This is a genomic window from Foliimonas ilicis (assembly GCF_039939195.1).
In the GTDB taxonomy this organism is placed as follows: Bacteria; Pseudomonadota; Alphaproteobacteria; order Rhizobiales; family Rhizobiaceae; genus Foliimonas; species Foliimonas ilicis.
In genome coordinates this window covers 55511-113181 of record NZ_JBDUUH010000008.1, presented here as the reverse complement: position 1 = coordinate 113181, position 57671 = coordinate 55511, and the positions used below count along the sequence as shown (strand labels likewise).

Genomic DNA, 57671 nt, shown 5'->3' with positions numbered 1-57671 from the left:
ACCATCGGTATGCCGTTATTCGTCAAAGGCTCATAGGCGGCATGAAGAAGCGTGCGGGCGCGTTCGTCATCGACACCAACCACGATCCGATCCGGCCGCTGAAAATCCGCGATCGCGCATCCCTCGCGCATGAATTCCGGGTTGGAGGCCACAGCGAAATCCGCATCCGGCCGCGCGCGGCGAATGATGCGTTCGATCTCATCACCTGTTCCGACCGGCACCGTCGATTTGGTGACTACAACGGTAAAACCGTTCATCGCCTGCGCGACTTCCTTCGCTGCATCGTAGACGTAAGCGAGATCGGCCTCTCCGTCACGAAGGCGCGGCGGCGTGCCGACCGCGATCATGACAATGTCGGCATTGCGAACAGCATCTGCAGTGTCGGTGCCGAAGGAGAGCTTTCCGCTTTCAACGCCCTCGCGCACCAGATCTTCCAGGCCCGGTTCGAAGATCGGCATGGCGCCGCGCTTCAATCCGGCGATCTTGCCTGCATCCTTATCGACAGCGAGGACATCATGTCCCCAGCGTGAAAAGCAGGCGGCGGAAACCAGACCCACATAACCGGTGCCGATGATTGCGATCTTCACGGCCAGACCCTCTCGCGGCTGAAAGCGGATGGTCAAATTCACCACCCTGATTCGCGTTCACGCCCTCTGCCTAAGCCTTCTGTTTGACAGCTTGATTACACCGCACCGCCTGATTGCTTTGAAAAATTCGCGGGATATTCCGAACGCTCGGAAAATTTCACTGTAGCCGACACGATTTCGGGGTGTATTGTCCGCACCGGCAGCCATAATCATGGTGACAAGAAGCGGCGATCGTCCCTTCCGCCCCTCATCGCAGAACATCAGGTAGGAGAATGAAATGAAGATAGCCGTTGCAGGCGACAGCGCAGGCGAGCCGCTGGTCAAGGTGATCCTCGAACATCTATCGTCAAAAAGCGGGCTTGAGATCGCTGATCTCAGCAAACCGGAAAACAACGAAGCCAACGAGTTCTACGCGGGCGTTGCAGAGCGCACGTCGCTTGCCATTCTCGATGGTCGTTTCGACCGAGGCATTCTCGTTTGCGGCACCGGCATCGGCGTCTGCATTTCGGCCAACAAGGTTCCGGGCATTCGCGCAGCACTGACGCATGACACCTATTCGGCCGAACGCGCGCAGCTCAGCAACAATGCGCAGATCATCACGATGGGCGCACGCGTCATCGGTTCGGAAGTCGCAAAGTCGATTGTCGATGCATGGCTTCGCTCGGAATTCGACGCGAATGGCCGCTCCGCAGGCAATGTCGACGCAATGGATGCGCTGGACAAGAAGTACAACAAATAATCGGAAGCGCCATTTTCCGAGCATTTCCCTGAAAGGAAACGACCATTGCCGATTGACGCCGTGGAAAAGATCGTTGCGGTCGATTGGGGCACGTCGAGCTTCCGTGCATGGCTTTTGAGCGCGGATGGCGAGCCTATTGCCGAAAGCCGCTCTGCTGAGGGTATGCAGGCCGTCGAGCAGGGAAATTTTCCAGCGGTGCTCCGCCGACATATTGAAACGCTTGCCGGCGCAGATGCCGGCAAGCAGACCATCGGCGTCGTGATGTGCGGCATGGTCGGCGCGCGGCAGGGATGGCAGGAAGCGCCTTATGGTCCGTTGCCGGCTTCCGCCGAAACGATCTCGGCAGGCGCGGTTGAACCAGAAGGCGCGCCGTACAAAACCTTCATCCTGCCCGGCCTCGCCAATCGAAACGAGCAAGCGCCGGATGTAATGCGCGGCGAGGAAACCCAATTGCTCGGCCTGCTTCTCGAGCGGCCAGACGTCAGCGGTATCGTCGCCATGCCCGGAACGCATTCGAAATGGGTGCTTTGCGAGAACGGCCAGATCCGCGATTTTTCGACCGTCATGACGGGCGAACTGTTTTCGCTGATCGCCAGGCAGTCGATCGTGCGGCATTCCATCGGTGATGCGAAACCGACCGGCGATGCGCAGTCGCCCGCATTTCAGGATGGGCTGGCCATCGGCATCAGCGACCCGGATCGCACGATCGAGCGGATGTTTTCGCTACGTGCCAGACAGCTTCTGTTCGGCACAGATGGCGAAGAAATCGCCGACCGACTGAGCGGAATCCTGATTGGCGCGGAAGTGGCAAGCCAGATGAAACGCCACGGAAAGAACGTCGAACTGGTGGCTTCCGGCCCGATGGAAGCGCTTTACAGCGCAGCAGTTGCGGCAGCAGGCGGCACCGTGCGTGTGACCGACGCCGACAAGGCCGTACGCAAAGGGCTGCATCATGCAGCCGAGATCATCTTCCAAAGGAGTGCCGCATGAGCACGCGCGTCGAATGGCCGAACCTCAAGCGCAATCTCGTGGCGATCCTGCGCGGGGTGAAACCTGATGAGGTTCTGGTGATTGGAAATGCCCTGGTCGAGGCAGGCTTCGAGGCCGTCGAAGTTCCACTCAACTCTCCCGATCCTCTCGAATCCATCCGTATCCTTAGCGAAAACCTGCCCGACACCATTCTGGTCGGTGGCGGCACGATGCTTTCGGTAAGTGATGTCGAAGCCGTGAGGGCCGCAGGCGGCAAGCTCATGGTCAGCCCGAATGTCGTGCCTGCCGCTATTATCCGCGCCGGTCAGCTCGGAATGGTCACCATGCCCGGCGTGTTCACGCCTAGCGAAGCGTTTCAGGCACTGGAGGCCGGTGCTTCCGGGTTGAAATTCTTTCCCGCTTCGGCACTTGGCGCCGACGGGATAGCCGCCGTTCGATCGGTGCTGCCGAAAGACACCATCGTCGGCGCAGTGGGCGGTGTGAGTGATGGCGATTTCGCGCGTTATGCAAAGGCGGGCGTCAACGCGTTCGGACTTGGCTCGAGCCTCTATAAGGCGGGCTTCGACGAAAATCAGGTTCGCAAGAATGCCATCTCTGCCGTTCAGGCATATGACGCAGTATTCGGGTAAAACGAAGTAAGTACCCCCACTCCGTCCGCTTCGCGGCCACCTCTCCCCCGCTTCGCGGGGGAGAGGAAGCGCGCACCTTGCAAGCACTGCATTTCCTCTCCCTCATGAAATGGGGGAGAGGTGGCCGCGAAGCGGACGGAGTGGGGGTAATCCTGCCGAGCAACCATAAATCAGCCGTTCACGACACACTGGCCGCTCCTCGCGGCTACCCCTCGCACATCGTCGAATATGCCGCTTGCTACGCCATTTTGCGTGTTCCCTAACCCCGATAGCCATGTTTCGCGCCCCGACGCAGGCATTAAACTGCGATTATTGGCGAATTCGCTGCGAAATCGTCATCGGTGCTCTCAGGTCTTTAAAGCACCGACTGCGAATGGTTCGTGCGCAAACGCCGCGGGCAGGGTGGGATGGCAAGATGAAGATTGTGCGGCTGGCCTTTATAATGGCGGCCCTCGAACAGTATCTGGGATTGGTGATTGGCTTCGCCGTCATCGCGGTTCTGTCGCGTCTTCTAACGCCTGCCGAAATCGGCATCAGCGCAATCGCCACCAGCATAACGATGATCGTCTTTTCAGTCCGCGAATTCGCGACGCCGGAATTCCTCATTCAACGCCGAGAAGTCTCAAGGGACGATCTGCGCACCGCCTCAACGATACTGATGGGGCTGATCATCATTCTCTCGCTGTTGCTTTTTGTAGCGTCGGGCTGGCTTGAAAATTTTTATGGCGCGGTCGAGCTGAAGGCGTTCCTGCTGCTGTCCATATTGAGCGCGATAAGCGACGCGTTTTCGCTTCCCATTTTCACCATGATGCGTCGTGATATGGCATTTGGAACCATCACCCGCATCAAGACCATCGGCAGCCTGATCACGGCAATCGCAGTCATCGGGTTCGCCTGGCACGGCTATAGCTATCTCAGCATCGCGATAGGCGGGCTGATCGGTTCGTTGGCAACGACGATCCTGGCGCTGATTGCGCGCCCATCCTACCTCGTCTTCAAACCAAGCATCGCCTCCTGGCGTCATCTGGTCGATTTCGGGCGCTACAAGGGCGCCACCTACATAACCGACCGCATCTATGAGGCCCTGCCCCAACTCGTTCTTGGCCGCGTCATGCCGATGGCTTCCGTCGGCATATTCAACCGTGCCAATGCAGTTTGCGGAATACCTGACAGGCTTTTGATGTCGTCGATCTTCACCGTCGCGTTTCCGGCGCTTGCCGCCGCTGCGCGTGAAGGTTCGAACATCAAGGAAACCTATCTGCGTTCGCTCGGCTACATCGCGGTCATCTACTGGCCGGGCGTGATCCTGATGGCGATACTGGCCGAACCGGCCGTTCGCATCGTTCTCGGCCCCGGATGGGAAGAAGCGATATTGCTCGTCCAGCTTATCGCCCTGTCCAGCGTCTTCTGGTTCCCGATCATATTGACCTACCCATTGCTCATGGCCTTGGGCGAAAACCGGGACGCATTCGTCTCGAACTTTATCGGGCGGATCGTCGCGGCCGTCATTTTATGCGCGGCGAGCTTTCACAGCCTGACTGCGATCGCGCTCAGCCAGTTCATCAGCATGCCATTCCAAATGATGATGTCTTTCCGGTATGTCCGCAGGCATGTTCCATTCACATCACGACAGATCTTTTCCGCGATTTCCGGCAGCATGATCGTTACATTCATCTCGATGCTCGGGCCGACGATCTATGTTCTGGCGCGTGGGTTCGGTGGGCATCTGACGGTACTCGATGCGGCTATCTGCATGATACTCGCGGCAGTCGGATGGTTCGGCGGCCTGATCATCGTAAAACACCCCTTCCTCGAAGAAATTCGCGGCGTCACCGACATGGTGAACTGGAGGGGCCTGCTCATGCGCAAGACGAGCGCGCCGCGCGGTACACAAACGGCAAGGCCATGACGAGCATCGATGTCGTCATCCCGAACTATAATTACGGACACTATCTCCGCGGATGCGTCGAAAGCGTGCTGTCGCAGGACGTAGACGCCTTGCGGTTGCTCATCATCGACAATGCATCGAACGACGACAGCGCCGAATTGGCGCGTGAACTGGCGAAAGCGGATCCGCGCATCGAGACGCTGCTGCGCCCGAAGAATATGGGGCCACACGCTTCCTTCAACGATGGCGTCGATTGGGCGAAGTCCGATTATTTCCTGATCCTTTGCTCGGACGATCTTCTGACCAAAGGCGCGTTGAGCCATGCAATGGGCATCATGGAAAACGACCCGCAGGTGAGCCTGGTTTATGGCAAGGCCGTCTTTTCCACCGATCAGGATATTGCGAAAGCCAGTGGCTCGCAGCCTACGCGCAACGCGTGGCGCCGGATGGCCGGGCACGCTCTGATCGAACGCTTCTGCAAAACCGGACGCAATCACATAAGCGGCCCGACTGCCATCGTCAGGACAGCGGCGCAAAAGCGCGCCGGACGTTATCGTCCGTCCCTGCCTCACACGGACGACCTTGAAATGTGGATGCGCATTGCTCTGCTTGGCGATGTGGTTGAAACAGAAAGGCAGCAGGCGATTGCGCGTGTCCATGGCGGCAACCAGTCTGCCACGGTGGCAAACATTCATCGCTGGAACCTCGAATTCAAGGCAGCCTTCGAATCCTTCTTCGAAAACGAAGGTCGTGCGATGTCCGACGCGAAAGAGCTTCTGGAAACTGCCAGGCGCAATCTCGGCGAACGCGCCTACTGGTCTGCGCTGGCGCATATGGCGCGGCGCGAGGCGGGGGCTGCCAAGCTCATGGCGTTCGCGCTTAAATCGCGCCCATCGATGGCGATACTTCCGCCCTTCGGCTACTTGGCGAGACGATCGCGAAGCATCTGATCAGCTCGTGCTTTCCGGCTCGACAGCCTCGGTGAGAAACGCATTTTCGTTGCTAGGTTTCTTTGCCAGAACCGTCTGCAACAGGATCGATTCCTGCATCGCCAATCGCTGGCTGTAAATCTCCACACGGCGCTGGATATTTTTCGCGATGCTCTCGCGCTCCTGCATCATAGCATCGAGCTGACGCTTCAGAATCTCGACCTCGAACGTCTCGATGTGCTGGCAGAAATGTCCCAAAGCCATATCCTCCAGCAATTGATCGTTCTTGCTGGAGTAGCCGATCGAGATCGTCGGTCGACCGAGTTTGAGCGCGCAGACCACATTGTGAAAACGCGTTGCAACGATGATGTCCGTCTGCTGAATTTGCGCCATCAGGAGGTGGAGATCGGTTGCCTGCTCGGCAATGATCGCGCTCGTGTCCGGCAGCGAAGCAACGAGCGCTTTCTGCAATTCCTCGACGGCGCGCCAGTCTTGCGCATCGCCGGTCAGAATACGCACGCGGTAGCCATTCTGAACAAGCCAGACGATGAATATCCGAAGCTTCTCGATATATGTGTGGTGGATGGTCTCACGGTCGGCGGCATTTTTCGACCACCCGTGATAGGACATGACGCCGACACCGATAACCGGTGAACCTTCGCGCTGAAACTCGTTCTTTGGCGCGGCCAGGCCGAAAGCGACGTCGGGAAATATTCGGTCGTCTCTGTTTTCGAAGCCTATGCTCTGCATGAAACGAAGCGAAGCCTGATCCCGGTAGCTTCTGTAGTTCGCAAACCCGGCTGCCCGCTTGATGAACCAGCGGCTGAGATGGCGATTTACCGGCCCTGCCCCGACGCTCACGAATGCAAGCTGCGTACCGCCCAAGAAGGCGGCAAGACACCAGCGGAACAGGACATATGGCCAGCCGAAGGGGTTCTCCTGAAAGTCGTCGAGAATGCCCGTTCCCGGCACGATGATCGCGTTGAACTCACTCGTGGTCGTGATGGAAAACATGACGTTCCGCAGCCGCCGCGGCACGCCGAACAGGATTTTGTCGAAGAAGCGGAAGACGCGGCCCTGATGTTCCGCTGCCGTAATGCTTATCGCCTGAACGTCGAGGTTCTTTTCCACGACTTCAGGATTCGAGCATATGCAGACGAGTTCGTCTTCGGGGCGGGTTCGGCGCAAAAACTGCACGACCGCCTCGAGCGAGCCATCATTACCGGAATTCCCCGAGCCGAATTGCCCCAAAAGGCCGACTTTCATACGAAAACTCCGCGGGGCTGAAAAAATCAGATATCGCCTTGCCGGCTCTTGTAGGCTGACCTTATTGGCGAAGGGGATTTTGCTGCACTGCGATGCTCTTGGATACTCATCCTTTCGGGTGAACTCGACCATCAGCCAGCGTCGAAAAGCTGATCGGAGTGGCGACATTCCGGACTTTCCGGGCATGCCATCCAACACCTAATTTCACCGCATGAGATTTGCCTATTTTTGCCTTCCCCATATTGGCGGCACCTATTCGGTTTTCAAACAGCTCCGAAAAGGCCTTGCCCCTCACGGTATAGATGTAACCTGGCTTGGGGCCGGGAGAACGGAAGCGTTCAGCGATCCACTTTGGCGCAGCGAGCTGGAACTCGGAACGTCGATCGATCCCGCCGGTGTGTTGTCACAGAACGAATTGGCCTCGGCACTGATCAACGCTTTGCGCAGTGGCGGCTATGACGGTGTTTTCGTCAATGTGCTTGCCGACCGCGTGCAGACCAATCTCATGCGCTACCTGCCGGAAGATCTACTGCGGGTGATGATCGTGCATAACATCACGCCCGGAACCTATGCCGCGGCCTGCTCGATCCGCGACAATGTTCATGCGACGGTCGGGGTCTCCGAGCGTTGTGCGCAAGATCTCATAACCCGCTTCGGATTTGCGTCCGGCCAGACCGTCGCGATACCGAATGCGGTGGATGTCGAAGCTTACGAGCATATAGAGCGCCAGCCCCGCGAGCGCGGCAAAATGCGAATGGTGTTTCTCGGCCGTGTCGAAGATGCCTCAAAGGGCGTATTCTGGCTGCCGAAACTGCTCGGCAGACTTCCAGGAAACATCACGCTGACCGTCGCCGGGGATGGCCCCGATCTGCCGAAGCTGAAACAGGAAATGCAGCAGCACCGTTCCCGCGTCACCTTTGCAGGACGTGTCGCACCTGAAGACGTTCCGGAATTGCTGGCCGCCCACGATCTGCTCATCATGCCATCGCGTTATGAGGGTTTCGGGATCACGCTGGTCGAGGCGATGGCGGCAGGCTGCGTGCCGGTCGTGTCACGCATTCGCGGTGTCACCGACACGATCGTCGATCACGAAAAAAACGGCCTGCTCTTCACCATGGGAAGCATGGACGAGGCCGCGTCGCAAATTCTTGGACTGTCCAAAAATCCGAAGAAGCTGGATGAAATGGCCAAGGCAGCTCAAATCAAGGCAGCGACGGGATTTTCACTCGAAGCCATGGCAACGCGCTACGCCCACATCATCGGCAAGATCTCGCAGCGCAGGCCCGCAGTCGCGCCGCAATTGCCGCTGGAACAATGGTCGCTACCCGCCGGTCTACGGCCCGGCCTGCGCACCTATCTGCCGCCACGGGTGAAGAACTGGCTACGGCTGGTCAAGGAACGCATCTGATACGCCTTTCGCGTGAACGGCACGTTCTTTTTGGGAGGGCGAAACCACACGCGGAGCACGTAAACTGGCAGGCGAAACAGGTTTGCTCCAATGACCGACACGATCAGTGTTTTCGAGAATTCCGACACGCTTCGCGAAAAGGCCCACAGACTGATACCGGGCGGTGCCCACACCTATGCCAAGGGCGACGACCAGTATCCGGTGCTGGCACCCGGCTTCATCGCGCGCGGTGCTGGCTCGCATGTCTGGGACGTCGATGGAAATGAGTACATCGAATACGGCATGGGCAACCGTGCGGTTGGCTTGGGTCATGCATATCCTTCCGTCGTGAAGGCGACCAGGGAGGCGCTGGAAGGCGGCTGCAATTTCACCCGGCCCGCCGAGATCGAGGTTGCATGTGCGGAAGCATTTCTGGAGACGATCCCGTCTGCCGAGATGGTCAAATTCTGCAAGGACGGATCGGACGCGACATCCGCCGCGATCCGGCTTGCACGCGCCTATACCGGACGCGACCTCGTCGCCTGCTGCGGCGACCATCCGTTCTTTTCGACGGATGATTGGTTCATCGGAACGACACCGGTCAATTCCGGCGTGCCGGAAACCGTGCGCAAGCTGACGCTGACTTTCCGCTACAACGACATCGAAAGTGCCGCCGAGCTTTTCCGGCACAACCCGGGCAAGATCGCCTGCGTCATTCTCGAACCTGCCAAAAACGACGCGCCGCGCAATCACTATCTCCACCAGCTTCGCCAGCTTTGCCACGATAATGGGGCGCTGTTCATTCTGGACGAGATGATCACCGGTTTTCGCTGGCATACGAATGGCGCGCAGGCGCTTTACGAGATCGAGCCGGATCTATCGACATTCGGCAAAGCGCTCGGCAACGGATTTTCGGTTTCCGCACTTGCCGGGAAAACCGAGATCATGCGGCTGGGCGGGCTCGACCACACCGACCGGCCACGCGTGTTCCTGCTTTCCACCACGCATGGCGCGGAAACGCATGGGCTGGCAGCGGCAATCGCCACGATGAAAATCTATCGCACAGAGCCGGTGATCGAGCATCTTTACCGGCAGGGAAAGGCGGTGAAGCTTGGCTTCGAAGAGGCAGTCCGTCGCCACGGTTTGGAGTCTCATGTGAAAGTGCTCGGGCCGGATTGCTGCCTTTCATACGCAACGCTCGACCGCGAAGGTGCCGCATCGCAGGCCTTCCGCACGCTGTTCCTTCAGGAAACGATCAAACGCGGCGTTCTCATGCCGTCGCTCGTCACCAGCTATTCGCACAGCGACGAGGATATTGCCCGCACGGTCGAGGCTGTTGATGGCGCGCTCGGCGTTTATGCCAAGGCGCTTGAGGACGGCACGGAACGCTATCTCGTCGGGCGCCCCTCGCAGGTCGTCTACCGGCGCTTCAACACGAATACGCCTGCGACGCTTGCGTCGGCTGGGTGATCGGGCGTGCGGCATCTGAAAACGGCTTTCATTCTGCTGGCGCTGGCTTTCTTCGCTGGCAGCGCATGGGCCGCAGATGCACCGTTTCCGTTACGTGTTTCCGCTGACGGGCGTCACCTCGAAGACAGTTCCGGCAAGCCATTCCTCATTGTCGGCGATGCCGCGTGGTCGCTGATTGCCGAGTTGAAGCGCGACGAAGTCGACACCTATCTCGACGCGCGCCGCAAGCTTGGTTTCAACACGATCCTCGCCTCGCTGATCGAGCATGAATTCAGCAGCCAGGCACCCGCCGATGCCTCCGGCGAAAAGCCATTCAAGACGGAGGGGAGTTTCGCGGAACCCAATGAGCGTTATTTCGAGAATGCGAAATGGGTGCTGCGCCGCGCGCAGGAAAAGGGTTTTCTCGTTCTGCTTGCGCCCGCCTATCTCGGCGTCAATGGCGGCAGTCAGGGTTGGCAGCAGGAGATGATCGCCACCGGACCCGAAGGGCTGGAGGCGTACGGCCGCTACATAGGCGCGCTTTACAAGGATTTGTCGAACATCATCTGGGTGCATGGCTGCGACAATGACCCTCCCGACAAAAGAATTGTCGAGGCAGTCGTGGAAGGCATCGAACGATCTGCTCACGGCTCACTTCATACCGTCAGTTCCAGTCGCGGCACGGTGATGCTCGACATATGGCCCGATACGGAATGGCTGTCGCTGAACACGGTGTATGTCTACGAGAACATTTATACGGCAGTTGCCACACAATATGAGCGGACGAAGCATTTGCCGGTTCTGTTTTTCGAAGGCCTTTATGAAAACGAAAGAGGCACAAATGCGCAGATGGCCCGTTCGCAAGCCTATGGCGCGATGCTTGCTGGCGCTGCCGGGCAGATATTCGGCAACAATCCGATGTGGCATTTCAGCGGACCGGGCGTCGATCATAGCGATTTGACCTGGCAGGAATCGCTTTCGAGCCCCGGCGCGAAAAGCATGGGGCATCTGCGCGTGCTTCTGGAAAGCTTGCCGTGGTGGCTTATCGCGCCTGATAAAGGCAAGGTTTTGCCTGCGGGCAGTTCTGCGGTTGCGGGAACGGCAAGCGATGGCAGTTTTTCAATCGTCTATTTGTCCGGCCCGGAAGCGGTTGTGGTGAACGGTGCAGTGCTGAAAGGCACGTTAGTCGCAAACTGGCTTGACCCGACGAGCGGTGCCAAGTCCGATGCGAATAGCAATGCCGCCGCGAACGGGCGGTTGCGCTTTACCCCGCCATCTCCCCGCAATGCGGATGGCGATAGCGATTGGATTCTCCTGCTTAAAGCGCAGTCCTAGATCGTTTCACGTCTTACTGAAAACAGCCCCTCACCCTTACCCTCTCCCCGTGAAAACGGGGAGAGGGGGACGTCGACGTTGCGGCCAGTTTCCTTCTCCCCGTACTTCACGGGGAGAAGGTCGCGGCAGCGGGATGAGGGGCGATTCCATCGGAACCAGAAGGACTCTAAGCCTTTTTACGCTGCCGTTTCATCCCATTGGGGTTATCGCGCAAGAGCGCGCCATTCTGTAGCGTCATGGCCAAATCCGAAATTGCGGGAGAGCGCCCCATGAAAGTTCTGCTTACAGGTCATCGCGGCTATATCGGCTCGGTCATGACACCAATCCTGCTTGCCGCAGGCCATGAAGTGCACGGTGTGGACAGCGACCTTTACGAGCGCTGCACCTATGATGCGGGCGGCGAAATCGCTTCTGTTCCAACCATCAAAAAGGATTTGCGCGATCTGGAGCGTTCCGATGTCGATGGCTTCGAAGCAGTGATCCATCTGGCCGCACTTTCCAACGACCCTCTGGGAAACCTCAATCCCGATTTGACCTTCGCGATCAACCACCGCGCCAGCGTAAGGCTGGCAGAGCTTGCGAAGGATGCAGGCGTCGAGCGCTTCCTGTTCGCGTCCTCATGCAGCAATTACGGCATTTCGGGCGCGGAGATGATCGACGAGACGGGTGAACTCAATCCCGTTACCGCCTATGGCCAGTCGAAAGTGTACTCTGAGCGCGACATCGCGAAACTGGCGGACAAGAATTTCTGCCCGACCTATTTCCGCCCGGCCACCGCATACGGGCTTTCGCCGCGCTTGCGCTTCGACATTGTGCTCAACAATCTGGTCGCATGGGCTGCCAGCGAAGGCCGCATCTTCCTGAAATCCGATGGCACGCCATGGCGGCCGATCGTGCATATCGAAGATATTTCGCGCGCCTTCATGGCCGGTCTTGCAGCGCCGAAGGATGCGATCTGGAACGAGGCGTTCAATGTCGGCTCGACCGACCATAATTACCGCATCCGCGATATTGCGCAGATCGTCGCCGATGTTGTTCCGGGTTGCGAACTCGCCTTCGCGGACGACGCTGGGCCGGACAAGCGCTCTTATCGCGTCAGTTTCGAGAAGCTCGCCCGCGTTCTGCCGGATGCAAAGCCGAAATGGGATGCGCGCCAGGGTGCGGAACAGCTTTACGCAGCCTATTTACGCTCGCCGGTCGGTTCTCAGGATTTCGAAGGCCCGAAATATCAGCGCATCGCACATATCCGCTCGCTGATCGGCTCGAAAATTCTCGACGGCGATCTGCGGCATCATGTTGCCCAGCCGCTTTCAAAGGCCAGCTAGCGCGGCAGCGATGAACCATCAGCCCGTGCATCCAATCGACTTCGCGCCCGGTAAAGATCTGGGCGCGGACATATATGCATTGGCTGTAGAAATCTTCCCTATCTGCCGGTCCATCACCGGCGCGGGCGTCGAACAAACGCTCGATATTCTCGAGCGTCGCATTCCGCTAGCGCGCGTACGCATCCCGACCGGCACGCCGCTTTTCGACTGGACCGCGCCGAAGGAATGGATCATCCGCGATGCCTATATCGAGGATGAAAACGGCAAGCGCGTTTTGGATTGGCGCGAATCCAATTTGCATGTGCTGAGCTACAGCGCACCTATCGACCGGCATATGCCGCTCGCCGAGTTGAAGGCGAATATATTCACACTGCCGGACCAGCCCGACCTTATCCCGTATCGCACGTCATACTATGCGGAGCGCTGGGGTTTTTGCATGGAGCAGCGCAGGCTGGATGCCTGGCCCGATGGCATTTACCACGCCGTCATCGATGCTGAGCTGGCGGACGGTCATCTGACCTATGGCGAGTATTTTCATCCCGGTACGAGCGAAGACGAATTCCTGCTCTCAGCGCATATCTGCCACCCATCGCTTGCGAATGACAATTGTTCGGGACTTGCACTGCTGACCATGCTGGCGCGCAATCTGAACAGCCGTAAAACGCGCTACGGCTATCGTTTCGTATTCGCACCGGGAACGATCGGCTCGCTGGCTTGGCTATCGCAGAACGAGGAACGAATCTCTCGGATAAAACACGGTCTCGTTGTCTCCTGCGTGGGCGATGGCGGCGGGCCGAACTACAAGAAAAGCCGTCGCGGCGATGCCATGATCGACCGGGCGATGGCGCATGTTATGGGCCAGACCGGCAAAATTCAGGACTTTTCGCCCTATGGCTATGATGAGCGGCAATATTGCTCGCCGGGCTTCAATCTGCCAGTCGGATTGTTTCAGAGAAGCGCCTTCGGCACCTTCCCGGAATATCATACGTCAGGCGACAATCTGGATTTCATACACCCCGAACATCTGGCGTCGTCCTATGAGACGATCACGGCGGCAATTGACATTGTCGAGGAAAACTGGACGCCGGTGAACCTCTTCCCGAAGGGCGAGCCGCAGCTTGGCCGGCGCGGACTTTATGCATCTCTGGGCGGCGACAAAGCGACCGGCGCGAGCGCCATGGCGATGCTTTGGGTGCTCAATCTGGCAGATGGCGATTACTGCCTGCTCTCGATGGCCGAGCGTTCCGGCCTGCCTTTTGCGGAGCTGGCAGCCGCAGCAAGGCTGTTGCGGGAGCATGGTCTGCTTGCCGAAGCATTTCAGGAAAACGCTGCGAGATAGCCCCATTTCAAATCGCGATCCGATATGACGCTTGGCTGTGCTGGCCACTCTATGCCAATCGCCGGTTCGTCATAACGCATGCCGCTTGCAGCATCCGGCGCATGAAATTCCGAGATCAGGTAGGAGACGAGCGTGTCGTCCTCCAGTGTCTGGAAACCGTGGGCGAAGCCTTTCGGAATGTAGAGCTGGCGCTGGTTTTCAGCGGTCAGTTCCACCGCGAACCAATGATTCCGCGTCGGCGAGCCGGGCCTTATATCAATGGCTACATCCCAGATACTGCCGCGAATGCAGGAGACCAGCTTCACCTCGCTATGCGGCGCATTCTGGAAGTGCAGCCCGCGCAAAGTATGCTTTTTCAGATTGAGCGAATGGCTGTGCTGCACGAAGCGCGTTTCAAGTCCACGTTCGCCAAACTCATTTATGCAGAAAATACGCATGAACGCGCCGCGCTCGTCGCGCACCGGCACAGGCTCGACGATCCAAAGTCCTTTCAACGGTGTCTCTGTGAATTTCATCATTGCCTTCTCGTTTGTGTCGAGTTTTCCACGGAGCGGCGCTGGGGCCAATGGGTATCTAGGGGTAAGCCGCACGCCCGAATGCCTTAGATGCGGCGGGTACTCACGCCCTTTGGGGGATAGCAGCCCGGCTACGCCGCCATGCCCCGTACGGACGGTGCACCATATGGCACCCGCGACACTCTTATTGCCGTATCGGCATGCCCGGCCCGCAAGCTGTAATCTCGGCCAATCACCGACATTGCGGCAAAAGGGATTGGACTATGAATTTCCAGGCGAGCGAGATCAGGAGCGGTACCCACACGACTCCCGAAAGCGACTGCAGGCTTTGCGGCGCGCATCTGCGGCACACCTTCGTCGATCTCGGCATGTCGCCTCCTTGCGAGGACTTTCTGCCAGCCGACCGGCTCGACCAGATGGAGGCTTATTTCCCGCTGCATGTGCTCGTCTGCGACGACTGCTTTCTGGTGCAGCTCAAGGAATATATGAGCCCGGAATCGATCTTCACCGAATACGCTTACTTCTCATCCTATTCGACGAGCTGGGTCGCCCACGCCAAGTCCTACTGCCGGGCGATCACCGACAGGCTGGGCTTGAACGAGAACAGCCTCGCGGTCGAACTGGCCAGTAATGACGGCTATCTGCTGCAGCATTTTCTACCGCTTGGAATTCCGGTTCTGGGCATCGAGCCAGCAGCAAACGTCGCCGCCGCCGCTATCGAAAAAGGCGTGCCGACGATGATTGAGTTCTTCGGCCGGAATTATGCGGAGCAGTTGGTTTCCGAAGGAAAACAGGCTGATTTGATTATCGGCAACAATGTGCTGGCGCAGGTGCCGGACCTCAACGATTTCGTCGCTGGAATGCAGGTGCTGCTGAAGCCGGAAGGCGTCATCACGCTGGAATTTCCGCATATCGAAAAGCTGATCGCGGAAAACCAGTTCGACACGATCTATCACGAGCATTTTTCCTACTTCTCGTTGATAACGATCGAGAAAATGGCATTCCGCCATGGATTGAAGGTGATCGACGTTCAGGAACTGCCGACCCATGGCGGCTCGCTGCGTGTCTATCTGGCTCACGAACACAGCAGCCATAAGATCGGTAAGGCGGTGCCCGCCCTTCTCGAACGCGAACACCGGCATGGCCTGACCGTCGTTTCGACATACACGGCTTTCGGCGAGCGTGCGCGGCGCGCCAAGCGCGACCTTCTCGCATTTCTCATTGCCGCGAAAAACGAAGGCAAGACGATCTGCGGATATGGTGCGCCCGGCAAGGGCAACACGCTTTTGAACTATTGCGGCATCGGCCCGGATTTCCTGGATTTCACGGTCGATCGCAATCCTTACAAGCACGGCCGCTTCACCCCCGGAATGCATATTCCGATCCGGCCGGTCCATGCGCTCGATGAAGCCAAGCCCCATTACATTCTGATCCTGCCATGGAATCTGAAGGACGAAATCGTGGAGCAGATGCATCACGTCGCCGCTTGGGGTGCCAAGTTCGTCGTTCCGATCCCGTTTGTAACAATCATCGATCCTGCGGAGTTGCAGCCATGAAAGTCGTCCTCTTCTGCGGCGGTTTGGGCACGCGTATTCGCGACTATTCCGAAAGCGTTCCAAAACCCATGATCCCGCTCGGCCACCAGCCGATCCTGCGCCACGTCATGCAATATTACAGTGATTACGGACACGAGGATTTCGTGCTTTGCCTTGGCTACAAGGCCAATGTCGTCAAGGAATTCTTCCTCAACAGCCGCCCGCAAACCTTCGCCGATTGCATCGTTTCGGCAGGCGGTCGCGACATTCAATTGCTGGAGGAAAGCCGCGAGGAATGGCGTGTCACGCTGATCGACACCGGCATCTGGCGCAATATCGGCGAGCGCCTTTGGGCGGCCAAGGAGCATGTGAAAAACGAGGAGATGTTCCTCGCCAATTACAGCGACGGCCTGACCAATGTCGACCTGACCGACATGATTGAGCGCTTCAAGCAAAGCGGAAAGATCGCCTGTTTCCTGGCCGTTCGCCCGCCGCTTACCTACCATCTTGCACATATTGCCGATGACGGGCGCGTGCGCGAATTCCGCACATCCGATACGTCCGATATCTGGATCAATGGCGGCTACTTCCTCTTCCGTCCGGAAATCTACGACTACATGCGCGAAGGCGAAGAACTCGTTCTCGAGCCATTTGCTCGGCTCATCGCAGAAGACAAGCTGATGGCCTACAAGCATGAAGGCTTCTGGCGCTCGATGGATACGCTGAAGGACTGGCAGGCGCTGGAAGATATGGTCGAAAAGGGCGATATGCCCTGGCACAAGCAGTCGTCGCGGCCTGCCATCCAAAGAGATGCCATAGCTTTGTGATGAGAAGCCTGCGTCTAGCCTTGCCCGGAGAAAGCCTGTCGGTGCTGTTCATCGGCGCGCATTCCGACGACATAGAGATCGGTGCCGGTGGCACAATATTATCGCTGATCGATTCCGGCGTAAAATTGAATGCGCTTTGGTGCGTGCTGAGCAGCGGCGGGCAGCGGGCGTATGAGGCACGGGCGTCTGCCGAGGCTTTTCTCAAAGGCGCGGACAAATCGACGATCGAACTCGCGGATTTCGACGACAGCTACTTTCCCACCCAAAACAGGTCGATCAAGCAAAAGCTGATCGACATCCGCGCGCGTTTCAATCCCGATGTCATTTTCACGCATTCGCGCGAGGATTCCCATCAGGACCATCGCGAGGTCAACCAGCTCACCTGGAACGTTTTCCGCGATCACCTGATCTTCGAATATGAAATTCCCAAATGGGACGGCGACCTCGGCCCGCGCAATGCCTATTTTCCACTGACTGCAAGCCAGGCAGACAAGAAGGCATCGTTACTGCTCGAACATTTCGGCACGCAGCGTTCCAAGGACTGGTTCGACGCCGAAACCTTTCTCGGTCTCTCCCGCCTTCGCGGAATGGAATGCCGCGCGCCGGAGCGCCACGCCGAAGCGTTTACTCTACGCAAGGCGAGTTTCTAATTCGCAATTCCAAATTTCACCGACAGCCGAATTGCTTAGTCCGCTACCACAAGGATCAGGTGGCGCAATGTGACGCCGCATCACAAACTCGCAAGCGGCTGGGGGACAAAATGTGGAGGCGATTTAGCGATCCATTGTGCGTTCTTGAGGCCCAAGGCACTCGCATAACGGTGTTGCTCGCGCATGCGTCAAAGGTTCAAAATCATGTCTGGGACTGCGAGATCCTCGGGGCTTGCCGCATTGGCAATCTGCGAAAGCATACTCCTCTCCCTGAGGGAAAACGGAATTCTGTCCTCGATGGAGATTGAAGACTCACTTTCCGACGCCGTTAAAACCCTTCAGAAAAAGGGTATCGCCAACAATGACGACGAAGCCCTCATGGCCTCCGAACTGGTGGCCGCGATCCGCGACGGAAAAGACGGGCTACGCGACTAGATTCGCGGCGTGATCAAGCCTCCAAATCGATTCCTTCGGAGTAGTCGCATACCTCTTGAGGCTTCGCCCCTCACCTCAATGTCCGAATCCATACATTGGCTCGCGGCGGCTAGAATCAAAGCTCGAAATTCTATTCGCAACAGATGCAGGTACATGCATCGCGCGAAAAACCGGGGCGTCCTGCAATGCCACTTCATATCGCGATCGGGTTCTTCGGAATGTTCACCATGACCGTGTTGATGGTCGTCATTTTCCGAAGATTTGCCTTCGTTCTGGGTCTTGTCGATGCGCCCGACCATCGCAAGGTGCATGATGGGCTGGTGCCGCTTTGCGGTGGCCTGGCGATATTCGGTGCCTTTGCGCTCTACGATACGGCGATCGACTACAATTATGGCATCCAATGGTATCTCGCCGTCGCACTGATCATGCTGGTCGGTACGGGCTTTGCCGATGACCGCTGGCGGCTGCCGGTCGCGCCGCGCTTGGCGGTGCAAATCTGTGCCGCCGCGATACTGGTTTTCAATATACCAGACCTGCTTTCGAGCGCTTCCTATCTTCTCGATACCGGCCAAATTCCTGCGATCGGCTGGCTACTGCCTGCTTTGGCCATCGTCTTCGTGGTCGGGCTTATCAACGCAACAAACATGATCGACGGCGCAGACGGGCTTGCGGGCGGCATCGCCGCATCGAGCCTCTTCTGGCTTGCGCTCATCGCAACACATACGGGTCGACTGGACCTGGCCGAATTCGCCATGGTGATGCTGGCCGGCGTACTCGGGTTCCTCACCTTCAACATGCGCCACAAATGGCGCAACCGCGCTTCGGTCTTCATGGGCGATGCAGGCAGCACCGCCCTCGGCGCGACCATCGCCTATCTGGTGATCGACCTTGCCAGCGGGCCGAACCCGGTGCCGCTGCCCATTCTGCTCTGGACGATCATTCTACCGATCACCGACATGGCCAGCCTGATGGTCAGGCGCAGGGCCGCGGGACGCAGCCCGATGACGGCGGATCGCTGGCATTTCCATCACCTTCTCATCGACCGGGGGCTGTCACATACAGCGACATCCGGACTGATGATACTATTCTGCACCGTTTGCGGCTTCATTGGCTGGCTGGGCGTCGTGTTAGGCATTTCACCGATAACGCTGACCGCCGCGCTGGTCGTGCCGGTGGTTTTGCATACGCTTCTTGTCGCGGCGATGAATGAAGAGAGCCGTCAGTTCAAAGTACCGTCTCCGATAGCCACCGCATCCGGTGAGACACAGTCCAAATCCCTCGATCCCGCGGTGCCTCAATGAGCATTTCCACCCTCATCATGACCTGGAACGAGGAGGCGAATCTGCCTGCCTGCCTCGCCTCGCTTTCATGGTGCGACGACATTGTGATCCTCGATTCCTTCAGCACCGACCGAACCGTCGAAATCGCCAGGGCGGCAGGCGCGCGCGTCTATCAGCATGTGCATGAGAGCGAGGTCCAGCAGCGCAATTACGGGCTGAAGCAGATTCAGTTCAAGCACAAATGGGTCTACACGCCGGACGCCGATGAAATCACGCCGGACGATCTGCGCGACGAAATGCTGCGCATAGCCAACGACCCATCACGTCCCGAAGTGTTTTTCAAAGCACGCTACAAGAACATGTTCATGGGGCAGTGGATCCGGCGCTCCAGCCTTTATCCGACCTGGATTACGCGTCTGGTACGCCCCGACAAGGTGAGCTTTGAGCGCTCCGTGCATTCGCGTTGCATCGGCGACGGTCCGAATGGCGAATTGCAGGCGCATTTCATCCATTACAGCTTCAACAAAGGCATGGCCGCCTGGTTCGACAAGCACAATCGCTATTCGAGCACTGAGGCCGATCTCGCCCAGCAGCGCGCCGAACCGCGCAAACTGGAATGGTCGCATCTCATTAGTTCCGACCCCGGCACGAGACGGCGCTTCCTGAAGGAATTGTCATATCGCGCACCGTGCAGGCCAATCTTGCGATTTCTCTATATGTACCTGTTCCGGGGCGGCTTTCTCGACGGTTGGGCTGGCTATGCCTATTGCCGCCTGATTGCTTCCTACGAATTCATGATCGTCATCAAAACTGCGGAGCTTCAGCGCCGAAGGCAGGGATTGTCAGTGTGAACATCCGTGCCGACCGCAGGCCATTCAAGCGTAGCGCGGCGTCCTATGCGGTTCTGGGCGTGTCTTTCATCGTGCTTTTAATCGCGGCGGCAAGCATGGCCTATTTTGCGGCGATCATTCTGGCAGACCCTTTGCTGACCGTGCGCGACGACGTTCAGAAGGCCGACGCAATGGTCGTGCTGGGAGGCGATGGGCCAACGCGCGCCACAAGGGCCGCCGAACTCTGGAATGAAGGCGTCGCACCTGCAGTCGTCATCGCGGGCGATGGAGACTGCACATATATTGCCGACCAGATGGTAAGCGATGGCGTGGATCGTGCGCAGATCTCGCTCGATTGCCTTTCCCGCGACACCTGGGAAAACGCGAAAAACGCCATCGATATTCTCGAAAAAATGGGCGTGAAACATGCCGTCGTGGTGACGAACTGGTTTCATTCCAGGCGCGCGCTCGACACGTTCCGCTATCTGGAACCTTCCATCGAATGGTCGTCGCTTCCAGCCGAGCCGCCGACAGACATATGGGCCATCGTTTTCGGGCCGTACGGACCGGCAATCGCCAAGGAATATGTCAAATCCATCGCCTATGGGCTGCAACGCGCGGCCGGTGAATTGTTCTACGCAAGCGGCGTCGAGAATGTAAGGAAAGCGTTCTCATGAACTCAAGCCTCACCCTCATTTTCTGCGGGATCGTGCTCTGGTTTCTGGTTTCGGGCATGATGCGGCCGGATCGCGTCTACCAGTTTCCATTTCTGGCTGGCGTTATCACCTTCGCGTTCATTCTGCCGCAATTGCCAGGCGTCTCGACCGATCCATTCATGCCGGACGGTGCCTATGTGAAGACGATGATCATGGGAATCCTCTGTCTTCTGATGCTGCGCCTCGGCTGGTCGGAAAAGGCCAAACCGTTCGAATTTCTCAACGTGACCTTGGATGAACGCAAGCTGCTCATGGTCGCCGGGTTTTTCTCGATCATCGGTGCCTATTTCTACCTGCAGCTAAGCCGCCTTCCCGGCGAATTGACGGTCGGCGTCCAGCAAAGCGGCGTGTCGGTCATGTATCTGTTCTTCGCCCGGCTGCTTACTTACGGCTTGGTGATTTCGTCGCTGTGTTTTGCGCGGCGTCGTTCGCTACCGGCGTTGGCGATCATCCTGTTCGACCTGATCTTCTATTTCGACCGCATCATCATCACAGGCAAGCGCGCCGAAGCAATCGAACTGATCCTGATCCTCGTCCTGCCTTACTGGTTCATGCATCGCTGGGCCGTACCCCGCATCGCAGTGATTGCCGGACTTGTGGTCGGAACGGTGGCTATGGTCAGCATGGGCGATTATCGCGAAATCACACGCGCGCATCCGCAGGAGAACTGGAACGCAATCGCCGACATCGACTTTGAAGGAAACTTCAAGCGCACACTTGAAAATGGCGGCGAGGAAATGCGCAACGCCGTTCTGCGCATCAACCAGACGGACCGGACACTGAAATTCGACTACGGCAAATTCCACTGGAACCGCATCGTCTTCAACTATGTGCCCGCCCAGCTCGTGGGCGCGGAACTCAAACAATCGCTGCTGTTTACCCTGCCGACCGTCGGACGCGGCTACACGCCATCGACGGGCTCGACGGAAACCGGCATGGCCGATGCTTTCCAGTCGTTCTGGTATTTCGGCGCGTTCAAATTCCTGCTTCTGTCATGGCTGATGGTACGCATCTGGAATGCGGCTATGGCGGGGATGGCCGCCGGCCAGATCATCTACATATTGTCGATCGTTCCAGCGATGCACGCGATCTCTCATCAGACCGATTGGGTGGTGACGATCTGGGTGCACATCGCGCTGTTTCTGGCACCGGCTCTGGTCTACGCGATGGCATCCAGGCAGCAGGTCGCAAGCGTCAACATGATGCGATTGCAACCCGCGTGATTGTTTAGGATATCTGCCGATACAATTCGCAGAACTGCGCGGCAACAGCGTCCCAGTCGAAATGCTCCTCGACAAGTTTGCGCCCGTTCTGGCCCATTGCTCGCCTCTGCGCTTCGGTCATTTGAAACAGCAGGCGCAGTGCAGCCTCGATCGAAGCCGCATCGGGCTGCATTTCCAGCGCGCATCCGGCAGCAAAGGTTTCCGGCAGATTGCATTGCGGCGTCAGCAAGGCTGGCATGCCATAGGCCAGCGCTTCAAGCGGTGCCAGCGGCAAGCCTTCGCTGATTGAGGGAAGAATGAAGGCATCCGCCGAGGCATAGGATAGTGCGCGCTCGACCCCGTATGCGGGACCGACGGTATGAACCGTGTCGAAGACATCGCTTTTCCGGATCGCGGAGCGCACGTCCCGCATGTGATCCTCATGGCCTGGCCCGACAATGACAAGATGCCAGTTGGCGTTTTGCCATCTCGCGCCGGCCCATGCCTCAATGAGTTGGAGCAGGCCTTTCTTGGGCGTCACGCGCCCGAGAAACAGCAATACTTTCGCATTTTCAGGCAGCTTCCTGCGCCATTCCGCAACGCCGCTGACCGGCATGGGCTTTTCAATGCCATTCGGCAGAACGAAGACAGGTGCAGTCCGTCCCAGCATGGCGATTGCGTCCTTTTCGGACTCGCAAAGCGCATGCAGACAGGCGGCGTTCGCCATATTGGATGTCTCGAACAGGCGCAGCGCCAGCCGTTTTTTCCAGCCGCTGTTCTGCAAGGCCCAGGGATCGAGCATGCCGTGCGGACTTACCACATAGGGTTTGCCGGTTTTCTTACCCCACCGCCGCGAAACAACGGAGGGATACATCCACAATCCGTGAAGATGGACGACATCCGGCGCATGCTGTTTCACCAGCCTGGATAATTCGGGTGCGTAGCCGAAACTCAACGGCCCGCGCCTCTTTGCAAGATGAACAGGGATCGGCCCGAAATCTCGCTGCGGAGATGCATCGTCCTCAAGGCTGAAAACGCGCGGCCTGACCTCGCCGGTTCTGTAGAGCGCCAGACAAAGCGCGCGTACCGCCTCTGAAACGCCGCCGCTGCCGACCGTTGTCGAGCCGACCAACATACCCACATTCAGAACCCGCGAATGAAGCGCCAGCGCAGGCTTCGGCATATTGGGTCTCAACGGCACGACATTGCCATTCACTGTCTGGCGGCTTTCGGAGGCTGTAGCCATCATCTTGCCGGAGACAGGCTCTGATAGCGCTCGACAGGCGCGAACGCGCTGAGCATTTCGGCCCATGCCTGAACGCTGTTGTCGCGCGAATGATGCTGTCGCAAAAGCAGCGATGCATTCTCACCCATGGAATGGCAACGCGCCGGGGCGTTGCTGAGGTTCGTAATCCATTCAACAAGGCCCTTGGCATCGCCCAGCGAGACGGCTGCGCCGCAGCCATGCCGTCTCACGGCCGTTCCGACCTCGCCTTCCGTATCGCCTATGAAAATGGTCGGCCGGGCAGCGGCCAATATGCCGTAGAATTTGCTGGGAACGATGCAATGTTCGAGTTCTGGCAACAGCGACACGAGATGTATGTCTGCCGCGCCGAGGCTTTCCGACAGCTTTTCACGCGGCTGAAAGGGCTTCATCAGCGTGTTCGGCAGCTTTCGTCGCGCGATCTCGCTTTCCACCCATCCGCGACGCTGCCCCTCGCCTACAAACAGAAACCTGATCCTGTTATTTCCCCGAAGCATGTCCGCAGCGTCCATGATGGTCGTGAAATCATGCGCCCGTCCGAAATTTCCCGAATATCCAATAACGAATTTTCCCTCGAGGCCCCATTGCTTGCGGAGCCTGTTTCGCGCGGGATCGACCGGCGCGATCTCGTCACCATCGGCCCAATGGTTCAACACTTCGAGCTGCCGTCTCGGCACGCCTTGCTGCGACAGATAACGTGCCATCTTGTCGATCGGACAGACATTGAGCTCGGCCCGGCGAAGCGACCAGTTGCGCAAGGCGAGCGTCGCCTTCCCGGCCAGCGACTCCTTGCCGATCATGCCGGATTCCATCGCCACTTCCGGGAACAGATCCATGATCCAGTTGATCATCACCCCGCCGCGCAACGCGATTGCGGGTGCAGCGGTAGCCGACAGCATCGGCGGGTCGGTCAACACGACGCAGATGTCGTCACTGCGCACATTGAACGCCAGCCAGCGCAGGCACGAAAGATGAAAAGTCAAATAGTCAGCCGCACGGCCTATCAGCTTCTTTCGCCCGAAGCCCGTCGTTCCGAGCCTTACGACACGAACGCCTGAAACGGTTTCCGTTGCGGGCAGCCTGGTATCATTGTTGTTGTGAAGATGCCGGCTGGCGATCACGGTTACGTCTACGCCCTTTGCGGCCAGCGAAAAAGCGAGACTCGTCAGCATCCGGCTCGTGGCGGACTGATCCGGATAGAAGTAGCGATTTGCAAAAATGATCTTCATCAGGCCGCATCTGGTTTGGCCAGAGCTTCGCAGCATAGGTAGTCGAACAACAAGCACGGCAATAGCGGTACCCTGGAAGCGTACGCCGCGCGGCGTCTACCCCTTAGAGGCAGGGTAGCGGGCCGGTTCTCCTACCGCAGAGGGATTTCCACGACAGAAACTAGCCACTACTGGGTGCGCCAATCGCCGATTGGAGCGCTGGAGAACACCAGCGCAAACAGTCTATCCAAGCATTGCTGGCATGTTTTCGGCTGGCCAACCAGGAGCTTGGATGATGGCTGAAAAGACCGCTTTGATCATAGGCGTGACCGGACAGGATGGAGCGTATCTCAGCGAATTGCTCCTTGAAAAAGGCTACCGGGTTCACGGCCTTAAAAGGCGGTCGTCCTCGTTCAATACGGGCCGTATCGATCATCTCTATCAAGATCCGAAAGAACATGAGACGCGCTTTCGCCTGCATTTCGGCGACTTGACCGACGGCACCAATCTTTGCCGCGTCGTGCAGGAAATCAAGCCGGACGAAATCTACAATCTCGGCGCACAGAGCCATGTTCAGGTGAGCTTCGAGACACCGGAATACACGGCCAATGCCGACGCTCTCGGCACGTTGCGTCTGCTCGAAGCCATGCGCCTTCTCGGCATCGAAAAGACCTGTCGTTTCTATCAGGCTTCGACCTCCGAACTGTTCGGCGCAAGCAAGCAGGTGCCGCAGGATGAGAACACGCCGTTCCATCCGCGCAGCCCTTATGCGGCAGCAAAGCTCTACGCATACTGGATGACGATCAATTACCGCGAAGCGTACGGGTTTCATGCGTCGAACGGCATTCTGTTCAACCATGAAAGCCCGATCCGCGGCGAAACCTTCGTCACCCGCAAGATCACGCGCGCGGTCGCGGCCATCGAGCGCGGCCTCCAGAAGAAGCTGCGCCTCGGCAATCTCGACGCCAAGCGCGACTGGGGCCACGCACGCGACTATGTGGAAGGCATGTGGCGCATTCTGCAGCAGGAAGTGCCGGATGATTACGTGCTTGCCACCGGCGAAACACATACGGTTCGCGATTTCGTTCAGAAGGCGTTTGCTGTCGTCGGTCGCAAGATCGAATGGGACGGTGAAGGCGTTCACGAGGCAGGCTACGACAATAAGAGCGGCGAAAAGCTGATCGAAATCGACCCAAGTTATTTCCGTCCCGCAGAGGTCGATATTCTCCTCGGCAACCCATCCAAGGCTTACGAACGGCTCGGATGGAAGCACAGTGTTTCCTTAGACGCGCTCGTATCCGAAATGGTCGAGGCGGATCTCAGCACCATTATGAGAGAGCAGGGGCGAAATGATCTCAGTGGATGGTAAGAATGCGCTTGATCTCGCAGGGCGACGCGTTTGGGTCGCGGGGCATAGGGGAATGGTCGGGTCGGCGCTGTTGCGCAGGCTTGAACGGGAACATTGCGAAATTCTGACGGTCGGGCACGAAAAGCTCGATCTTACCCGACAGAGAGAGACAGAAAACTGGATCGCTGCGCAGCGGCCCGAAATCGTCATTATCGCCGCCGCCCGTGTCGGCGGCATCATTGCGAATGCCACCTATCCTGCGGATTTTCTTTACGAAAATCTGATGATCGGCACCAATATCATGGCTGCCGCCAGGGAAGTGGGCGTGCAAAAACTGCTGTGGCTTGGGTCGAGCTGCGTCTACCCGCGCGATGCAGCCCAGCCGATCCACGAGGACAGCCTGCTGACCGGGCCTCTGGAGGCCACCAACGAGGCTTATTCGGTTGCAAAGATCGCCGGAATAAAGCTGGCGATGGCCTACAATGTGCAGCATGGCTGCAAGTTCATCACGGCAATGCCGACCAATCTTTACGGTCCGAACGACAATTTCGACCCTATGACCGCGCATGTCCTGCCGGCTTTGATCCGCAAAATCCACGATGCGAAGAGCTCCGGCGCGCCAAGCGTGATGCTGTGGGGCAGCGGGCGGCCTTTGCGCGAATTCCTGCATGTCGATGACATGGCGGATGCCTGCATTCACCTGCTCAAATTCTACAGTGAAGTCGAGCCGGTCAATATTGGCTCAGGGTCCGAGCTTTCCATCCGCGATCTCGCCGAACTGGTGGCAAGTATCCTCGGCTATCAGGGCAAATTCATTCAGGACACAAGCAAACCCGACGGCACACCGCGCAAGCGGCTGGACACGTCCAAGCTGGATCGCATGGGCTGGAAACCGAAGATCAGCCTCGATACGGGCATTCGTGCGCTTTATGGAGAATGGCTGGCGGAAGTCCTCGCCCAGCAGCAGGCAGAGCCGGCAGTCCGCTTCAGTTGACTGAAGCGGACCTTTCGTTCGGCATCGCCATTTCAGCCCGCAATATGTCGCCCGGCTTCAACGAAGTCTCCTGCGTGGCCGGAACTTCCTGATAATTCCCGTCGATCATGCGCGTCAGCGAGTAAGCCACGCCCACGCGCTTTTCCTTGAGCTTCAGGTTTTCGGACGCGATGCCGATCTCGGCCATCCGATTCAGGATGGACGTCATCTGCTTGTCCTTGCGCGCCTGATCGATTTCGATTTCACGTATCACAGACGCCGCATCGTTGCGGACGGTCTCGGTCAAGGCGACGATGCGCTGTTCCAGATCCAGCGAGCCCTGCCTGGCTCTCGCCAGATAGGATTCCATTTCCAGAGAGTCGCGGCGGGCGACGGACAGCGCGCGCTGAACATCGCGCAAATTCGATTGCGCGGTCAGCCCGCGGTCGACCAGTTTGCCCACCGCCTCGACATCCTTCGTCATAAGCTTCAGTTCGTCATTGTGCAGTTCAATTCGGCCTTCAAGAGCGGCTATCTCATCGAGAAAACTCTTCCGCTGGCCTTCGAGCGCCTCGCTCTGCTGCCTCAACGTGTTGCGGCGTATCTCGAACAGCGTCGCTTCGGAATCGACGATCTTCTGCCTTATCTGTCGCTCGGCCGGTTCGAGATCGTTGCCCAACGCATAGGAAAAACCGGTGCTGTCGAGCTCGGCCTTCAGCCGGGCATGTTTGATATCGTTGGAAAACACCTGCAGCGAGAGATCGGCATATTCCTGCCGCGCGCTGACCATTTGCAGTCCCGCGCTGTCGATTTCGCCCTTGGATTTCCGGATTCCGCCGCCAATCGCAACCAGTTCCAGAGCGATCATGCCCGGACGGTAGTCATATTTGCCCGGTTTTTCGACCTCGCCAAGCACGAAGATCGGCGCGTAGGAATTGACTGATACGGCAGCCGAACGACCGGCGACGTGCTGCGCCAAGGCGCTGTTGATCGCCGTTTCGATATCCGCCATCGTCATGTTCGCGACCGGGAAATTGCCCAGAAGCGGATAGCTTATCGCCCCATCGGCGCTGACTGGAAACTGCCCGGTAAGCCCCGCATCCCCATAGACCGTGACCTGCAATGTATCACCCGGCGTGACCCTGTAGGCATTTTGCTGAGCCATCGCCGCAAGGGGCGCGGTAAGCGTCAGCATGCCCGATAGAGCAAGTGCCGCGCATGTGCTGGACAATCTACCTGCATACGATTTCGTAACCTGACGGATCACGGTCACACTCCTGTTTTCGCCTGTTCCGGCTTCGGGAACGGATAAATCTTGTCGCCCGCTCTGGGCGGCGGCGGGTTGTCCCTGCGCGATTCGAACACGAAGGGCCGGAGAAAATCCGGGCTTGAAGAGTCCCGGTTGAGAACGATGCCCAATGGCTTCTTGCCGAAGCCGGCCAACCGTTCGAGCGCCCCGCGAAGCGTATCGGTAGACGTCTTTTCCTTGTTGGCGACCAGCAGAACCGTGTCGGCAAAGGACGTCGTCTGCAACGCTTCGGCAAAGTCGGAAAGATCGGGCGCATCCAGCAGGATAACGTCGTAACGGCTGCGCAATTCCTGGATCGTCTTGCGGAAACGCCTGTCGGCCAGAAGCAGACCGGGCGAAATGCCGATACGCCCGGACAGAATATTCACGCCAGTCGCCGGATCGACCCAGATCGCGCTGTCGATCGACCGGGTGCCGACGAGCGCGGCCTCGATGTTTTCGGCGGGTACCGTCTGGAACGCACCAGCCACCGAGGGCATGCGGAAGTCGCAATCTATGACCAGCGTTTTCAATGTGCTGCGGCTCATGGCCCGCGCCAGATTGACCGCGACCGTCGTTTTGCCTTCACCCGCCTGCGAAGACGTAACCGCGATCACCTGGTTTTCGTCCGAAGGTGTCGAAAGCTGCAAAACGGTCTGCAAAGAGACGAAAGCTTCCGAAAATGCCAGGGCACGGCCATGCTGGCCTTCAGCCCCTGTTTTGGCGCCACGTGGCGCCATCGGTATCATGCCGATGATCGGATAGCCTGTTGCACTCTCCAGCGACGATGCCGAGCGAATGCGTCGGTCGGTCGCTTCGCGGAATATCGCACCGGCAAAACCCGCCATGCCGCCCCAGACGACACCCAAAAGCAGCCAGTTCATGAGGTTCGGGCTAGAGCGCGCACCGGCTGGCTCGGCGCGCGAGATGATGCGCGCTTCGGGAACCGAAATGCCATCCTGCTCGATCGTCTGTTTGTAACGGCTAAGATAGCTTTCATAAATCGCCCGGTTGGCGCTGGCCTCGCGCTCAAGCTGGGCTTCCTGAATCAGCGCCTTGTTGGCCTTGTCGAGTTCAGCCTGCGCGCCTTCCAGTGCACCCTCTATATTCTCCAGTCTGCGACGCGCAATTTCGACTTCGGTCGAAAGACCCTGCACGACGCGTTTGGTCGCGACGTCGATCTGCGCATCCAGCGACGACAATTGAGAATTCAGGGCAGGAAGCAGATTGCTCTTCGTCGCCCCGTCATCAAGGATTTCCTTGATCGAACGTTCCAGCCTGTCTTTCTCGGTGCGCAAAGTCTGAATGTTCTGCGCGTTCAGCACTTCGGCGATTGCCGGGCCGGACTTGTCTTCGGAGACGTCTTTCGCGGAATCGAGACGCGCCTGCGCCGCGGCGAGGTTCGCGCGCGACGAAACAAGCTCGGCATCGAGTGCCGAAACACGCTGCGCCTGCATTGTCGTGCCATTGCCTTCGACGAGCTGCTGCTCGCGGCGGAATTCGCTCAGCGTACGCTCGGATTTCTCCAGCGTCGCCAGAAGGCTGACCAGCTTCTGGCCAAGCCATTCACCAACCTGCTTGGTCGCCGCCTGTTTCACCTCCACCTGATAATCGAGATAGGCATCCGCAAAAGCATTGACGATGTTTGCCGCGCGCGCTGGATTGTCGGCTGCGTAGGACAGGAAGATCGTGTAGGAACGCCCGTCATTCACCACGCTCAGATTGTCGAGCAACTGATCGACCAGAGCCGGGTTCGCATCGGGCGGCCGCGTCGCAGCCTTGGCGATGTCCATCGGCTCGACAGCTTTCGTGTTCAGCCGCGAATCCTTTTTCTCCCCAACTATCGGCAGACGTCCTCCTTCACGCGTCGTTTCCGCCCCCAATACTCCGATCACGTTCTCCGCCATAGTTCTCGACTTGATGATGTCGAGTTCGGTACGGATGACCGGGCTGTCCTGCGGCAGCGGCGAAATGATCGACTCGCTTGGCAGTGCCTGTACTCGCCTGACGTCGAGCACCAGCACCGCGTCCGAAGTGTAACGCGAAGGTGCATTGCTATAACCCGCGTAACCCGCGGCGAGGCCCAGGGCGACTGTCGATGCAAGGATTACCTTGCGTCGATTGATGATACCCAAAAGCTTCCAAGGTCCCGCGCTGGACGCGGGTTGCGAAAGGTCCGAAATTATCACGATTGCTACTCCGCCCGCCGCCTGTAAAGGCGTGTAAAGCTCAGCTCATCAGGTCGTTGATCTTGTAAGCGACTTCAGTGCGGTTGGTCGCATGAAGCTTCTTCATGATGTTGCGAATGTGAACTTTCACCGTGCTTTCACAGAGGTTGAGTTCATAGGCGATGATCTTGTTTGCCTTGCCTCTGCGGAGAGCCTCTACAACTTCGCCTTCGCGCACCGTAAACATGCCGTTCATGGTCTTCTGGTCGCCGCCCGAAATATTGATCATTTCACGCAACGCAAGAACACTCTGCGCGGGAATGAAGATGCCGCCTGCCCTGGCAAGAGCGATTGCTTCGGCCGCAACCTTCACACCTACATTCGTCGGGATAAAACCACGCGCTCCGCATTCCAGTGCACTGAGAACCTGAGCGATCTCACCGCTATCCGAGACGATAATGATCGGTGCTGGTTCGAATTCGGCAACGAGTTCAGTGATTTCGGCGGCAACACCCGCATCCGTCACCTTACGCACGCCGAGAATGAGAAGGATTGCCGAAGCCTCGGAAGAACCGTGCATTACACGCCATTCTTCAACACTTCCGACTGCCACGACATTCATATTAGGTTTATGTCCGGTCAGCCCCCGCGCCAGGCACTCACGCTCCAGAGCGCGTTTGTCGAAGATAACCACCGGGTCGCTTTCCACATGGTCGTCACGAGAAACTGAATAGTCACGGTATGTATGTCTTTCCATGGGAATACTTTCGAGATGCCCGAAATTAATCTTCGTACTTGACTTGATGACAGAATCTTCAATGCGCTCCATAGGATTACTCCTTGGCGGCTCCACGCCCCTGTTGTTATGCTTGTTAAGATACTTCCCCGTACAGGTCCGCTAGATAGCGGCCTGAATTCTTCTTTCTCTTCTGTCCAGCCCTGCTTCTGGCTGGACCAAACCCATGACCATAGATTGCACGAGGCAAATCGCGCTGTATTGATTTGTGTTAATTGTGAGTTACTATTTTTGGGGAGAGGCCTAACGGGGTAGGTTTACTGCTTTGGAGGTATTCAGAAGGGCCTAGCCGAGTAGAATAACATTCACCCTCAGCCCGCGCTTTCGGTCCCGAACTTCAGATAATCGGAACTGAAATGCGCCAGTTCGACCATTTGCTTGCGGTCATGAAACTCCACCAGACCGTGTCTGAACGAAGCCAGTCCGGCCTCCCGCAACTCGCGCAGAACGCGGTTGACGTGCACGGCGGAAAGACCCAGCGCATCCGACAATTCGATCTGGGTAAGCGGACAGTGGAACACGTTGCGTGCGTCGTCCGGGTAGGTTCGGTGCGCGAGTTCCAGAAGCAGATGGACCGTGCGCTCCACGGCCCCGCGACGGCCAAGATTGGCCTGATGCTCGATGGCAATGCCATATCGGCGCAACACGCCGCGCAGCAAGACGTTCGACAGCGCAGTGGTATGCCGGTTGATGGAAACCAACTCCCGCAAGGGAATCTCGAACGTATCTACGTCTGTCACTGCCGTTACCGTGCAGTCCGGTCGACCTATGAGCGACCCGCAGCTTGCAATATCACCGCGCAGGCCGAAATCGACGACGAGTTGCGAACCGTTCTCCAGTGCTTTGGAGCAGACGGCCCAACCGGAAATGATTATCGCGACAGTGTTGTGCGCGTAGCCTTCCTCAACGAGTGCGGCACCAGGCGCATAGTGTTTGTGAATGATGTGGCTGGATTTGATAAAGTCGGCATCCGCGGTACTGAACGAAACGCCCAGCGGCCTCGATTCAAGAAATTGTATAAACCTCTCCGCGGTTACCAATGCCCACCGTCTTTCGCACGCTGTGTCCAAAGATAACACACATGCGAGCGAATTGGACAGGGAACTGCAACTCACCAAATCTGATGGCGTCACTCCCCAAAAGGAGGAAATTCTTATTTTTTGCTTCGAACTTTTTCAAACCAGACTTTTTTATAATTATAGAAATTTTCGTGAATCTCATTTGCGGCAGAAGCCGGATTCTCCACAGTAGTCTTTTCAAATTTGGTTAGAAGCGCAGCACCTATGCTGGTTCCCGTTGCCGTTTTATTTCCTGAAATCACCGATCTTTCGGAAGCAGCCGACAACATCGAAACAAAAATCTTGTTTTTTGAAAATGGCCCCTCGACGATTATAGGTCCATCTGCTCCTACCAGATCGAGGCAGGTTGCAGTCATAAGCGCGAGATAGAACGAAATGGCGATATATCTCTCAGCTAAAGAGATGTCCTGCGCGTTCAGCCATTCAGCTTCACGATCAGGAAATGGGCCAGATCCTTTCTGAACGGATGGCAAAAGCATTATCTGCTCTTGAAGAACCGCCTTCACGTCTTCCTCGGTCCATTCCACTTGCCTGTCGCCGGTAAGCGTCGAATATTCGCGGCCGCCCATGAAACGGGCCGAAGGCACCGGATTGCCAAGCGCATTGACGTTTATCAGCGTGTCGCGGGAAGGGTCGAGACGGTCGAGCGTGCCACCCATGGCCATGACGATCACCCAGGTACCGGTGGACACGACCGAAAACGGCGCCTTGCGCGACAAGAGATGCGGCAGCAGCGAGGCGTTGGAATCATGGATGCCGCAATAGACCGGCGTCTCCGGGTCTAGCCCAGTGCTTTCAACGATCTCCGGCAATATCGATCCAAGCTTGTCGCTGGCCGCGCGCACCGGCGCAAACAGGCCACGCCACCCCAAATCATCCACCAGCGACGAGAAATCACCTTTGGCTGGGTTCCAGAGATCGGTGTGGCAGCCGAGCGACGTAACCTCGCTTGCCAGCACGCCGGTCAACCGGAATGACCAATATTGCGGGTACATGAGGATTGAAGTCACATCCGCAAACAATTCGGCAAAGGCTTTCGACTGCCAGAACAATTGCGCACCGAGATTAAGCCCGCCGGGAAGCCTCGGCGTTCCCGTCTCCGCAAAGGGCGGGCGCACGGCATCATATGCAGCGGTCAGACCGTCCGGACCATTATGCTCATAGTCGAGAACCGGCATTGCCAGCGCGCCGTCCTCCTTCAGAAGAACAGCCGTTGCTGCATGTGTCGTAATGGAAATTGCGTCGATCTGCTTTTCGCCATGCAACGCTTTCAGGCTTTCCAGAAGGAACAGCCAGAGCGCGTCGCAATCGGCATGCGGATAGATGCCGTCGCGAATAACCGAATTGGGTCGCGTGCGAACAGCGATTTCGGTGAGCGTTGCCATATCGACAAGCGCGACCTTTGCGTTGGTCTTGCCTATGTCGATGACCGCCACATGTCGCGGCGCAGAGTTTTCTTCGGTCATGATCAGTTCATGTGAAAGACGGTTTCCAGCGGCGCCGACACTGGTTCATTGTCGGGTCTGGTTTCCATGACATCCGCCATATGCGCCCACCAGCGCTTCATGACCGGATGGTCGGGCAGATCGTCCATGCCATGCCCGTCCTTGCGCCACAGAACGCCGAACAGGATGTTCGTCTCCTCATCAAGATGGATGGAATAGTCGGTCACGCCCGCTTCATGGAGCAGCGCCGAAAGTTCCGGCCAGATTTCGTCATGGCGCTTCTTGTACTCGGCCTTCATGCCGGGATTGAGCTTCATCTTGAATGCATATTTCTCGGCCATCAGATCGGGCGCCTTCCGCCGATCTTGCGGATGATGATCGGCAGCGAGATCGTGATGATCAGCAGCAGACCGATGAAGATCGACATGACGATGCCGGGCACATTCAACAGGCCAAGTCCGAATGTCACCAGACCCATGACGAAGGCAGCGATGACGACACCTGCAATGGAGCCCGCCCCGCCGAGGATCGACACGCCGCCGAGCACGACCATGGTGACGATTTCAAGCTCCCAGCCCTGCGCGATCGAAGGACGCGTGGAGCCGAGACGAGAAGTGAGGCACACGGCTGCGATGCCCGACATCAAGCCCGTCAACAGGAACAGCGTGAACTTGATGCGCTCGACCGGAATACCCGAAAAGCGCGCGGCGAATTCATTGTTGCCGATGGCGAAAACGCGACGGCCGAACGAAGTCGCGTGCAGCACGACGCCGAAAATCACCGCCAGGACGGCAAACAGCACGAATTCGAACGAAATGACCCAGAACACATAGCCCTGCCCGAAAAACGCAAAACTTGCCGGGTAGCTGCCATAGGCCTGATCGCCGAGCACGATATAGGAAATGCCGCGAAACAGGCTCATCGTGCCGATGGTGACGACGATGGAAGGCAGTTTCAGCCCTGCGACCAATGCGCCGTTGAAGGCACCGCAGGCCAGTCCCGTTCCAATGCCGATGCCCACCAGTCCCGCCGTGCCGACGCCCGCTTGCGCCGCAGCACCCATCGCGGTGGAGGCCAGCGCGATGATCGCGGCGACTGAAAGATCGATCTCGCCCGCTATAATCAGCAGTGCCATGGCAAAGGCGATCATGGCCTTTTCGGTGAAATTGAATGTCGCGTCCGACAGGTTCCAGGCGTTCAGGAAGTAGGGCGAGGCAAAGGAATTCGCGATGAAGATCGCGACAGCCACGCAGAGCAGCAGAAACTCCCAGCTCGCGAAAAGCCGCGTGATGGACGTGCCGAGACGGTCCGGGATGTGGCGCTTTTCAGTTACCGCGCTCATGCCGTCACCTCTTTGGAAGCAGGTTCGCTTGCTTCATCCACGCCACGGTCGCGCAGGATTATGCGCCCGCGCTTGCGTTCCTGCCTCGCATTGAAAACGACGGCCAGAATGATGACCGAGCCGGAAATCGCCATTTGCCAGAAGGGCGAGATGTTGATGACGGGCAATGCGTTCTTGATCACACCGAGGAACAGCGCGCCGAGCACTGCACCCGCGACAGTACCGATGCCGCCAGCAATCGAAATGCCGCCGATGACGCTTGCCGCGACCGTGTCGAGTTCGAAGCCTGCGGCGATATCGACATATGCGACCGCATAGCGCGACACCCAGAGATAGCCGCAGAGACCAGCCAGCGTACCGGACATGACAAATGCCGTGAAACGCGTGCGCCCGACATCGATGCCTGCATAGACCGCAGCGGTCGGATTGCCGCCAGAAGCGTAGATCGCGCGTCCGAAGAAGGAGCGCGTCATGATGATGTAGACGATCACGGTGATCAGAACCGCAGTCCAGCCGAGCAGCGGCAGGCCGAGGAAAAGCTGGCGCGGCGTTTGCAGGAAACTCGCCGTCATCTGATGCGCGTTCACCCAGCCGCCGCCCGAAAGCACGAAGGCCATGCCGCGATAGATCGTCAGCGTTCCGAGCGTCACCACGATGGACGGAATGTCGAGCTTCCAGACCAGCAGACCGTTGATCGCGCCGAGAATGGCGCCGATGCCCATCGCAACGACGATCAGCAACGCCAGCGGCAATTCTGGATGCGCAGCGTTGAGCATCGCGACCGCCATGCCGGTGAAGGCGAGGTTTGCTGCAACTGAAAGATCGATGGATTTGGTGAGGATCACCGCCATCTGCCCGAGCGCCAGGATCATCAGGATCGACGTATCGTTGAAGATGTTTGCAAGGTTTTTCGGGCTCGCAAAGCCCGGTGCACGGGTCGAAAATGCCGCAATCAGGATCGCGATGATGCCGACCAGCAGGAATTCGCGGTTTTTCAAAAATGCTTTCATGTCATGCGTTTCCCGTCGCGGCGCGAACAAGCGTCTCGGCGTCCAGACCTTCGCGGTCGAAAATCCCTTCCATCAGCCCTTCGCGCATCACCAGAACCCGGTCGGACATGCCCAGAATCTCCGGCAGTTCGGAGGACACCATGATGATGCTCAAGCCTTCCGAGGCCAGCTCGCTGATGAAGGCGTGAACGGCGGCTTTCGAACCGATGTCGATGCCCTTGGTCGGCTCGTCGAGGATGATGACCTTCGGCGCTGTCGCCAGCCATTTGCCGATCACCACCTTCTGCTGGTTGCCGCCGGAAAGCGTCCCGACAGGCACCGAGAGCGAAGCTGCGCGCAGGTCGAAGCGCTCGGCATATTTGCGCGCCAGCGCCAGTTCTTCCGCCACGCGCAGGAACCCCGAACGCGTGGTTCGCCGCAGCGAAGGCAGCGAGATATTCTGATAGATCGGCATTTGCGGCACGGTGCCGTGCCGTCCGCGTTCTTCCGGCACGTAGACGATGCCTGCATTGATCGCATCGGCTGGCGAGCGTATCTCGATTTCCTTGCCGTCGAGGACAAGCTTTCCGCTGCCCGGCCGCGTCACGCCGAAGATCGACTGCGAAAGCTCCGAGCGCCCTGCCCCGACAAGTCCGTAAACGCCGAGAATCTCGCCGCGCCTCAAATCGAAGGAGATGCCGCGAAACTCGGTCGGGTGCGAATAGTTTTCGACCTTCAGCACCGTGTCGCCAATCGCGACGTCGAGCTTCGGAAATGCCTTGTCGACCGAACGGCCAACCATCAACCGCACGATATGGTCCTGCGCGGCATCTTTCAGCGCACCGTGACCTACCGATTTTCCGTCGCGGAAAACCGCGTAGTCATCGGCGATCTCATAGACCTCATCGAATTTGTGGCTGATGAACAGGATGGCCTTGCCCTGCTTTTTCAGGCGCTCGACGATCAGGAACAGATCGTCCACTTCCTTGCGCGACAGGGCTGCCGTCGGCTCGTCCATGATGACGATGCGCGCATCGACCGAAAGCGCGCGGGCAATCGCCACCAGATGCCGCTGCGCGATGGACAAATCCTTGAGGCGCGTGCGCGACGGGATGTTGATTTCGAGCGACTGCAGCAATGTCGCCGCGCGCTCGTGAATGACTTTCCAGTCCACCAGACCGAAGCGGTTTTTCGGCGCATGGCCGATGAATATGTTTTCGCCGACCGACAATTCATCGAACAGCACGGTTTCCTGATGGATCGCCGTCACGCCATGCATCACCGCATCCTGCGCGGTCGTCAGCGCGACCGGCGCACCGTCGATCAGGATTTCGCCTTCGTCGGGGTGATAGATGCCAGTCAGGATTTTGACGAGGGTGGATTTGCCCGCGCCGTTCTCACCGATCAGCGCCGTCACGCGGCCTGGATAAAGCTGGATATTGACGTCGTCCAACGCCTTCACGCCGGGGAAGCTTTTGGAAATGCCGCGCATTTCCAACAGGGCCGCGCCGGGCGCTGGCTGTACTTCCGGCTTTTCCTGAAGGGCTGAATTCATTTTGAAACCATTTTGAAAAGTTGGCCCGGCGGGAAAGTGCCGCCGGGCCTGTTTACCGGTTCTCGTCGATTAGAAAATCTTGGAGAATTCGTCGATGTTGGACGCGTCATAGACGAACGGGTCGGACATGGCGGCTTCACCATTTTCGTCGACCTTGATCTTGCCCATGCGGCCTGCCTCGATTTCGCTGCCCGGTGCGCCGTCAGCTTCGCCCTTGACGAGGCGATAGGCGATCTGGGTTGCGGAATAGCCGAGGTCGATCGGGTTCCAGATGGCGAATTCCTTCGTCGCACCCGACTTGATCGCGCCCGCCATTTCGGACGGAAGGCCAAGGCCGGTCACGTAGACGTCGCCGATCTTTTTGGCATCGGCAACAGCCTGAGAAGCCGCCAGCACGCCAACGGTCGTCGGCGCAACGATGACTTTAACGTTCGGCTGCGAGGTCAGAAGGCCCTGCGCTTCACGATAGCTCTTGTCGGCCAGATCGTCGCCATAGACGGTCGTCACGAGGTTGAGGCCAGGGAAATCCGCAAGCTGCTTCTTCATCTCTTCGATCCAGATGTTCTGGTTGGTCGAAGTGGTGGTTGCAGAAAGGATTGCGAAGTCGCCCTTGCCTTCCGGCAAATGAGCAGCAGCAAGCTGCAGGCACATCTTGCCGATCAACGCGTTCGACGACGGGTTGAGGTGAACGATGCGGCCTTCCTTGGCAACGCCAGAATCCCACGAAATGACCTTGATGCCGCGCTGTGCGGCCTTCTTCAGAGCCGGGATGACGGCGTCGGGATCGTTCGCGGAAATCGCGATCGCATCGACATTCTGTGCGATCAGCGCGTTGATGACTTCGATCTGGCCTTCAGCCGTCGTCGAGGTCGGGCCGGTGTAGATGATCTCGACATCGCCGAGTTCCTTGGCAGCTTCCTTGGCGCCCTTGTCGGCGGCTTCAAAGAAGCCGTTGCCGAGCGACTTGACGACCAGGCCGATCTTGACCGGATCGGCATGGGCAGCACTTACCATCATCGCAGCGGTCATTGCCGCCGTTACAAGCAGTTTCTTCACAATGCTCATCGATTACCTCCCTTGAGCGTTACATTCATCAGCACCACACACGCGAACCCCTTTCACGCCTGCAGCGAAGATTCTTCCTTATCCTTTGCCGAGCGCGCGACGATCAGTTCGACGCCAGCACTTTCCAGCATCTTTGCTTCCCGGTCTTCCACACCATCATCCGTGATGACGGTGTGGATGCGCGCTAGCCCGCAAAGAATAAGGCTGGAACGCTGCCGGAATTTCGAGGAATCGATCAGCACCACAAGCTCGTCGGCCTGATCGATCAATTTCTGCTCGGCCTGAATGAGAAGCGGGTCGCCTTCCATAAGCCCCAGCGGCCCAAGCCCCCGCGCGCCCATGAACATGCGCCGCGCGTAGAAATTGCGCGTCACGTCATTGTCGAACGGGCTCAGAATGATGTTCTGCTCGCGATAGATCGTGCCACCGGACAGCATCACCGTATTCTTGGAATGCTTCAGCAAATGCTCGGCTATCGGGAATGAATTGGTGAAGATCGGCATCCTGCGGTTCGACAGGAAATGCACCATCTGAAATGTCGTCGTGCCGCCATTGATGATGATCGGCTCGCCATCTCCGCAAAGCTCGACAGCTTCGCGGGCAATCGCGCGCTTCTTGGAGGTGTTGATCGTTTCGTTGACGCTGAAGGGCCGACCAGCAAGGCCGATGAATTGCGGCGGCGTGATCGCCTCCGCTCCGCCGCGCACACGGCGCAGGCGCTTTTGCACATGAAGAGCTGCTATATCGCGCCGGATCGTCGCTTCCGAGGAGTCCGTCAACTCGACAAGCTCCTGCACCGTCACCACAGGTTTTTCCTGGACGGCGGACTGAATGATCCGATGGCGTTCTTTTTCGTGCATGGTTCCTCCCACTCTCAACATTAATTCAGTCAAACCGCGCAGTGTCAATCAACTTCAATCATTTTAATTCATTGTGCAGTGCAATATGATCGATCGTGATCGTTTTTGATTGACACTGCCAAACAAGTGGTGGAAATAATCGGTCAAAATTCAATGCCGCCATCTGTGCGCATAGGGAGGATGACCATGCTCGAAACGCGCTCCAACACGCGCCTCGCCAATCTGTGGGACGAAGCGAAAGCGGCCGGAATGTCGGAGTCCGAGCGGCTGGTCTACCGCTCGAACCTTCTCGGCTCGGACAAGCGCGTCACCAATTATGGCGGCGGCAACACCTCCGCCAAGGTCATGGAAAAAGACCCTCTCAGCGGCAAGCAGGTTGAAGTGCTATGGGTCAAGGGCTCCGGCGGCGATGTCGGCACGATCAAGCTCGACGGCTTTTCCACGCTTTACATGGACAAGCTGAACGACCTCAAAAACCTTTATCGCGGCGTCGACTTCGAAGACGAGATGGTGGCCTACCTGCCCCATTGCACTTTCAACCTCAATCCGCGCGCAGCCTCCATCGATACGCCGCTTCACGCCTATGTGCCGCGCAAGCATGTCGATCACATGCACCCCGATGCGGTGATCGCGATTGCCGCTTCGAAGAACAGCAAAGAGCTGACGCAGGCGATCTTCGGCGGCGAAATCGGCTGGCTGCCATGGAAGAAGCCGGGCTACGAATTGGGGCTGTGGCTTGAAAAATTCTGTGTTGAAAACCCGGAAGCAACGGGCGTCGTGCTCGAAAGCCACGGGCTTTTCACATGGGGCGACACGGCCAAGGAAAGCTACGAAACGACAATTCGCATCATCAATCGCGCAATCGAGTGGTTTGAAGAACAGACCGCCAGCAAGGCGGCGTTCGGCGGGACTAAACGCAACATCCTCCCACCTGCCGAACGCCGCGCCCTTGCTGCAAAGCTGATGCCCGCAATTCGCGGTTTCGTCTCGGCCACCGAACGCAAGGTCGGCCATTTCGACGATCAGGCCGCAGTGCTCGAATTCGTTTCCTCGAATGAACTGGAAGCGCTGGCCGCCCTCGGAACGAGCTGCCCGGACCATTTCCTGCGCACCAAAATCCGTCCGCTCGTCGTCGATTTCGATCCGGCCAACCCGGATATTGACGCAACGATTGCCGGACTTTCCAAGGCGGTCGAGGAATATCGCGAAGGCTACGCCGCCTATTACGAGCGCTGCAAGCACGCCGACAGCCCGCCGATGCGCGACCCGAACGCGGTCGTCTATCTGGTTCCCGGCATCGGCATGATCACCTTCGCCAAGGACAAGGCGACGGCCCGCATCTCCGCAGAGTTCTATGTCAACGCGATCAACGTCATGCGCGGCGCATCGACCGTCTCGACCTATGTCGGCCTGCCTGAGCAGGAAGCGTTCGACATCGAATATTGGCTTCTCGAAGAGGCAAAGCTTCAGCGCATGCCCAAGCCCAAGCCATTGGCCGGCAAGGTCGCGCTTGTTACCGGCGGTGCCGGCGGCATCGGCAAGGCAACGGCAGCGCGCCTTCTGCGCGACGGCGCATGCGTCGTGCTGGCAGACATCGATGAGAACGCACTGAACGCGGCCAAGGAAGAACTCAGTGCAGTCTTCGGTGCCGATTTCGTCCGCCCTGCCAAGGTCAACGTCACCAGCGAAAGCGAAGTCATCGCTGGCTTCGTGGAAACCGCAGTCGAGTTCGGCGGCATCGACATTCTGGTCTCGAATGCCGGCCTCGCTTCGGCAGCCCCCATCGAGGAAACCAGCCTCGAGCTTTGGAACAAGAATATGGATATCCTGACGACGGGGTATTTCCTCGTCAGCCGCGAGGCATTCAGGCTGTTCCGCGTCCAGAAGATCGGCGGTAACGTCGTGTTCGTCGCCTCGAAAAACGGTCTGGCCGCATCTCCCAACGCGTCGGCCTATTGCACCGCCAAGGCAGCCGAAATCCACCTCGCACGCTGCCTCGCACTCGAAGGCGCTGACGCGCAAATCCGCGTCAATGTCGTCAACCCGGATGCCGTTCTTCGCGGCTCGAAAATCTGGAGCGGCGAGTGGAAGGAACAGCGCGCGGCAGCCTACAAGATGTCGACCGACGAACTCGAGGAGCATTACCGCAAGCGTTCCATGCTGAAGCTCGGCGTCTATCCGGAAGACATTGCGGAGGCGATCTTCTTCCTGGCGTCCGATATGTCTGCCAAATCGACCGGTAACATCATCAATGTCGATGCCGGAAATTCGCAGAGCTTTACGCGATAAGTCTCGATTTCGACCGTTAGTTACAAACGCAACTATATCGAAAAACCCTTCGGCCTTTCGGCTGCTCGCTTCAATCCTCCCCCTGTTCAGGGGGAGAGGCGGAGAAGGGTGATAAGGGAGGCGAATTTGACCGAAAACATCATCTCCGCGGACATTCTCGAACGCGAAAACGCCAGCCGCGAGGCCGAACTCAAGCGCGACTATGAATCGCTTGGTGAGCGCCTTGACCGGCGCGGCATCGCAATCGACGCGATCCGCGACAAGGTCGCCGCTTTCTCCGTCGCGGTCCCATCATGGGGTGTCGGCACCGGCGGCACGCGCTTCGCCCGCTTTCCGGGTGCAGGCGAGCCGCGCGATATTTTCGACAAGATCGAGGATTGCGCAGTCATCCAGCAATTGACCCGCGCGACGCCCAACGTTTCGCTGCACATTCCATGGGACAAGGCCGACCCGAAGCGCTTGAAGCAGGCGGCAAGCCGCTTCGGCATGGGCTTCGACGCTATGAATTCCAACACTTTTTCCGATGCCGTCGAGCAGAAGCACAGCTATAAATTCGGCTCGCTGACCAACGCCGATTCCGGTGCGCGCAATCAGGCAGTCGAGCACAATCTCGAATGCATAGAGATCGGCCGCGAGATCGGCTCCAAGGCGCTGACGATCTGGATCGGCGACGGCTCGAACTTCCCCGGACAGGTGAATTTCGCCCGCGCATTCGAACGCTATTTGGATTCAGCCAAGGCGATCTATGCCGGCCTGCCGGACGATTGGCGGCTGTTCACCGAACACAAAATGTACGAACCGGCCTTCTATTCGACCGTCGTGCAGGATTGGGGCACCAACTACATCATCGCGCAGGAACTGGGCGAAAAGGCCTATTGCCTCGTCGATCTCGGCCACCATGCGCCCAACGTCAATATCGAGATGATCGTGTCCCGCCTGATCCAGTTCAAGAAACTGGGCGGTTTCCACTTCAACGATTCCAAATATGGCGACGACGATCTGGATGCCGGATCGATCGATCCGTACCGCCTGTTCCTCGTTTTCAACGAGCTGGTCGATGCGGAACTCAACAAGGCCGAAAGCTTCGATCCAGCACATATGCTCGACCAGAGCCACAATGTAACGGACCCGATCGAAAGCCTGATGCTCTCGGCAATCGAAGTCCAGCGCGCCTATGCCGCCGCTTTGCTGGTTGATCGCAAGAAGCTCTACGACTTCCAGGAAACCAACGACGCGCTGATGGCAACGCAGACCTTGAAGGCTGCATACCGCACCGATGTCGAGCCGATACTGGCCTCGGCACGTCAGATTTCAGGCGGAGCTATCGATCCGGTCGCTGCATATCGCACAAGCGGCTATCGCCAGAAAGTCGCGGCGGAACGTCCTGCGGTGGCAGGCGGAAGCGGCGGCATCGTCTGAGTTTTAGAAAAACGCGCTGGAATCCGGCGCGTTTTTCGCAATTACCGGGCGGAAATTTCGAGAAAAAGGTCGCGAAGCCGCTGCAAATTCTGCGGCAGTGGCCCCTTCGTCTCGAGTTTCGCGATCTCTTTTCTGGCAGCCTGCGCGTGGTCCGTTCCCTCCGGCAGCCACATGAGCCACGACAAAAGCACATCCTCCGGGCAGGCCTGAGCCATTTTCGGCGTCGGTCCGCTGCGTCGTTCGCGTGCAATCAGGCCAGGGCGGGTATCGTTTTCAGATCCCATCGTCAGGCCTCGATCTCGATTGCGCCGAGTGGCTTCGAGCAGCAGGCAAGGATGAACCCATCGTCGATTTCATGATCGAGAATGCCGCCATTGTGGCTCATCTCGACATCGCCCGCGACCTTGCGAACCTTACAGGTTCCGCACAATCCGAACTCGCAGGCAGCCGGAATACGCACGCCGGAGGCACGCGCCGTCTGCAAAACCGTCTGGCCCGAAAAGCATTCTGTATCGACGTCCGAGAGTGAAAACCGCACCGATATGCTTTGTGGGACTTCGGTTCCGGCAGGCATTTCCACATCGGAAAAAGGCGCTGGCACGACTTCGACCGGCGCGTGAAAGCTTTCCTGATGATAATGCTCCATATCGAAACCTGCCGATTGCAGCATTTCGCGCACGGCCCGCATGAAAGGCTCAGGGCCGCAACAGAAAATCTCGCGCTCCCTGAAATCGGGCGCGAGTAGCGGCAGGCGAACCGCATCGATGCGGCCCATATGGCCGAACCAGCTTTCGCGGCTAGAACGCTCCTCGATCAGGAAACCGAGACCGAGACCCGGCATACGGCTGCCCAGCAATTCCAGTTCCTTGCGGAAGATGATCTCTTCCGGACGCCGCGCGCAGTTGACGAAGGAGACATCGGTTTCCGGCGAGCAATCGTTGAGCCAGCGCGTCATCGACATCATCGGCGTGATGCCCGAACCCGCCGAGATGAACAGGTATTTCGCGGACGGATAATTATGCAGCGAGAAATCGCCGGTCGGCCCGTAAGCCTTGACCAGTTCGCCCGGCCTCAGATTGTCGAACATCCAGCGTGTGCCGATGCTGCCAGCCTGCGCCTTGACGGTAACGGCAATCGAGAACGGTCGCGACGGGCTGGACGACAGCGTGTAGGTGCGCATCAGCGGTTCGGGTGCCGTCGGCAGTTCGAATGTGATGAACTGGCCCGGCTGGTAGCGGAACCACGTCTGGTTGTCCGAGCGGAAGGTGAAGGTTTTGACGTCCGGCGCTTCGTCGGTGACGGCGATACACTCCAGCACCTGAAGCCGGTCGTTCCACGGCATCATCTCGTCGAGATGTTTGTAGAGGCTGACGGCGGCGTTCATGGGTGAGTGCTTTCGCAGCGAACTTCAAAGGTACGGCACTCTACGTTGCCCCCCTCTGGGCTGCCGCCCATCTCCCCCACATGGGGGGAGATCAGCCGTGTCGACGAAATTGCGTAATCTCCCCACCTGTGGGGGAGATGTCCGGCAGGACAGAGGGGGGCAACGTAGGGCACAAACATCTCCCGTCCCTCACGCCACGCTACGAAGCGCAGGCTTTTCACCATCCGCTAGGCGCGGTTCGATGAAATTGCAGTACCATTCGAGGAATTGCATCACGCCGCCTTCATGCTCCTGCGAGTACGGGCCGGGCTCATAGGCCGGCGATTTGATGCCGAAGGCGTTTTCCTCGACGATACGGCGGTCCTGATCGTTGGTTTCAGTCCAGACATGGGTGAGTTCGGCCAGATCATAATCGACGCCCTCGACCGCATCCTTGTGAACCAGCCATTTGGTCGTCACCGCCGTCTCGGTCGCGCTGATCGGCAGCACGCGGAAGGTGACAGCGTGGTCGCCAAGCACGTGATTCCATGTCGTCGGATAATGGTAGAGCAGCATCGAGCCGATGCGGTCGGTGCTGACGCTGTCGGACAGGTTCTTCTTCACCGCGCGTTTGCCCGTCATCGTGTAGCTGACAGCATCGCGCAGCAGCGGCGCACGTGTCGCGCGGAACTGACCGTCATCGGCAATGCGGAAGCGGCTGGGCAGGCCTGCTGCTTCGCATTTCTGCCAATGCGCCAGCATTTCCGGGTCGCTGTCGGCCCCATTGACGCCGGTTACAGTCGGCGCTTCCGGGAAGGTCTTGCAAAGTTCGGGATGGTTTCCGGCGCAATGGTAGCACTCGCGGTTGTTTTCCCAGACGAGCTTCCAGTTTCCCTTTTCGATGATAGTGCTTTCAAACGCGACCTTCGTCTCGCGCAATCGGTGCGGCGCTAGGTATGGCTCGATCAGCGCGCGGGCGGGCGCCAGATCGACGGGTTCATCGGCCAGGCAGATGAAGATATAGCCGCCGATGGATTCGCAGGCGACCGGCTTCAGGCCGAACTGGCTCTTATCGAAATCCTCCGCCATCTGGCGTGCGAAAAGCAGCCGTCCGTCTAGCTCGTAAGTCCACTGGTGATAGGGGCAGACGAGCTTTGCGGCCGTGCCTTTGGCGGCGCTGCAAACGCGGCTGCCGCGGTGACGGCATGAATTGTGGAAGGCGCGGATGTCGCCCTTCTGGTCGCGCACGATGACGACGGGATAATCGCCCACCTGCGCGGTGATGTAGCTGCCGGGCTTGGGAAGCTCGCAATCGTGACCGATGAAAAGCCAGTCCCGGTACCAGATCATTTCAAGGTCGAGCTTGAAATAGTCGGGGTCGGTGTAAAAGGCCTGTTCGAGGCTGAACCCATCCTTGCGGCTGCGTATCTGCCTCAGCATTTCGTTGCGTGCGTCCATGTCCTGTCCTCGCAATTAAGGACTGAACTGGTGGTGATTTCAGGGGAAGACGATCGGGCGGACGCCTGTTTCAAGGCACCGCACAATGATCTACCGCTTGACCGCCCACCGCGATCAGTCGAGTTCAAATCTCCTCAGGCTGGTTTCCGGGCTCTGGAGCTGGTCCCGCCGGACCCTCACGGACACCTTCCCAGGCCATTCGGCCCAGTGGTCTCCCACCGTGATTAGCTCCACCACCGTTGCGGGGGCAGCGCCGGATTTAAACCGGCTTCCCAATTCTCCGGCCCTGTTGAAGGGGCCAGCACCTGAAGTGGCTTCATGTAAACACTGTCGCGTCTGCACCGCCGATGCGAATGCGACATCGCATACGCGTCGGGCGACACTGGCGATGTTTAGAATTGAAGGCCGCCTATTTCGGAAGGGTGGTGCATCTCATTTTAAATAGAAACGCTTGCGGGACATCACCCCCCTCTGCCCTGCCGGGCATCTCCCCCTCAAGGGGGGAGATTGGCTATGCAACTCGCCGCCTTCATTCTGCAATGTCAGCAATTAGCGCCGCGCTTTCATGACAGGATAATCTCCACCCTTGAGGGCAGTGTTTACATTGGACTCGTAATTAGATGCCTGTTGAAGAACAGAGCGAGGGTTATGTCGAGCATCTGATGGGTTTTTGAAAAGCGCTTTGATCGACGGTTGAAGCGGGCGAGGTTGTCGCGGATCGATGAGTTGGATGCCTCGATCAGATGTGTCTGCGCCTTGGTCTGGGTATGAGGCTCGCCGATCCCCATGCGCTCGAAGGCCAGATGATAGCTGGAGTTGGCATCGGTATAGATCGCCTCGATCGTGCCCACGGCCTGTTTGACGAGCCGGTAGATGGTCATGGCGCTCGTCACGCCCTTGTCGCCGATATGATAGGCAACGACCCGGTTCTGACGGCGGCTGAAGGCGGTCCAGATCACCGCCCGCTGCTGTTTTTTTGAACGAAAGTATAGATCTCGTCCATCTCGATAATGTCGGCCTCAGTCACACAGGCTGGGCCAGACTTGGCCAGCCGCGCCTGCACGGCCTCATGCTCCTTGCGTATCCAGCGCAACACGCCGGCCGGCGAGGCGCCGACAAAGCGCGCGATTTTGCGGATGCCGACATTGTTGAGATACATGTCCACAGCCTGCGCTTTGGTTTGCGGGCTGAACCGGCGAGGCCTATCCGTACAGTAGCGTCCGCACGACCGGCAGCAATAGCGTTGCGCCCCGTCCTTGCGACCGGTCTTGCGCAAATCCTGGCTCTGGCAATTTGGACAGTCCATCCTTCTTCTCCCACCAAATCACATGACAGGCAGCAGAAGAATCCAAAAACAGTCAGATGTAAACAATGCCCCGCTTGCGGGGGAGATGCCCGGTAGGGCAGAGGGGGGTGCCCACGTTTCTGTCAAAACAGAAACCGCGCCAGGATTTACTCCGCCGCCTCCGCATGTGGCGCAGGCACATAATTCAAGATCGGCCCCAGCCACCGCTCAACCTCACGCAAAGGCATGGATTTGCGCGCAGCGTAATCCTCGACCTGATCGCGCTCGACCTTGGCGACACCGAAATAGTAGCTTTCCGGGTGCGCATAATACATGCCCGAAACCGACGAGCCCGGCCACATTGCATAGCTTTCGGTCAGCGAAACGCCGGAATTGCGCTCGGCATCGAGCAACTCGAACAAGGTCGCCTTTTCGGTATGATCGGGCTGCGCCGGATAGCCGGGTGCCGGGCGGATGCCGCGATATGGCTCGCCTATCAACTCGTCCGGCTGCAGATTCTCGTCGTGCGCATAGCCCCAATATTCCTTGCGCACGCATTCATGCATGCGCTCGGCAAAGGCTTCCGCGAAACGGTCGGCAAGCGCCTTGACGAGGATCGAGGAATAATCGTCGTTGGCACGCTCGAAACGCTCGGCAATCGCCACTTCCTCGATGCCCGCCGTGACCACGAAGCCGCCGAGATAATCGGCCTTGCCGCTATCCTTTGGCGCCACGAAATCCGACAGCGCGACATTGGCCTTGCCGTCGCGCTTTGCCAGTTGCTGGCGCAGCGTGAAGAAGGTCGCGAGTTCTTCGGTGCGCGTATCGTCGCTGTAGAGGCGCACATCGTCGCCAACGGCATTGGCTGGCCAGAAGCCGATGACGCCCTTCGGCGCGAACCATTTCTCCTCGATGATCTTTTTCAACATCGCCTGCGCGTCCTCGAAGAGCTGGCGTGCAGCAGGGCCTTGCTTTTCGTCATCGAGGATTTTCGGATAGCGTCCCTTCATCTCCCAAGTCTGGAAGAATGGCGTCCAGTCGATATAACGCGCAAGATCGGCCAGATCCCAGGTCTCGAAGGTTTTCGTGCCGAGGAACTTTGGCTTGGGCGGCTGGTATGCGCTCCAGTCGATGCGATGCGCATTGGCCCGCGCCCGCGCCAGGGGCAGGCGCAGCTTTTCGGCCTCGGAGCGCGCATGTGCATCCGATACTTTCTTGTATTCGGCGCGAACCGTGCTGACGTAATTCTCCTTCGCCTCAGGTGAAAGCAGGCTGGAAACCACGCCGACCGCGCGGCTTGCATCCGTGACATAAACCGCTTGTCCGCGATCATAACGCGGGTGAATTTTCACCGCCGTATGCACCCGGCTGGTGGTCGCGCCGCCAATCAGCAGCGGCACTTCAAAACCCTCGCGCTCCATCTCGGAAGCGACATGCACCATTTCGTCGAGCGACGGCGTAATGAGGCCGGAAAGACCGATAATATCGACCTTTTCGTCGCGCGCGATCTGCAGGATTTTCGTCGCGGGCACCATGACGCCCAAATCGATGATCTCGTAATTGTTGCAGGCGAGCACGACGCCGACAATGTTCTTGCCGATGTCGTGAACGTCGCCCTTGACTGTCGCCATGAGGATTTTGCCCGCGCTCTGGCGCTTGCCGTCGCCGCCATTTGCGAGTTTTTCCGCCTCCATGTAAGGCAGGAGAAGTGCCACCGCCTGCTTCATGACACGCGCCGATTTCACCACTTGCGGCAGGAACATCTTGCCAGCGCCGAATAGGTCACCGACCACATTCATGCCGGCCATGAGCGGACCCTCGATGACATGAAGCGGGCGCTCGGCGTTCTGGCGGGCTTCTTCCGTGTCCAGATCGATGAATTCGGTTATGCCATTGACCAGCGCATGCGCGAGCCGCTTTTCGACTGGCCATTCGCGCCACGCGAGATCGCGTTCCTTGGCCTCTTTTCCGGCCGTGCCCTTATAGCGCTCGGCAAGCTCCAGCATGCGCTCGGTCGCCGTGCCGCCGCCCTTCGGCGCAAGGTTGAGCACCACGTCCTCGCAGGCTTCGCGCAGTTCGGGATCAATCGATTCATAGACGGCAAGCTGCCCGGCATTGACGATGCCCATATCCATGCCGACCTGGATCGCGTGATACAGGAACACGGCATGCATCGCCTCGCGCACCGGCTCATTGCCGCGAAACGAGAAGGACAGGTTCGAAACGCCGCCGGAAATATGCACATGCGGCAGAGTTTCGACGATTTCGCGGGTCGCTTCGATGAAATCGACACCGTAATTGTCGTGTTCCTCGATACCCGTCGCGATGGCGAAAACGTTCGGATCGAAAATGATGTCTTCCGGCGGAAAACCAGCCTGCTCCGTCAGAAGCTTGTAGGCCCGCGTGCAAATCTCGACCTTGCGGGCCTGCGTATCAGCCTGCCCTTGCTCGTCGAACGCCATAACGACGACCGCCGCGCCATAGGCCCGGCAAAGACGCGCATGATGCAGGAAAGCCGCCTCGCCTTCCTTCATGGAGATGGAATTGACGATCGGCTTGCCCTGCACGCATTTCAGGCCGGCCTCGATGACATTCCATTTCGAACTGTCGATCATCACCGGCACGCGGGCGATATCTGGCTCGGCAGCGATGAGGTTCAGATATTCGACCATCGCCTTTTGCGAGTCGATCAGGCCTTCATCCATATTGATGTCGATGATCTGCGCGCCATTGGCGACCTGATCGCGCGCCACATCGAGTGCGGCTGCATAGTCCGCCGCCGTAATCAGCTTGCGAAATTTGGCAGAGCCGGTGACGTTGGTGCGCTCACCGACATTGACGAAGGGGATCTCGTCGGTGAGCGTGAAAGGTTCGAGCCCGGAAAGCCGCATCTGCGGCTTGTGGTCGGGAATTTCGCGCGGCGGATATTTCGAAACGGCGTCGGCAATTGCGCGAATGTGCTCCGGCGTCGAGCCGCAGCACCCGCCGACCACATTGACCAGACCTTCGCGGGCGAATTCCTCGATCTGCGCTGCCATGAATTCCGGGCTCTCGTCATACTGTCCGAATTCGTTGGGCAAACCGGCATTTGGATATGCGCAGGTGAACGTGTCCGCAGCGCCCGAAATCTCGGCCAGATGCGCGCGCATTGCGTTTGCGCCGAGAGCGCAGTTCAGGCCGATGGTAAAGGGGCTGGCGTGGCGCAGCGAATGCCAGAAAGCCGTCGGCGTCTGGCCGGAAAGCGTGCGTCCCGAAAGGTCGGTGATCGTACCCGAAATCATCAGCGGCAGGCGCACGCCCTTCTCGATGAAGATTTCCTCGCAGGCGAAAATCGCAGCCTTGGCGTTCAGCGTGTCGAAGATCGTCTCGATCAGGATTATGTCGGCGCCGCCGTCGATCAGACCGCGCAACTGTTCGCCATAGGCAATGCGCAACTGGTCGAACGTGACCGCGCGGTAGCCGGGATTGTTGACGTCCGGCGACATGGACGCCGTGCGGTTCGTCGGGCCGAGCGCGCCAGCGACGAAGCGGCGCTTGCCGTCTTCCTGCTCAGCGCGGATAAGCGCGCGGCGCACCAGCCGCGCGCCGTCGCGGTTCAGCTCGTAAACCGCGTCTTCCATGCCGTAATCGGCCTGCGCGATCGAGGTGGACGAAAACGTGTTCGTCTCGACGATGTCGGCACCGGCGATCGCGTATTGATAATGGATTTCCTCGATCGCCTTGGGCTGCGACAGGATCAGAAGGTCGTTATTGCCCTGCTGATGACAGGCGCAGCCGGCGAATTTGTCGCCGCGGAAATGGTCCTCATTGAAGCCCAAACCCTGAATCTGCGTGCCCATCGCGCCGTCGAGAACGAGGATGCGTTCGCTTGCGGCCTTGCGCAAAGCAGCCAACACCTCCGAGCCATCGGGGCGCGCCGCTTCCGGGCCGAACAGTTCGTCGAGGGCAGATTTCATTTGCGACATCCGAATAAGCTAAAGCGACAAGCCTACCAGATCACATAAAGATATGTTTATGTCAATATTCGCATCGAGTCGAGCGATAACCTATTATGGATCAATTCCGGTCCGAAACCTTCGCAATGATAGGTATGGCAAGGATCGCGATCACGCTCGCGCAGCCAAAAAACACGGTGTAGCCGAGATATTGCGCCGCATAGCCCGCAACGATGCCGCCGAGCATGCTGATCAAGGCATCCATGCACTGGAACAGCGTAAAATCCACACCCGCCTGCCTCGGGTCTGACCAACGCATGAACTGGGCGTAAAGCGCCACGAAACCGAGCGCCATGATGCCCGACGAGCTTGCAACCGAAACGGCCATGAGGAGCGCTTTGGGAATGGTGTCGAACTGATTGAACACGGCGAAAAAAGCCAAAGCCATCGCCTGCAAAACCACGGCCAGCACAAGCACGGCGCTTATGCCCCAAATCCTGACGAGTGTACCGCCCAGCAATGCTGCCGCGAGGCCGACGAACATGGCGCCTGCACCGTTCAGCAGGCCGACAGTGGTCAGATCGAACCCGGCGTCGATGAGGAACGGGCCGACCATTCCAAGCGCGACCTTCTGCGCCACCACATAAACTGCGGCTGCAAGCAACCCACGACGGATTTCGGGTCTGCGCAGCGCCGATGCGAGCGAAGGCACATGCTCCCGCGTCTCGACCAGCGTGGCCTTTCCTGCGCGAAGCATGAACGGAATGCCAAGCAGAACGAGCAAGAGCGCCATGCTCCAGACGCCAGTCTGCCATCCAGACCTATCGACGATCACCAGAAACAAACCAGCCCCGATCGCCGAGCCGAGATAAGCACCGCCGACCTGCGCAGCGTTGCCCCAGCCATGATTTTCCCTGAACAGGCTCTCGACCGCATAGCCATCGCAGGCGATGTCGACCGTGGAAGCGGCGAACGCAATGAGCGTCAGGCATATAAGGACCGGAGTGAGCATTGCCGGTCCGAGCGCGCCCACCACCACAAGTCCGGCGACGGACGCAAGGCCGCCGATAAGCACGATGATGCCGGAGCGGTTGCGTCCGACCGGCGGCAGGCGGAACCTTTCGACCGCGGGCGACCAAAGGAATTTCAGCGCCCACGGCAATGCGATCAGCGACAGCAGGCCGATGCGATCGAGCGACATGCCCTCGTTGCGCATGACCGCCGGCAGACCGGCCCAGGTAATTCCGCCGATAATGCTCTGCGCCACGTAAAGACCGCCGATCGCCGTGAAAATGGCGACCGGCGATGATGATGCGGCCTTCGCTTCAGCCTTGTCCAACATCAGAAACGATAGCGCAGGCTGCCGAGGACCGAGCGCCCTTCATCACGATAGCAGAAGCCTGCCGAGCAAGTGACTTCCTGCTTGTCGAACAAATTCTTGGCGTTCACCTGAAGTTTCAGACCTTTCAGGTCCGGATTCCGATACCCGAAATCATAGGAAACCGCCGCATCCACCAATGCGCGCGCGTCGTTCTTGTACGTATTGAAATCGTCGCCGAAGCTGCTGCTGGTGACGCGTACGCCCGCACCCAGACCAAGCCCTTCGAGAGTTCCGCTTTCGAACTGATACTGCCCCCAAAGCGAGAAGATGTGATTGGGCGTCGCGGAAAGCTCGTTTCCGTTCGTGCCTTCCGCGCCGCGCTCGATCTTCATCCGAAGATTGGTATACGAGGCGATGATGCCGAGGCCATTGTCCAGCGTGGCATTGGCTTCCAGCTCGAAACCGCGCGAATTGAGGTCAAGCTGGCGCTGCTTGTTTATGCCGGTGGAGGCGTCGAAAACCACACCATCTTTCTGATCAATATCGAACAGGGCCGCGCTTATGACGGCGTTGTAGCCCGGAATCTCATATTTGATGCCGATCTCTTTCTGCGTTGCCTTCGTTGGCCGCGCAAAACGGGTGACGTCGCTGGTAACGTCGTCATAGACGAGGCCGATATTTGGGGAGAACGAGGTCGAATAGTTCACATAGGGCATGATGCCCCATTCGGTCGCATAGGAAAGCCCAAAACGCCCTGAGAACGCGCTGTCCTTCTGGTTCGTTTCAGTGAAAGCCGCGTCCTTTGAATCTGTATCGACCCAGTCGTAACGACCGCTGGCAAAGAGCGTGAAATCGTTCCACTCAACCTGATCATGCAGATAGATGCCGACCTGATTCATGCGCTGGCCGCCGGAAAAAGGAACCGGTGCAGCCTTTATGTCATCCACCGAAACGTAGGATAGGCCGCTATATGCGTCGTACTCAGCCCAGGCGTAGTCGATCCCGGCGACCGCTGTGTGTTTGGCCGCGCCAGTGTCGAATTCAAACTGCGCCATGTTATCGACGACGAAGTTCTTCATTTTCTCGGTGTAGTGGCCCCAAAAACGCTCAAGCGGCAGGTCCGGGCCGAGCGTATAGTGGCCGCTATATTCCAGATCGCTGTCTACCGTGTTGTAGCGCAGGTTCTGGCGGACGGTCAGCCAGTCGTTGAAACGGTGTTCGAATTCATAGCCTATGCGGGCCTGTTCCTGGTCGAAATCGTTCCAGGCCGGGTCGCCTTCGTAGATATTGGAAATCTGGCCCGGTGCAGGATTGTAGTAGATGGCCGTTCCGCCGACCTTGCTCTTGGAATATTCGCCGAGGATCGTCAGTTTCGTGTCTTCGTCAGGCTTGAACGTGAAGGCCGGAGCCAGATAAATCTTGTCATCGGGATAGGCGGGGAGTTCAGTGTCGCTTACCCGGCCAAGCCCGGTGAAGCGATAGAGCATGCTGCCGCTTTCATTGACCGGGCCGGACAAATCGAACCCGGTCTGTGCGCGGCCGTGCTCGCCGAAAAGCACCTCCACTTCACGGAACTGCTCTTCCTTCGGTCGCTTCGTCACGACATTGACGATGCCGCCCGGACCGCTGACGCCATAAAGCGACGAGGCTGGACCTTTCAGCACCGTGATGCCTTCAATGCCATAGGGTTCGGTCTTGAACCAGGCGGACGGACCATTGTACTGGCGCAAACCGTCGCGGAACATGCCGTTGTAATAGGCCGGGAAACCGCGCAGGAAGAATGCGTCGTAGCGCGTGTCGAGACCGAAAGTGTTGGGATTGGCCCCTGCCGTATAGTTCAGGGACTCATTCAGCGTCCGCGGTTCCTGATCCTCGATCTGACGTTGCGTGATCACTGAAATCGCCTGAGGAATTTTGGCGATCGGCGTATCGACCTTCGTGCCGATACGGTCCTCCTTGGCGACATAACCGCTCTGTTTCAGGATGTCGTTACTCTGAGCTTCGACGTTTATGGCGTCGAGCACGATCGGATTTTCCTCATCCTGCGCATAGCTGGCCTGAGTTAGGCCGATCAGGGCAACACCGCCCAAAAGGATACGTCCCAGACGATTTCTTCTCAGTCCAACCCGCACACCCGATCTCCTTGTACGAAGCGCATGAAATATGTGCGAGGCGGTTCACAAATATGACTAAAAGAGTCAAGTAATATTGTATGTCGTCTTGAGCTTCCATTCGTGATGCTGGTGAGGTGTGGCTGCCTTTCAACAGCGGCGGCCTGAATCCACAATGCACGGCTGAGATTTGGCTGATTGCTGTCGGCCCCGGACGTTCGTGAAAGGCGCCGGAGAAACCAAACCGCGCGTTTGTGCGTATAGTTGATTGTGCGCCGAGAGCGCAGCGCCCTTCATGCCAGCCAATTCATGGATCTTCATGCATTTCAGGTTTCACCGCAGTCTTCTATCCCGCGTCATCTTCGTATGGTTTGCTCTCCTTTTAAGCTGGAGCGCGGCGGTCGCAGAACCAAAGACGCCGGCGGTGCTTACCGATGTTGGCGGCTACACGCTGAACAGCGTTCTGCTTGAACCGAAGGGGCGTGCGGAGCTTCCTCCGATCGTCTTCATCCATGGCGCGAGCACGAGCCTCTACGATCCGATTTTCTCGTTTCGTGAAAAGCTCGAAGGGCGTGCGCAACTCCTGTTCGTTGACAGGCCCGGACACGGGCGCTCCGACGTAGGCGGCGCGGCGAATACGCTCCCGGATGGTCAGGCAGATGCGATTGCAACGCTCATGGAAAAGCGCGGGATCAAAAAAGCGATCATCGTCGGCCATCCCTATGGCGGCGCGGTCGCAGCCGCATTCGCGCTCAATCACAAGGACAAGGTGCTAGGCCTCGTTCTGCTCTCGCCCGCCGTCTACCCATGGCCGGGCGGTGTCGCGTGGTATTATCAGGCGGCGCGCGCGCCTGTGCTCGGATGGGTATTCAGCGGCTTGGTCGTACCCGCTGTCGGACTGGTTGCCATGAACACGGCGATCGACGCCGTCTTCGCGCCCAACAAGCGCCCCGACACTTACATTTCCGAAACGAAGGCGATGCAATCGCTGCAACCGGCAGCCTTCCGGCACAATGCCAAGGAAATCGCGAACCTTCAGGATTGGACGAAGCGCGTCTCACCGCGCTATCCGGAGATCAAGGTGCCGACGATCATCATAACGGGCGATACGGACGACATTGTTTCTCCCGAAATCCACTCGCGTCAGCTTTCGCGCGCGATCAAGGGATCGGAGCTGATCGTGGTCCGCAATCTCGGCCACAAATCGGATTATATCGCAAACGATCTGGCGGTTGCGGCGATAGAAAAAATCGCCGGAAAGCGCCGCAACCTCAAAGCGATCGCGCGACAGGTCGAAAAGCGTATCGCCGGTGACTAGTCTCGCGGCCCCTGAACGCTGGACCTCCCGGCTCGTTCTGGCGGGTATCTATCTGCTCGCAGGTATTCTGCACTTTCCGTTCGCCGGACCGCTGCTTGCCATCACGCCTTCCTGGGTGCCCTACCCGCATTTCGTGATCCTTGCGACCGGCGTTTGCGAAATCATCGGCGCTGCCGCTTTGCTCACGTCAAGGTTTCGCTGGCTCGCTGGCGTAGCATTGGCGCTTTACGCCGTCTGCGTTTATCCGGCCAATATCAAGCATGCGATCGACGGGCTATCGGCGGTCGATGCCAGCAGCCTCGCCTGGATGTATCACATTCCCAGACTGGCATTTCAGCCGGTGTTCGTGTGGTGGGCGCTCCATGCGGGCGGGGTCATCGACTGGCCCTTCGCTTCCCGCAAAAGCTAAAAAGAAGGCGGCATTTGCGCCGCCTTCCTTTCCGCCCCGTAACTTAACTCAGGTCAATTCCAGCTTTTCACCAGCTCGTCATAGCTGATGGTCTGCGGCTTTTCCTTTTCATTCTCGATCTTGAGCTGCGGAGCGAGATTGCCCTTTGCGACGGCATCCTTGTTCCAGAACTCGATGTCGTGCTCTTCGGCCATTTTCGGACCGATGTCGCCCTGCACGCCTGCGCGCTCAAGACGTTCCATGACCTTTTCCTGCTCGGCGCAGAGCGAGTCCATGGCTTCCTGTGGGGTTTTCGCACCCGACGACGCATCGCCGATCGCCTGCCACCAAAGCTGTGCCAGCTTTGGATAATCAGGAACGTTCGTGCCCGTCGGCGACCATTGCTTGCGGGCTGGCGAGCGGTAGAACTCGATCAGACCACCAAGCTCCGGCGCACGCTTCGTGAAGCTCTCGTGCTGGATCGAAGATTCGCGGATGAGCGTCAGGCCGACATGGCTTTTCTTCACATCGACTGTCTTCGAAGTGACGAACTGGGCGTAAAGCCAGGCCGCCTTGGCGCGATCTTCCGGCGTGGATTTCAGCAATGTCCAGGAACCCACATCCTGATAGCCAAGCTTCATGCCGTCCTTCCAGTAGACGCCATGCGGCGAGGGAGCCATGCGCCATTTCGGCGTGCCATCCTCATTGACCACGGGCAGACCCTTCTTCACGGCATCGGCGGTGAAAGCCGTGTACCAGAAGATCTGCTGCGCGATCTGGCCCTGCGCAGGAACGGGACCGCTTTCCGAGAAGGTCATGCCTTGTGCTTCCGGTGGTGCATAAGCCTTCATCCAATCCAGATATTTCTGGATGGAATAGACCGCGGCCGGGCCGTTCGTATCGCCGCCACGCGCGACGCAGGAGCCGACAGGGCGCGAATTCTCATCGACCTTGATGCCCCATTCATCGACCGGCAATCCGTTAGGAATGCCCTTGTCGCCATTGCCTGCCATCGAAAGCCAAGCGTCGGTGAAGCGCCAGCCGAGCGACGGGTCCTTTTTGCCATAATCCATATGGCCGTAGACCTTCTTGCCGTCGATCTCGCGTCCGGTGAAGAATTCGGCGATGTCTTCATAGGCCGACCAGTTGACCGGCACGCCGAGATCGTAGCCGTACTTCTCCTTGAAATCGGCCTTGTTCTTCTCGTCGTTGAACCAGTCGTACCGGAACCAATAGAGGTTCGCGAATTGCTGGTCGGGAAGCTGGTAGAGCTTGCCGTCCGGCGCGGTGGTAAAAGATGTGCCTATGAAATCGGCAAGGTCGAGCGTCGGGCTGGTGACGTCCTTGCCTTCATTGGCCATCCAGTCGGTCAAGTTGCGCGCCTGCTGGTAGCGCCAATGCGTGCCGATCAGATCGGAATCGTTGACATAGGCGTCGTAGACGTTTTCACCCGACTGCATCTGCGTCTGCAGTTTTTCCACCACGTCGCCTTCGCCGATGAGATCATGCGTCAGCTTGATGCCGGTGATTTCCGAGAACGCCTTGGCCAGC

Annotated in this window: 49 protein-coding genes and 1 riboswitch (2 of these 50 running past the window's edge); of the genes, 24 read left to right on the top strand and 25 right to left on the bottom strand. The window is 58.3% G+C overall.

What is annotated here, in order from left to right; genetic code table 11:
- A protein-coding gene (locus tag ABFT80_RS17785) for a UDP-glucose dehydrogenase family protein (protein ID WP_347973381.1) crosses the window boundary here: on the bottom strand, window positions 1-587 show its 5' portion. 808 nt of this gene lie to the left of the window's left edge; the window shows 587 of its 1395 coding nt (coding positions 1-587); it begins with the start codon at window positions 585-587; its stop codon lies beyond the left edge, outside the window.
- A 277-nt stretch (window positions 588-864) separates the two neighbouring features.
- Between ABFT80_RS17785 and derI the strand changes: the two genes are divergently transcribed.
- The 5 genes from derI to ABFT80_RS17760 all read left to right on the top strand — a co-directional run bounded on the left by derI (window position 865) and on the right by ABFT80_RS17760 (window position 5783).
- On the top strand, window positions 865-1326 hold the full coding sequence (gene derI / locus ABFT80_RS17780; RefSeq protein ID WP_347973264.1) for a D-erythrulose-4-phosphate isomerase: 462 nt from the start codon (window positions 865-867) through the stop codon (window positions 1324-1326).
- A gap of 45 nt (window positions 1327-1371) precedes the next feature.
- Complete coding sequence (locus tag ABFT80_RS17775; protein ID WP_347973263.1) at window positions 1372-2316, top strand: 2-dehydro-3-deoxygalactonokinase; 945 nt, start codon at window positions 1372-1374, stop codon at window positions 2314-2316.
- A complete protein-coding gene (locus tag ABFT80_RS17770; RefSeq protein WP_347973262.1) occupies window positions 2313-2945 on the top strand; it encodes a 2-dehydro-3-deoxy-6-phosphogalactonate aldolase in 633 nt (210 codons plus the stop codon). Before ABFT80_RS17775 ends, ABFT80_RS17770 begins: the two co-directional genes overlap by 4 nt.
- A gap of 415 nt (window positions 2946-3360) precedes the next feature.
- A complete protein-coding gene (locus ABFT80_RS17765; protein ID WP_347973261.1) occupies window positions 3361-4854 on the top strand; it encodes an oligosaccharide flippase family protein in 1494 nt (497 codons plus the stop codon).
- Complete coding sequence (locus ABFT80_RS17760; RefSeq protein ID WP_347973260.1) at window positions 4851-5783, top strand: glycosyltransferase family A protein; 933 nt, start codon at window positions 4851-4853, stop codon at window positions 5781-5783. The genes ABFT80_RS17765 and ABFT80_RS17760 overlap by 4 nt, the downstream gene beginning before the upstream one ends.
- Here ABFT80_RS17760 and ABFT80_RS17755 read toward each other — a convergent pair whose 3' ends face one another.
- Window positions 5784-7028, bottom strand: coding sequence for a polysaccharide pyruvyl transferase family protein (locus ABFT80_RS17755; RefSeq protein WP_347973259.1), 1245 nt, complete (start codon window positions 7026-7028; stop codon window positions 5784-5786).
- A gap of 211 nt (window positions 7029-7239) precedes the next feature.
- Between ABFT80_RS17755 and ABFT80_RS17750 the strand changes: the two genes are divergently transcribed.
- The 5 genes from ABFT80_RS17750 to ABFT80_RS17730 all read left to right on the top strand — a co-directional run bounded on the left by ABFT80_RS17750 (window position 7240) and on the right by ABFT80_RS17730 (window position 13863).
- Complete coding sequence (locus ABFT80_RS17750; RefSeq protein WP_347973258.1) at window positions 7240-8436, top strand: glycosyltransferase family 4 protein; 1197 nt, start codon at window positions 7240-7242, stop codon at window positions 8434-8436.
- A gap of 90 nt (window positions 8437-8526) precedes the next feature.
- Window positions 8527-9885: a glutamate-1-semialdehyde 2,1-aminomutase gene (locus ABFT80_RS17745; protein WP_347973257.1), complete on the top strand. Its 1359-nt coding sequence runs from the start codon at window positions 8527-8529 to the stop codon at window positions 9883-9885.
- Between the two features lie 6 nt (window positions 9886-9891).
- On the top strand, window positions 9892-11199 hold the full coding sequence (locus tag ABFT80_RS17740) for an apiosidase-like domain-containing protein (protein WP_347973256.1): 1308 nt from the start codon (window positions 9892-9894) through the stop codon (window positions 11197-11199).
- 269 nt (window positions 11200-11468) lie between these two features.
- A complete protein-coding gene (locus ABFT80_RS17735) occupies window positions 11469-12524 on the top strand; it encodes an NAD-dependent epimerase/dehydratase family protein (RefSeq protein ID WP_347973255.1) in 1056 nt (351 codons plus the stop codon).
- Window positions 12525-12534: 10 nt separating this feature from the next.
- Window positions 12535-13863 carry a DUF4910 domain-containing protein gene (locus ABFT80_RS17730; RefSeq protein ID WP_347973254.1) on the top strand — a complete coding sequence of 443 codons (1329 nt, stop codon included), beginning with the start codon at window positions 12535-12537 and terminating at the stop codon, window positions 13861-13863.
- Here ABFT80_RS17730 and rfbC read toward each other — a convergent pair.
- Window positions 13842-14378, bottom strand: a complete 537-nt coding sequence (rfbC, locus tag ABFT80_RS17725) for a dTDP-4-dehydrorhamnose 3,5-epimerase (protein ID WP_347973380.1) — start codon at window positions 14376-14378, stop codon at window positions 13842-13844. The two genes, ABFT80_RS17730 and rfbC, sit on opposite strands and share 22 nt — an antisense overlap.
- Before the next feature lie 263 nt (window positions 14379-14641).
- On the opposite strand from rfbC, the gene ABFT80_RS17720 reads away from it, so the two are divergent.
- The 8 genes from ABFT80_RS17720 (at window position 14642) to ABFT80_RS17685 (ending at window position 21874) form a co-directional block, all read left to right on the top strand.
- Complete coding sequence (locus ABFT80_RS17720; RefSeq protein ID WP_347973253.1) at window positions 14642-15934, top strand: class I SAM-dependent methyltransferase; 1293 nt, start codon at window positions 14642-14644, stop codon at window positions 15932-15934.
- Window positions 15931-16740, top strand: a complete 810-nt coding sequence (locus tag ABFT80_RS17715) for a glucose-1-phosphate cytidylyltransferase (RefSeq protein ID WP_347973252.1) — start codon at window positions 15931-15933, stop codon at window positions 16738-16740. Before ABFT80_RS17720 ends, ABFT80_RS17715 begins: the two co-directional genes overlap by 4 nt.
- The gene (locus ABFT80_RS17710) at window positions 16740-17390 is read left to right on the top strand and encodes a PIG-L deacetylase family protein (protein WP_347973251.1); all 651 of its coding nucleotides are present in this window, start codon (window positions 16740-16742) and stop codon (window positions 17388-17390) included. The genes ABFT80_RS17715 and ABFT80_RS17710 overlap by 1 nt, the downstream gene beginning before the upstream one ends.
- A gap of 297 nt (window positions 17391-17687) precedes the next feature.
- Complete coding sequence (locus ABFT80_RS17705; protein ID WP_347973250.1) at window positions 17688-17825, top strand: hypothetical protein; 138 nt, start codon at window positions 17688-17690, stop codon at window positions 17823-17825.
- Window positions 17826-18010: 185 nt separating this feature from the next.
- The gene (locus tag ABFT80_RS17700) at window positions 18011-19126 is read left to right on the top strand and encodes an MraY family glycosyltransferase (RefSeq protein WP_347973249.1); all 1116 of its coding nucleotides are present in this window, start codon (window positions 18011-18013) and stop codon (window positions 19124-19126) included.
- Window positions 19123-19956 (top strand): glycosyltransferase family 2 protein, encoded by an 834-nt coding sequence (locus ABFT80_RS17695; RefSeq protein ID WP_347973248.1) that lies wholly within the window; start codon window positions 19123-19125, stop codon window positions 19954-19956. The genes ABFT80_RS17700 and ABFT80_RS17695 overlap by 4 nt, the downstream gene beginning before the upstream one ends.
- A complete protein-coding gene (locus tag ABFT80_RS17690) occupies window positions 19953-20612 on the top strand; it encodes a YdcF family protein (protein ID WP_347973247.1) in 660 nt (219 codons plus the stop codon). Before ABFT80_RS17695 ends, ABFT80_RS17690 begins: the two co-directional genes overlap by 4 nt.
- Complete coding sequence (locus ABFT80_RS17685) at window positions 20609-21874, top strand: hypothetical protein (RefSeq protein WP_347973246.1); 1266 nt, start codon at window positions 20609-20611, stop codon at window positions 21872-21874. Before ABFT80_RS17690 ends, ABFT80_RS17685 begins: the two co-directional genes overlap by 4 nt.
- A gap of 4 nt (window positions 21875-21878) precedes the next feature.
- Here ABFT80_RS17685 and ABFT80_RS17680 read toward each other — a convergent pair whose 3' ends face one another.
- A complete protein-coding gene (locus ABFT80_RS17680; RefSeq protein WP_347973245.1) occupies window positions 21879-23102 on the bottom strand; it encodes a glycosyltransferase in 1224 nt (407 codons plus the stop codon).
- The gene (locus ABFT80_RS17675; protein WP_347973244.1) at window positions 23099-24346 is read right to left on the bottom strand and encodes a glycosyltransferase family 4 protein; all 1248 of its coding nucleotides are present in this window, start codon (window positions 24344-24346) and stop codon (window positions 23099-23101) included. The genes ABFT80_RS17680 and ABFT80_RS17675 overlap by 4 nt, the downstream gene beginning before the upstream one ends.
- A 274-nt stretch (window positions 24347-24620) precedes the next feature.
- Here ABFT80_RS17675 and gmd point away from each other — a divergent pair, with 274 nt between their 5' ends.
- A complete protein-coding gene (gmd, locus tag ABFT80_RS17670) occupies window positions 24621-25694 on the top strand; it encodes a GDP-mannose 4,6-dehydratase (protein WP_347973379.1) in 1074 nt (357 codons plus the stop codon).
- The gene (locus tag ABFT80_RS17665) at window positions 25675-26667 is read left to right on the top strand and encodes a GDP-L-fucose synthase family protein (protein WP_347973243.1); all 993 of its coding nucleotides are present in this window, start codon (window positions 25675-25677) and stop codon (window positions 26665-26667) included. Before gmd ends, ABFT80_RS17665 begins: the two co-directional genes overlap by 20 nt.
- On the opposite strand, the gene ABFT80_RS17660 is transcribed toward ABFT80_RS17665, so the two are convergent.
- From ABFT80_RS17660 to ABFT80_RS17610, 11 genes are all read right to left on the bottom strand, one after another.
- The gene (locus ABFT80_RS17660; protein WP_347973242.1) at window positions 26660-27913 is read right to left on the bottom strand and encodes a polysaccharide biosynthesis/export family protein; all 1254 of its coding nucleotides are present in this window, start codon (window positions 27911-27913) and stop codon (window positions 26660-26662) included. The two genes, ABFT80_RS17665 and ABFT80_RS17660, sit on opposite strands and share 8 nt — an antisense overlap.
- Window positions 27914-27915: 2 nt before the next feature.
- Complete coding sequence (locus ABFT80_RS17655) at window positions 27916-30123, bottom strand: GumC family protein (protein WP_347973241.1); 2208 nt, start codon at window positions 30121-30123, stop codon at window positions 27916-27918.
- 40 nt (window positions 30124-30163) lie between these two features.
- Window positions 30164-30931, bottom strand: coding sequence for a response regulator transcription factor (locus ABFT80_RS17650; RefSeq protein ID WP_347973240.1), 768 nt, complete (start codon window positions 30929-30931; stop codon window positions 30164-30166).
- 278 nt (window positions 30932-31209) lie between these two features.
- Window positions 31210-31938: a Crp/Fnr family transcriptional regulator gene (locus tag ABFT80_RS17645; RefSeq protein WP_347973239.1), complete on the bottom strand. Its 729-nt coding sequence runs from the start codon at window positions 31936-31938 to the stop codon at window positions 31210-31212.
- Between the two features lie 113 nt (window positions 31939-32051).
- Window positions 32052-33443 (bottom strand): FGGY-family carbohydrate kinase, encoded by a 1392-nt coding sequence (locus ABFT80_RS17640; protein ID WP_347973238.1) that lies wholly within the window; start codon window positions 33441-33443, stop codon window positions 32052-32054.
- A 2-nt stretch (window positions 33444-33445) separates the two neighbouring features.
- On the bottom strand, window positions 33446-33763 hold the full coding sequence (rhaM, locus tag ABFT80_RS17635) for an L-rhamnose mutarotase (RefSeq protein ID WP_347973237.1): 318 nt from the start codon (window positions 33761-33763) through the stop codon (window positions 33446-33448).
- The gene (locus ABFT80_RS17630) at window positions 33763-34764 is read right to left on the bottom strand and encodes an ABC transporter permease (RefSeq protein ID WP_347973236.1); all 1002 of its coding nucleotides are present in this window, start codon (window positions 34762-34764) and stop codon (window positions 33763-33765) included. The genes rhaM and ABFT80_RS17630 overlap by 1 nt, the downstream gene beginning before the upstream one ends.
- Window positions 34761-35774, bottom strand: a complete 1014-nt coding sequence (locus ABFT80_RS17625) for an ABC transporter permease (RefSeq protein ID WP_347973235.1) — start codon at window positions 35772-35774, stop codon at window positions 34761-34763. The genes ABFT80_RS17630 and ABFT80_RS17625 overlap by 4 nt, the downstream gene beginning before the upstream one ends.
- A gap of 1 nt (window position 35775) precedes the next feature.
- Window positions 35776-37308 (bottom strand): sugar ABC transporter ATP-binding protein, encoded by a 1533-nt coding sequence (locus ABFT80_RS17620; protein ID WP_347973234.1) that lies wholly within the window; start codon window positions 37306-37308, stop codon window positions 35776-35778.
- 69 nt (window positions 37309-37377) lie between these two features.
- A complete protein-coding gene (gene rhaS / locus ABFT80_RS17615; RefSeq protein WP_347973233.1) occupies window positions 37378-38373 on the bottom strand; it encodes a rhamnose ABC transporter substrate-binding protein in 996 nt (331 codons plus the stop codon).
- A gap of 53 nt (window positions 38374-38426) precedes the next feature.
- On the bottom strand, window positions 38427-39233 hold the full coding sequence (locus ABFT80_RS17610; protein WP_347973232.1) for a DeoR/GlpR family DNA-binding transcription regulator: 807 nt from the start codon (window positions 39231-39233) through the stop codon (window positions 38427-38429).
- 186 nt (window positions 39234-39419) lie between these two features.
- On the opposite strand from ABFT80_RS17610, the gene ABFT80_RS17605 reads away from it, so the two are divergent.
- Both ABFT80_RS17605 and rhaI read left to right on the top strand, forming a co-directional pair.
- On the top strand, window positions 39420-41522 hold the full coding sequence (locus ABFT80_RS17605) for a bifunctional rhamnulose-1-phosphate aldolase/short-chain dehydrogenase (protein WP_347973231.1): 2103 nt from the start codon (window positions 39420-39422) through the stop codon (window positions 41520-41522).
- A 126-nt stretch (window positions 41523-41648) separates the two neighbouring features.
- Entirely contained in the window at window positions 41649-42941 is a 1293-nt protein-coding gene (rhaI, locus tag ABFT80_RS17600) for an L-rhamnose catabolism isomerase (RefSeq protein WP_347973230.1), read from the top strand.
- Between the two features lie 41 nt (window positions 42942-42982).
- On the opposite strand, the gene ABFT80_RS17595 is transcribed toward rhaI, so the two are convergent.
- The 8 genes from ABFT80_RS17595 to ABFT80_RS17560 form a co-directional block, all read right to left on the bottom strand.
- A complete protein-coding gene (locus tag ABFT80_RS17595; protein ID WP_347973229.1) occupies window positions 42983-43225 on the bottom strand; it encodes a hypothetical protein in 243 nt (80 codons plus the stop codon).
- Window positions 43226-43227: 2 nt separating this feature from the next.
- Window positions 43228-44325, bottom strand: coding sequence for a hybrid-cluster NAD(P)-dependent oxidoreductase (locus tag ABFT80_RS17590; protein WP_347973228.1), 1098 nt, complete (start codon window positions 44323-44325; stop codon window positions 43228-43230).
- Between the two features lie 189 nt (window positions 44326-44514).
- Window positions 44515-45762 carry an aromatic ring-hydroxylating oxygenase subunit alpha gene (locus ABFT80_RS17585; RefSeq protein ID WP_347973227.1) on the bottom strand — a complete coding sequence of 416 codons (1248 nt, stop codon included), beginning with the start codon at window positions 45760-45762 and terminating at the stop codon, window positions 44515-44517.
- 120 nt (window positions 45763-45882) lie between these two features.
- Window positions 45883-46086, bottom strand: a riboswitch (cobalamin riboswitch).
- A gap of 275 nt (window positions 46087-46361) precedes the next feature.
- Window positions 46362-46721, bottom strand: a complete 360-nt coding sequence (locus ABFT80_RS17580) for an IS1 family transposase (protein WP_347973226.1) — start codon at window positions 46719-46721, stop codon at window positions 46362-46364.
- Window positions 46718-47068, bottom strand: coding sequence for an IS1/IS1595 family N-terminal zinc-binding domain-containing protein (locus tag ABFT80_RS17575; RefSeq protein ID WP_347973225.1), 351 nt, complete (start codon window positions 47066-47068; stop codon window positions 46718-46720). The genes ABFT80_RS17580 and ABFT80_RS17575 overlap by 4 nt, the downstream gene beginning before the upstream one ends.
- A gap of 146 nt (window positions 47069-47214) precedes the next feature.
- The gene (gene metH, locus ABFT80_RS17570; protein WP_347973224.1) at window positions 47215-51012 is read right to left on the bottom strand and encodes a methionine synthase; all 3798 of its coding nucleotides are present in this window, start codon (window positions 51010-51012) and stop codon (window positions 47215-47217) included.
- A 91-nt stretch (window positions 51013-51103) separates the two neighbouring features.
- Window positions 51104-52324 carry an MFS transporter gene (locus tag ABFT80_RS17565; RefSeq protein WP_347973223.1) on the bottom strand — a complete coding sequence of 407 codons (1221 nt, stop codon included), beginning with the start codon at window positions 52322-52324 and terminating at the stop codon, window positions 51104-51106.
- Window positions 52324-54435 (bottom strand): TonB-dependent siderophore receptor, encoded by a 2112-nt coding sequence (locus tag ABFT80_RS17560; RefSeq protein WP_347973222.1) that lies wholly within the window; start codon window positions 54433-54435, stop codon window positions 52324-52326. Before ABFT80_RS17560 ends, ABFT80_RS17565 begins: the two co-directional genes overlap by 1 nt.
- 298 nt (window positions 54436-54733) lie before the next feature.
- Between ABFT80_RS17560 and ABFT80_RS17555 the strand changes: the two genes are divergently transcribed.
- Both ABFT80_RS17555 and ABFT80_RS17550 read left to right on the top strand, forming a co-directional pair.
- Window positions 54734-55732 (top strand): alpha/beta fold hydrolase, encoded by a 999-nt coding sequence (locus tag ABFT80_RS17555; RefSeq protein ID WP_455189962.1) that lies wholly within the window; start codon window positions 54734-54736, stop codon window positions 55730-55732.
- A complete protein-coding gene (locus ABFT80_RS17550) occupies window positions 55725-56141 on the top strand; it encodes a DoxX family protein (protein WP_347973220.1) in 417 nt (138 codons plus the stop codon). The genes ABFT80_RS17555 and ABFT80_RS17550 overlap by 8 nt, the downstream gene beginning before the upstream one ends.
- A gap of 53 nt (window positions 56142-56194) precedes the next feature.
- On the opposite strand, the gene ABFT80_RS17545 is transcribed toward ABFT80_RS17550, so the two are convergent.
- Window positions 56195-57671, bottom strand: partial view of an ABC transporter substrate-binding protein gene (locus ABFT80_RS17545; protein WP_347973219.1) — the 3' portion only. 245 nt of this gene lie beyond the right edge of the window; only the last 1477 of its 1722 coding nucleotides appear in the window; the start codon falls outside the window, past its right edge; it ends in the stop codon at window positions 56195-56197.

Bases quoted from the DNA above. Each gene is read 5' to 3' on its own strand.
- derI (WP_347973264.1), top strand. From the start codon at position 865: ATGAAGATAGCCGTTGCAGGCGACAGCGCAGGCGAGCCGCTGGTCAAG.
- ABFT80_RS17770 (WP_347973262.1), top strand. From the start codon at position 2,313: ATGAGCACGCGCGTCGAATGGCCGAACCTCAAGCGCAATCTCGTGGCG.
- ABFT80_RS17765 (WP_347973261.1), top strand. From the start codon at position 3,361: ATGAAGATTGTGCGGCTGGCCTTTATAATGGCGGCCCTCGAACAGTAT.
- ABFT80_RS17760 (WP_347973260.1), top strand. From the start codon at position 4,851: ATGACGAGCATCGATGTCGTCATCCCGAACTATAATTACGGACACTAT.
- ABFT80_RS17755 (WP_347973259.1), bottom strand. From the start codon at position 7,028: ATGAAAGTCGGCCTTTTGGGGCAATTCGGCTCGGGGAATTCCGGTAAT.
- ABFT80_RS17750 (WP_347973258.1), top strand. From the start codon at position 7,240: ATGAGATTTGCCTATTTTTGCCTTCCCCATATTGGCGGCACCTATTCG.
- ABFT80_RS17745 (WP_347973257.1), top strand. From the start codon at position 8,527: ATGACCGACACGATCAGTGTTTTCGAGAATTCCGACACGCTTCGCGAA.
- ABFT80_RS17735 (WP_347973255.1), top strand. From the start codon at position 11,469: ATGAAAGTTCTGCTTACAGGTCATCGCGGCTATATCGGCTCGGTCATG.
- ABFT80_RS17730 (WP_347973254.1), top strand. From the start codon at position 12,535: ATGAACCATCAGCCCGTGCATCCAATCGACTTCGCGCCCGGTAAAGAT.
- rfbC (WP_347973380.1), bottom strand. From the start codon at position 14,378: ATGAAATTCACAGAGACACCGTTGAAAGGACTTTGGATCGTCGAGCCT.
- ABFT80_RS17720 (WP_347973253.1), top strand. From the start codon at position 14,642: ATGAATTTCCAGGCGAGCGAGATCAGGAGCGGTACCCACACGACTCCC.
- ABFT80_RS17715 (WP_347973252.1), top strand. From the start codon at position 15,931: ATGAAAGTCGTCCTCTTCTGCGGCGGTTTGGGCACGCGTATTCGCGAC.
- ABFT80_RS17710 (WP_347973251.1), top strand. From the start codon at position 16,740: ATGAGAAGCCTGCGTCTAGCCTTGCCCGGAGAAAGCCTGTCGGTGCTG.
- ABFT80_RS17705 (WP_347973250.1), top strand. From the start codon at position 17,688: ATGGAGATTGAAGACTCACTTTCCGACGCCGTTAAAACCCTTCAGAAA.
- ABFT80_RS17700 (WP_347973249.1), top strand. From the start codon at position 18,011: ATGCCACTTCATATCGCGATCGGGTTCTTCGGAATGTTCACCATGACC.
- ABFT80_RS17695 (WP_347973248.1), top strand. From the start codon at position 19,123: ATGAGCATTTCCACCCTCATCATGACCTGGAACGAGGAGGCGAATCTG.
- ABFT80_RS17685 (WP_347973246.1), top strand. From the start codon at position 20,609: ATGAACTCAAGCCTCACCCTCATTTTCTGCGGGATCGTGCTCTGGTTT.
- ABFT80_RS17680 (WP_347973245.1), bottom strand. From the start codon at position 23,102: ATGATGGCTACAGCCTCCGAAAGCCGCCAGACAGTGAATGGCAATGTC.
- ABFT80_RS17675 (WP_347973244.1), bottom strand. From the start codon at position 24,346: ATGAAGATCATTTTTGCAAATCGCTACTTCTATCCGGATCAGTCCGCC.
- gmd (WP_347973379.1), top strand. From the start codon at position 24,621: ATGGCTGAAAAGACCGCTTTGATCATAGGCGTGACCGGACAGGATGGA.
- ABFT80_RS17665 (WP_347973243.1), top strand. From the start codon at position 25,675: ATGATCTCAGTGGATGGTAAGAATGCGCTTGATCTCGCAGGGCGACGC.
- ABFT80_RS17650 (WP_347973240.1), bottom strand. From the start codon at position 30,931: ATGGAGCGCATTGAAGATTCTGTCATCAAGTCAAGTACGAAGATTAAT.
- ABFT80_RS17640 (WP_347973238.1), bottom strand. From the start codon at position 33,443: ATGACCGAAGAAAACTCTGCGCCGCGACATGTGGCGGTCATCGACATA.
- rhaM (WP_347973237.1), bottom strand. From the start codon at position 33,763: ATGGCCGAGAAATATGCATTCAAGATGAAGCTCAATCCCGGCATGAAG.
- ABFT80_RS17630 (WP_347973236.1), bottom strand. From the start codon at position 34,764: ATGAGCGCGGTAACTGAAAAGCGCCACATCCCGGACCGTCTCGGCACG.
- ABFT80_RS17625 (WP_347973235.1), bottom strand. From the start codon at position 35,774: ATGAAAGCATTTTTGAAAAACCGCGAATTCCTGCTGGTCGGCATCATC.
- ABFT80_RS17620 (WP_347973234.1), bottom strand. From the start codon at position 37,308: ATGAATTCAGCCCTTCAGGAAAAGCCGGAAGTACAGCCAGCGCCCGGC.
- rhaS (WP_347973233.1), bottom strand. From the start codon at position 38,373: ATGAGCATTGTGAAGAAACTGCTTGTAACGGCGGCAATGACCGCTGCG.
- ABFT80_RS17610 (WP_347973232.1), bottom strand. From the start codon at position 39,233: ATGCACGAAAAAGAACGCCATCGGATCATTCAGTCCGCCGTCCAGGAA.
- ABFT80_RS17605 (WP_347973231.1), top strand. From the start codon at position 39,420: ATGCTCGAAACGCGCTCCAACACGCGCCTCGCCAATCTGTGGGACGAA.
- ABFT80_RS17595 (WP_347973229.1), bottom strand. From the start codon at position 43,225: ATGGGATCTGAAAACGATACCCGCCCTGGCCTGATTGCACGCGAACGA.
- ABFT80_RS17590 (WP_347973228.1), bottom strand. From the start codon at position 44,325: ATGAACGCCGCCGTCAGCCTCTACAAACATCTCGACGAGATGATGCCG.
- ABFT80_RS17585 (WP_347973227.1), bottom strand. From the start codon at position 45,762: ATGGACGCACGCAACGAAATGCTGAGGCAGATACGCAGCCGCAAGGAT.
- ABFT80_RS17575 (WP_347973225.1), bottom strand. From the start codon at position 47,068: ATGGACTGTCCAAATTGCCAGAGCCAGGATTTGCGCAAGACCGGTCGC.
- metH (WP_347973224.1), bottom strand. From the start codon at position 51,012: ATGTCGCAAATGAAATCTGCCCTCGACGAACTGTTCGGCCCGGAAGCG.
- ABFT80_RS17565 (WP_347973223.1), bottom strand. From the start codon at position 52,324: ATGTTGGACAAGGCTGAAGCGAAGGCCGCATCATCATCGCCGGTCGCC.
- ABFT80_RS17555 (WP_455189962.1), top strand. From the start codon at position 54,734: ATGCATTTCAGGTTTCACCGCAGTCTTCTATCCCGCGTCATCTTCGTA.